The sequence below is a fragment of the Luteimonas huabeiensis HB2 genome (assembly GCF_000559025.1).
Taxonomy (GTDB): domain Bacteria; phylum Pseudomonadota; class Gammaproteobacteria; order Xanthomonadales; family Xanthomonadaceae; genus Luteimonas; species Luteimonas huabeiensis.
This window is the reverse complement of record NZ_JAAN01000023.1, coordinates 1-51,489: the sequence shown is the minus strand read 5'-3', so window position 1 is coordinate 51,489 and position 51,489 is coordinate 1. Positions and strand designations below refer to the sequence as shown.

Here is a 51,489-nt window from a genome sequence, read left to right as displayed (position 1 = left end):
TGCGGCGTGCCCCCATCCGCCTTCGGCACCTTCCCCCGCTCGCGGGGGAAGGGAAAAACAGAGTGCTCCCCGCTTGCGGGGGAAGGGAAAAACGGCATGGCCCCCGCTTGCGGGGGAAGGAAAACCAGGAGGGCCCCGGCTTGCGGGGAAGGGGACTTCGCACGTCGAAGGTCGATGCAGGGCCTAGAATGCACGGCCGCCTGCCGATCCGCCGACTGCGCCATGCCCAAGTTGCTGATGTCCCTGCGCAACGTGCCCGATGAGGAGGCCGACGACGTGCGCGCGTTCCTCGACGCGCACCGCATCGGCTGGTACCAGACCCGGCCCGGCCCGCTGGGCATCACCGCCGGCGCGATCTGGATCCGCGACGACGCCGACTACCCGCAGGCGCGCCGGCTGATGGATGCCTACCAGGCGCAGTTGCGCGAGCGCGTGCGCGCCGAGCGCGCCCAGGCCGAGGCCCGCGGCGAGGCGGAGCGCTTCGGCTCGCTGTTGCGCGAGCGGCCTGCGTGGGTGCTGCTGCGGGTGGTCGCGATCGCGCTGTTGCTGGCGTTGATGGCATTGCCGGGCTATCTGCTTTGGCGTTAGCGTGAGGCGCCGGCGCCTGGCCGGAAAGCGGACCGTCCATGCCATGACATCGCAGGCCATCGGCGCAACCGCCGCCCGCCCGGCCGACAAGCGGCGGGTGCTGCTCGCCAGCCTGGTCGGCACCACCATCGAGTTCTTCGACTTCTACATCTACGCGACCGCGGCGGTGCTGGTGTTCCCGGCGCTGTTCTTTCCTGCGAGCGATCCGGCCTCGGCGACGCTGCAGTCGCTGGCGACCTTCGCCCTGGCCTTCGTCGCGCGCCCGATCGGTTCGGCGTTGTTCGGCCATTTCGGCGACCGGGTGGGGCGCAAGGCCACCCTGGTCGCGGCGCTGCTGACGATGGGCCTGTCCACGGTCGCCATCGGGTTGCTGCCCACCCATGCGCAGATCGGGCTGGTCGCGCCGGCGCTGCTGGCGCTGTGCCGCTTCGGCCAGGGCCTGGGCCTGGGCGGGGAGTGGGGCGGGGCGGTGCTGCTGGCCACGGAGAACGCGCCGCCGGGGCGCCGCGCCTGGTACGGCATGTTCCCGCAGCTCGGCGCGCCGATCGGCTTCTTCCTCGCCACCGGCAGCTTCCTGCTGCTGACCGCCTTCATGGGCGATGCCGCCTTCATGGCCTGGGGCTGGCGCATTCCGTTCCTGGCCTCGGCGGCGCTGGTCGCGGTGGGGCTGTGGGTACGGCTGAGCATCGACGAGACGCCCGATTTCCGCCGCGTGCTGGAGCGCGCCGAGCGCGTGCGGGTGCCCTTCATGGACGTGCTGCTGCGCCATCCGCGCGCGCTGCTGGCGGGCACGCTGCTGACCCTGGCGACCTTCGTGCTGTTCTACCTGATGACGGTGTTCGCGCTGAGCTGGGGCACCTCGCGGCTGGGCTACTCGCGCGACGCCTTCCTGTGGCTGCAGATGGCCGGCGTGCTGTGCTTCGCCGCCACCATCCCGCTGGCGGCGCTGTACGCCGACCGCCACGGCCGCCGCCGCGCGATGATCCTGGCAACGCTCGGCATCCTGGTCTTCGGCGCGCTGTTCGCGCGCCTGTTCGTGGGCGGCTCCCCGCTCGGCACGCTGGCGTTCCTCGCGCTCGGGCTGGGCCTGATGGGGCTGACCTACGGCCCGGTCGGCACCTTGCTGGCCGAACAGTTCCCCGCCGAGGTGCGCTACACCGGCGCCTCGCTCGCCTTCAACCTGGCCGGGATCTTCGGCGCTTCGCTGGCTCCGTACGCGGCCACCTGGCTGGCCGGCCGCTACGGGCTGGGCGCGGTCGGCGCCTACCTGTGCGCGGCGGCGACGCTGACGCTGGCGGCGCTGCTGAGCCTGCCCGCGCGCGGGCGGGAAGCATCCGCTCACGTCGCGTGAATCCAGTCGGCCTATCATTCGCGCGTGTCTTGTCCGTTGGAGTTCCGCCGATGCCGTCCGTCCGTGCGCTCGCCCTGGCCTTCGCCGCGCTGTCCTCGCCGCTGATGCTGGTCGCCTGCCGCGACGAGGCGCCGCCGCCGGCCGAGCCGCCCGCGGCCGGTACCGAGGCGCCGGCGCCCAGCGAGGTGCCGCGGCCCGATCCGAGCGTGCGCCGGTTCGAGCGCGCCGCGCCGCCGGAGCTGCAGGGCCTGGTCAGCGGCCGCTTCCAGCCGCGCGGCGAGCGCGCCGAGGCCGCCACCGGCGTGCTGGAGATCGAGGACGATGCCATCGCGGGCCGCAACGGCGTGTCGCTGGAGACCGAACGGATCGCGATCGTGCGCGGAGACGACCAGTTCCGTCCCGGCGAGCGCTACTCCAATGCGCTGATGGTCGGCGCGGAGCAGCCGGTGGAGCTGCGCCGGGTGGTGCGGCCGCCCGCGGAGGATGCGCAGCCCGCCGACGGCGAGGCCGCCCCTGCGGCCGACGCGACCCCCGACGCGCCAGCCGCGCCGCCGGCGCCCGCCGAAGCGACCGCCGACGCGGACGACGAGCGGCCGGCGCCGCGCGGCCCCGGCCTGTGCGCCGAGGGCGAGGCGGATTTCGTCGCCCTGGTCTCGGTGCACGAGGGCGAGCGCACGGTGGTCCGCCTGGTCGGCCTGCAGGGCCGGTCCACGCCTGCGGCCGGCGCCGAGGACGTGCGCGCCTGCGATACGCTGGAGTACGAATCGCGGCGCTGAGCGCGCCGCGCGCGCATCGGAGGACCACGCCGCCGGCAGCGCGGCCGATACCGCGCCACGGGCAGGAGGGCGGCGCATTCGCGTCCCCGCGCAAAGCCGAGGGGTTTGCGACGCGCGTCGAAGATGCACGCGGAATCGCGGAAGTTCGCCCAACGACTTACGAAACGTGAACATCTTGTTCGCATCTTTGCGGATAATCGTGGGCCCTTCAGCTTTGTGTCGATGACATGCCCCCGACTGCCATCCGCACCGCCGCCCTGTTCGCCTTGTCCGCCTCGCTGCTGGCCGCTTGCGGCCAGGCGCCCGACGCGTCCGCACCCCAGGCCGGCGCCTCCGCGGCGCCGGTGTCCTCGGCCCCCGCGCCGGCCGACGTGCCGAACCACGATCCCAGCGTGCGCCCGGGCAACCGCGCTTCGCCGCCGATGCTGCACCCGGTGGCGCTGGGCCTGTTCGAGACCGGCAACCCGGTGGCCGAATCGGTCACCGGCCGCATCCGCATCGAGGGCGACACCATCCGCGGCGAGAACGGCGCGGAGTTCGTCACCGAGCGCATCGCGATCCTGCGCGGTGGCGACGAGTTCCTGCCCGGCCAGCGCTACGCCGACGCGTTGATGATCGGCGCCGAGCACCCGGTGGAACTGCGCCGCGTGGTCGCCGAGACCTGGCCCACGCGCATGCCCGGCAACGCGTTCTGTCGCGATACCAAGACCGGCTACCTGGCGATCACCAAGGTCGCCGAGGGCGAGAACGACGTGGTCCGGGTCATGGGCCTGCGCGGCAGCGACATGCCCGCGCCCAGCGCGCAGGACGTCGTGGTCTGCGCGTCGTCCTCCTACTACGCGCGGCGCTGAGGCGCGAGCGGTCGCACTCGGGAAGCGGGCCGCGCGCAGCGGCGCCGCGCTGCGCGGGGCGGCGCGATCGTGACCAACGGCACCCGGCCGGCGGCGGCGATTCGGCTACGGTCGAGGGTCCGCACCTCGTCCGCTCCAGGAGTCCGCATGTCCCGATCCGTCCCGCCGCAGCGCTGGCTGCTGGCGCTCCTGCTCGCCTGTCTCGCGCTGCCGGCCGCCGCCCAGCGCGAGCTCCGGTTCGACGCCTATGCCGTGCCGCAGGGCGGCACCGTGGCGGTGGCCATGCGCGGCGATGGCCCGCAGTCCGGCGCGTTCGCCGCTGTCGATGCCGCGACCTCGGGCGCGCTGTCGCGCGCGGTCGCCGCGGCGGGCTTCAAGGGCCGCGCGGACACCCGGCTCGATCTGCCGGGGCTGGCGCCGTTCGACCGCGTGCTGGTGGTGGGCGCGGGCAGCGAGGCGCTCGATGCGCGCGCGCTGGAGGACATCGGCGGCCGCGTCGGCCAGTTCGCCGCAGGCAGCACCGCGCCGCGCGTCGAGCTGCTGTGGGCCGGCGACGAACCGGACGCCGCCTCGCACCTGGCCTTCGGCGCCGTGCTGGGCGGCTATCGCTTCGACAAGTACCGCACCGCGCGCGGCGCCGACGAGGACGCCGACGCGCCGCAGGCCGGCCGCGGCGAGCTGGTGGTGCGCAGCGCCGCCGGCGCCGCGGCCGCGCAGGGCTACGAGCGCGACTGGCGGCCGGTGGCCGACGGCGTGCGTTTCGCCCGCGACCTGGTCACCGAGCCGGCCAACGCGGTGTGGCCGGAGGAGTTCGTGCGCCGTACCCGCGAGGCCTTCGCCGGGATGCCGAACGTCAGCATCGAGGTGCTGGACGTGCCGGCGATGGAGCGCCTGGGGATGGGCTCGCTGCTGGCGGTGGGGCAGGGCAGCGCGCGCCCGCCGCGGCTGCTGGCGGTGCGCTACGACGGCGGCGCGCGCGGCGAGGCGCCGGTGGCCTTCGTCGGCAAGGGCATCACCTTCGACACCGGCGGCATCTCGATCAAGGGCAGCGACGGGATGTGGCGCATGAAGTACGACATGACCGGCGCCGCCTCCGCGACCGGCGCGCTGCTGGCCCTGGCCGGGCGCCGCGCGCCGGTGAACGCGGTGGCGGTGGCCGCGCTGGCGGAGAACATGCCCTCCGGCAGCGCCGTGCGCCCCGGCGACGTGATCCGCACCGCGGCCGGGCGCACCTACGAGGTCATGAGCACCGACGCCGAAGGGCGCATGGTGCTGGTCGATGCGCTCTGGTACGTGCAGGACCGCCACCGCCCGCGCGCGATCGTCGACATCGCCACCCTGACCGGCGCCATCGTGACCGCGCTGGGCAACGACTACGCCGGTCTCTTCAGCCGCGACGAGACGCTCGCCGGGCAACTGGTCGCCGCCGGCGAGGCCGCGGGCGAGCCGCTGTGGCGGATGCCGCTGCACCGCGGCTACGGCAAGATGCTGGCATCGCCGATCGCCGACCTGCGCAACGGCGGCGGACGCCCCGGCTCCAGCACCGCGGCGCACTTCATCGGCGAGTGGGTGGACCGCGACACCCCGTGGGCGCACCTGGACATCGCCGGCATGGCCTGGAACGAGACCGCCGGCACCGCCACTTCGCCGGCCGGCGCCACCGCCTTCGGCGTGCGCCTGTTCGACCGCTGGGTGCGCGACCACGTGGAGGCGCCGGCGGCGCGCTGAGGCCGCTCACCGGCCGACGACGGCGGCCCTGGGAGGCTCCCGGGGTCGCCTTCCGCCGGTGATCCGCCAATGCCCACCCGCCGCGTGTTCGACGATCCGAAGTCGCGCCCCAGGCCCTGGCAGCGCGACAACCCGAAGCCGAAGGCGGCGCGGACCCGCCTGAGCGCGGCGCAGCGCGAGGCCGCCCGCGCGCGCGCCAGCGACGCCGGGCGCCGCTACCCGAACCTGATCGACAACCTGTGGGCCGCGTCCGCGCTCGACGCGCGGGGGCGGCCACGGGATGAGCGGCCCTGATCCCGGCCGTGGGTAGAATGGCCGGCATGCACACCAGCATCGCCGCCTACCGCTTCGTGCCCGTCGCCGATCCGCGCGCCCTGGCCGACGCCGTCGAGGGCGCCGCCCGCGCCCGCGGCCTGCTGGGCACGGTGCTGGTCGCCGGCGAGGGGCTGAACCTGTTCCTGGCCGGCGCCGCCGCCGACATCGACGGCTTCCTCGACTGGCTGCGCGCGGATGCGCGCTTCGCCGGGCTGGAAGCCAAGCGCAGCGTCAGCGCGCGCGCGCCGTTCGCCCGGCTCAAGGTCAAGGTCAAGCGCGAGATCATCGCCTTCCGCCGCGAGGACGCTTCGCCCCTGGCCGGCCGCGCGCCGGCGGTGGCGCCGCGCACGCTCGCCCGCTGGCTCGCCCGCGGCGCCGACGACGACGGGCGCCGCCTGGTCCTGCTCGACACCCGCAACCGCGAGGAGGTCGCCTACGGCACCTTCGCCGGCGCCACGACGCTGCCGATCGACAACTTCACCGAGCTGCCCGACGCGGTGCTGGCCCGCCGCGAGGCGCTGGCCGACGCCACCGTGGTGAGCTTCTGCACCGGCGGCATCCGCTGCGAGAAGGCGGCGCTATGGATGCGCGCGCAGGGCCTGGACAACGTGCTGCAGCTCGACGGCGGCATCCTCGGCTACTTCGAGACCGTCGGCGGCGCCGGCTACGACGGCGGCTGCTTCGTCTTCGACGAACGCATCGCCCTCGGCCCGGACCTGACGGCCCTGGCGGACGCGCGGAGCGCGGCATGAGCTGGCTGGCGATCCTCGCCGCCGCGATCGGCCTGTACCTGGCGTACAAGCTGATCGGCACCGTGGTGAAGATCGGCCTGTGGGTGGCGGTGCTGGTCGGCGCCTACTGGTTCTTCGCGCCGATGGCCGGCTGGCCGGGGCTGGGCGAGGTCATCGGCACCTTCCTGCAGTAGCCGTTCCGCGCCGGGCTCAACCGAACTCGCGGCTGGGCAGCACGATGCGGCGCTGCGGGCGGCCGACCAGGTCCAGGAAGCGGTTGAACACCTCGTCGGCCTGCGCCTGCATGCGCGCGATGTGGAGATCGGTGGCGGCGCGGATCGCGTCGGCATCGTGCGGCAGGCCGGAGGCGGCCAGTTCCTCCCGGTAGGCCGGGGTGTCCAGCCAGCGCTCCACCAGCGGCCGGTCCATCTCCAGGTGGAACTGGAAGCCGTAGGCGAGCTCGCCCCAGCGGAATGCCTGCTGCTCGCACTCGGCGCCGCGCGCCAGGTGCACCGCCTCGCGCGGGATCTCGAAGTGGTAGCGGTGCCACTGGAACACGCGCGCGACCTCGCCCAGCGGCGCCAGTACCGGGTCCTGCCGGCCTTCCGGCGTGGCGTGCAGGTCGTACCAGCCGATCTCCGGCGCCTCGCGCCGGCGCACGTCGGCGCCCAGCACGTGAGCCAGCAACTGCGCGCCCAGGCAGATGCCCAGCACCGGCTTGCCCTGCTGCAGCATGCGCTCGATCGCATGGAGCTCGGTGCGCAGGTGCGGACGGCGCGCCTGCTCGTCCACGTTCATCGGCCCGCCCAGCACCACCAGCCCGCGGTAGCGGTCCACGTTCGGCCGCGCGTGCGGATCGCGCTCGAAGTTGACGAAGCGGATGCGATGGCCGCGGCTGCGGATCAGCGGATCGAGCGTGCCGAGCGGCTCGGCGGCGACGTGCTGGAACACCAGGATGCGGGGCATGCCCGCATTCTAGGGCGTATCGACACTCGGCCTGCAGCGCCGAAGGTGTCCCCGCACCTGCAAGCGGGCGCATGCTGTCCCTTCTCCCGCAAGCGGGGGCATATCGTTCCTTCTCCCGCAAGCGGGCGCATATTGTTCCTTCTCCCGCAAGCGCGCAGCGCCGGATGAGGGCCGCTTTACACGCTTGCAGCGTGCCCCCATCCGCCTTCGGCACCTTCCCCCGCTTGGCGGGGGAAGGGAAAAACAGCGTGCTCCCCGCTTGCGGGGAAGGAAAAGCAGAGTGCCCCCGCAGGCGCGGAGGAGGCTTCCGGCGGCTTCAGCGGGCCGGGCGCGGCTTGCGCGGGCCCTTGAAGCCGCCGGGGCGCGGCGGGCGGCGACCCGCGGGGCCGGCGCCGCGCTCGTCGTCGGCCTCGGCGCGGCGCATGCGCAGTTGCTGGCCGGCCACGCGCACGCGCTTGAGGTGGTCCAGCAGCTCGCGCGGCATGCCCTCGGGCAGGTCGACCAGGCTGTAGTCGTCGCGGATGTCGATGCGGCCGATGTAGCAGCTTTCCAGGTCGGCCTCGTTGGCGATGGCGCCGACGATGTTGCCCGGCTGCACCCCGTGGCGATGGCCGACCTCGATGCGGAAGGTCTCCATGCCGGCCTCGGGCGCCTGTCCGCGCGCCGCGCGCGGGCGCGGCGGGGCGTCCGCGCGGGCCGGGGCATCGGAATCGGCATCGGTTTTCCGCCGGGGCCGGGCGGCCTTCGGGGCGTCGGGGGAAAAGTCGGCCCTGGCCGCACTTTTTTCGGCGCGCGGGCGCTCGCGCGGCGGCTCCAGCAGCAACGGGGTCTCGCCCTGCAGCAGCGCCGCCAGCGCGGCGGCGATCTCGATCGCCGGCACGTTGCGCTCGCGCTCGTAGCGCTCCACCAGCTCGCGGAACACGCCGTGCTGCGGGTGCTCCAGCGCCGGGCCGATGCGGTCGAGGAACCTCGCCACCCGGCGCTCGTTGACGATCTCCACGCTGGGCAGCTCCATCGGCTCGATCGGCTGCCGGGTGGCGCGCTCGATGGCGCGCAGCATGCCGCGCTCGCGCGGGCTGACGAACAGGATCGCCTCGCCGGCGCGCCCCGCGCGGCCGGTGCGGCCGATGCGGTGCACGTAGCTTTCGGTGTCGTAGGGGATGTCGTAGTTCAGCACGTGGCTGACGCGCTCGACGTCCAGGCCGCGGGCGGCGACGTCGGTGGCCACCAGCACGTCGATGCGCCCGTCCTTGAGCTGCTGGATGATGCGCTCGCGCTGCTTCTGCTCCAGGTCGCCGTTGATCGCCGCTGCCGCCAGGCCGCGCGCGGACAGCTTCTCGGCCAGTTCCTCGGTCGCGATCTTGGTGCGCGCGAAGACGATCATCGCCTCGAACGGCTCGGCTTCCAGGATGCGGGTCATCGCATCGAGCTTGTGCACGCCGCTGACCATCCAGTAGCGCTGGCGGATGTTCTTGGCGGTGGTGGTGCTGGCCTTGATCGCGATCTCCACCGGCTCGCGCAGGTAGGTCTGGGCGATGCGCCGGATCGGCGCGGGCATGGTGGCCGAGAACAGCGCCACCTGGCGCGAGGCCGGGGTGCGCTTGAGCACCGCCTCGACGTCGTCGATGAAGCCCATGCGCAGCATCTCGTCGGCCTCGTCGAGCACCAGCTCGCGAAGCTCCGACAGGTCCAGCGAGCCGCGCTCCAGGTGATCGACCACGCGGCCCGGGGTGCCGACCACCACGTGCACGCCGCGCTTGAGCGCGCTCAGTTGCTGGGCGTAGCCCTGGCCGCCGTAGATCGGCAGCACGTGGAAACCGGGGATGTGCTGGGCGTACTTCTGGAACGCCTCGGCGACCTGGATCGCCAGTTCGCGGGTCGGCGCCAGCACCAGCGCCTGCGGCTTGCCCGCCTTCGGCTCCAGCCGCGCCAGCACCGGCAGCGCGAACGCCGCGGTCTTGCCGGTGCCGGTCTGCGCCTGGCCGAGCACGTCGCGGCCGGCCAGCAGCGGCGGGATGGTCGCCGCCTGGATCGGCGAGGGCGTCTCGTAGCCGACCGCGGCCAGCGCGCGCAGCAGCGGCTCCGGCAGGCCGAGTTCGACGAAGGAGGGGACGGTGGCGGGTGCGGGTTCGGCGCTCATCTCGGTCTCTCGCACCGGTCAGGCGCAGATCGTGGGGGACCGCATAGTGTACGGCAGCGCCGGCCGCCGACCCGAATCGCGGCACGCGCGCGTTCAGTGCGGCGACGGTTGCCGGCGCGCAGACGCGGCGCGCGCACGCGTGCGCGTACCCTGTGCGCATGACGCTGCCCGCCCTCCGCTTCGACAACGCCTTCCTGCGCGAGCTGCCCGGCGATCCCTCCACCGCGCCCGGCGTGCGCCAGGTGCCGGGCGCGGCCTGGTCGCGGGTGCGGCCGACGCCGGTGGCCGCGCCGCGCCTGCTGGCCTGGTCGCCGGACGTCGCCGAGGCGATCGGTTTCTCGCCCGCCGACGTGCTGGCGCCGGCGTTCGCCGAGGTTTTCGCCGGCAACCGGCTGCTGCCGGGCATGGACCCGTACGCGGCCAACTACGGCGGCCACCAGTTCGGCCACTGGGCCGGCCAGCTCGGCGACGGCCGCGCCATCGCCCTGGGCGAGGCGCTGGGCACCGACGGCCAGCGCCACGAGCTGCAGCTCAAGGGAGCCGGCCCGACCCCGTACTCGCGCACGGCCGACGGCCGCGCGGTGCTGCGCTCCTCGCTGCGCGAGTTCGTCTGCAGCGAGGCCATGCACCACCTCGGCGTGCCGACCACGCGCGCATTGAGCCTGGTGGCCACCGGCGAGCGCGTGGTGCGCGACATGTTCTACGACGGCCACCCGCAGGCCGAACCGGGCGCGGTGGTGTGCCGGGTGGCGCCCTCGTTCCTGCGCTTCGGCAGCTACGAGCTGCCCTACGCGCGCGGCGACACCGGCCTGCTGCGCCGGCTGGTCGACTTCACCCTGGCGCGCGACTTCCCGCACCTGGCCGGGCGCCCGAACGCCGAGGCCGACTGGTTCGCCGAAGTCTGCACCCGCACCGCGCGGCTGATGGCCGAGTGGATGCGGGTCGGTTTCGTGCACGGGGTCATGAACACCGACAACATGTCGATCCTGGGCCTGACCATCGACTACGGCCCCTACGGCTGGATCGAGCCCTACGACCCGGACTGGACCCCGAACATTACCGACGCCCAGGGCCGCCGCTACCGCTACGGCTGGCAGCCGCGCATCGCGCACTGGAACCTGGGCCGGCTGGCGCAGGCGCTGTCGTCGCTGTTCGAGGACGTCGCGCCGCTGCAAGCCGGCCTCGATGCCTATGGCGAAGCCTTCGCCGCCGCCGACCGGGAGGCTTGCGCGCGCAAGCTGGGCCTGGAAGCGCTGCGCGACGAGGACCTGCCGCTGCTGCAGGAGCTGTTGGGGCTGCTGCACGAAGGCGAGGCCGACATGACGCTGTTCTTCCGCGCCCTGGCCGAGGCCGATCCCGCCCAGGGGCTGGCGCCTGCGCTGCGCGCGAGCTTCTACGACGAGGCCCGCCTCGACGCCGTGCAACCGGCCTTCGAGGACTGGCTCGGCCGCTACGCGCGGCGCGTCGCCGCCGATCCGCTGCCGGACGAGGCGCGGCGCGAGCGCATGCGCGCCGCCAACCCGCGCTACGTGCCGCGCAACTGGCTGCTGCAGGAAGCCATCGACGCCGCCGAACAGGGAGACCTCCGCCCCTTGCAAGCCCTGCAGACCGTGCTGCGGCGGCCCTACGAGGACCAGCCCGGCCGCGAGCACTACGCGCAGCGGCGGCCGGACTGGGCACGCGACCGCGCCGGATGCTCGATGCTGTCCTGCAGCTCCTGAGGCGGAGCGACATTCGGGAGCGCAAAAGGCGCCCCTTCACCCGCTTGCGGACGATGCTGTCTTTCCCTTCCCCCGCAAGCGGGGGAAGGTGCCGAAGGCGGATGGGGGCACGCCGCAGGCGTGCAAAGGCGGCCCTCATCCGGCGCTGCGCGCCACCTTCTCCCGCTTGCGGGAGAAGGGACGGCATGGTTCCGCATGCGGAAAATTCGTCACCGCAGACCGAATGCCGATTCGTCCTGGACGGCGCCGGCCGCTACCGCGCGGCGGCGTTGCGGTCCGGATCGAAGTCGGCCAGCGGCCCGGCGACCTGGCGCCCGGCCTGCCAGACCGCGCGGATGCGGCGGGTATTGCGGATGTCGGCCAGCGGATCCGCATCCAGCACCACGAAATCGGCGCGCCGGCCCGGCGCCAGCAGGCCGCGGTCGTCCAGGCCCAGCAGTTCCGCGGCATCGCGGGTGGCGGTACGCAGCGCCTGCTCGGGGGTGAAGCCCGCCTGGGTCATCAGTTCCAGCTCGCGGTGCTCGGCGAAGCCGATCACCCGGTGCGGCAGCGCGCCGGCGTCGGTGCCGAAGCCGATGCGCACGCCGGCCGCGTGCAGGGTGCGCAGGTTGGCCAGATTCATGCGCACCGCCGCGCGCGACTTCGCCGCCGCCTCGCCCTCCAGTTGCCGGCGTTGCCAGACCGGATCCTGGAAGCGCGCGCGCAGCGGCGCCTGCAAGGCCGCGCGCAGCGCCGGCTCCTCCTCGATCAGCCGCGGTTGCTCGGCATAGAGATAGTTGGCCTCGTCGATCTGCAGGGTGGGGATGTACCAGGTGCCACGGCTGCGCATCGCCTCCACCAGCGCGGCATCCACCGGACGGTCGCGCACGCCGTGGGCGATCACGTCGATGCCGCTGGCGACCAAGTCCGCGGCCGGGGCCAGATCGTGGATGTGCGCGGCCACCTGCAGGCCCTGGGCATGCGCCTCATCGATCGCCGCGCGGTAGACCTCGGGCGCCATCGGCGGCGCCTGCCCGCCCAGGTCGTCCACCCACAGCTTGATGATGTCCACCCCGCGCCGCGCCTGCTCGCGCACGGCTTCGCGCGCGGCGGCGGCATCGGCCGGGCGCGGCACCGCATCCTCCGCCAGCCCCATGTTCTTCGCCGGCGGCGCGCCGCCGGGCGCGCCGATGCCCGGCCCGGCACCCAGCATCCAGGCACCCAGCGCGGGATCGGCCGCGCGCACCGCATCGCGGATCTCGTAAAACGCGGGCCCGTTCATGCCCAGCGAATTCACCGTGGTCACCCCGAACGCCTGGAACTGGCGCAGGTCGCGGACCACGTGGTCGCGGGTGTAGTAGCGGCCGCCGTGCTCGGTGCCCTCGGTATTGCCCAGGTGCGCATGGTCGTTGACCAAGCCCGGCACGATATAGCGGCCGCCGTAGTCCACGCGCCGCGCGCCCGCCGGCAACGGCCCGTCGCCGCCGACCGCCTCGATGCGCCCATCGCGCACGACCAGCCGCACCACGCCGAGATCGCGCTCGCCGTCGAACACCCGCGCGCCCTCGATGACGACGACGTCGGTTGCGGCGGACGGGGTGGGGGCGGGCTCGGAAGCGGGGTTCGCGCATGCCGATAGCGCAGCGAGCGCAGCCAGGGCGAAGGGGGCGCACGCTGCGCGGGCGAGACGTGGGGGCATGTAAGGGCTCCGACTGTGGCGACAGGGGCCACCTTAGCAGCGGAGGTTTTCACCTTCACCCCGATTCCCGTCCACAGGTAGGAGAGGGCAAGGGTGCTGGGGCTGGGCGGGATCGTTGTGTCGTGCCTCCGCCCCACGTTTTGCATGCCGAGCGCCCTGGCACTCGGCGCAGACCAACAATCGCCTCGGCTGTGCTCGCTCGCGCGTGATGCCTGCCGGCCATCATGAAGCGCCGAATCCTCCTCACATGGGCCGCTCCGGCGGCAGGCTGTGGTGCCAGATCCGCAGACAAGCACGCACCTTATCCAGCAGCCGGGGCGCGCCTGCGAGGCCTTGCGGCGCGCCTGCTATCGGCCCATTCTTGCCCGGTAACGCCAAACGCGCTCAGGCGCCTGATAACGCAGGCCAGCTACCGGGCCGGACGGCAGCCACGAGTTGCTAAGGTGTTGATATGGCATAGGAATTTTCCTATGGCGCACGCCTCGGAGCAGGGCATACTCTGGCGCAACGCCCCGGTTGTGGGGGCTAATAGTAGTTAGGCATTGTTGGAGCGCGTCGCGGATGGACATATCTTCTATTTTCAGCGTCTCACATCTACTGACATTCTTAGGTGGAGCTCTCGTCGGCTGTGCTGGCCAATACCTCGCTGATAGATTCACAGACCAGCGCCGGAGACAGGAACACAAGTCAGAGGCCGAGATAGCGTTTTTGGCCATCAAGGCCGACATGAAGGAGCTCATTGCTGAGATGGCAAATGACTTGAAGGGCGACGAGTCACGCTCCGTTCGCGAATTCGTTATCGCTCCAAACAAAAGAGTTTCATTCAACGGCAACAAGCCGCGCTTCATGTACTACGAGGATGAGTATCCACATTTGCGACTGCAGGTGGATCGCCTAGAGGACGCTGGCTACGTTGATGACATCACGCCAGGAAATGCTCCGATATTTCGTATGAGAGAGCACTTTGTTTCACTGATAAGAGACAATGCCTAACAATTCATTCAAGCCGATGCCGCTTCGCGGCACGGCTTAATTCAGGCGTTATGCCCGACGTGGAGCAACGATGAAGGCCAAGATTCAACAGCGGATCACGGGCAACATTACTCGGGTTCGGAATCTGATCCAGATTTACGAAACGCACCTCATGGGAAAGGGGAGCGGCCGTCGCGGACACCTGCAAACGGACGTTCTTCGCGCCGCAACCGTTTTCCTGCACGCTTCGCTTGAAGATTTTCTAAGGAGCATCGCGTACTGGAAACTGCCTGATGCGGGGAAAGAAGTGATCGACAAGATCCCGCTAGCCGGCCTGAACCGCAATGCGAGCAAGTTTTCTTTAGGTGAACTCGTGGCCCACAAGGGCAAGACAGTAGATAATCTAATCAAAGAGTCAGTAGATGAGTACCTAGAGCGATCTAACTACAACAACACAGAAGAGCTCGCGCTTTTTCTTAGTTCGGTTGGTATGGATCCAAGCGCGGTGAATAGTAGGTTCTCGGACCTTGAAGCGCTTATGTCACGTCGCCATCAGATTGTGCACCGCGGTGACATAGACGAGTCTGGCGGCCGCGGGAACTCACGCATTCGTTCCCTGGGTCGGTCGCCTGTCGGGGTCTGGATCAGTGCCGTTGAAGACTTTTCCACTGCTGTGCTCGCCAGGCTTTAGGTCATAACAATTCATTCAAGCCGACGCCGCTTCGCGGCTCGGCTTAATTCAGGCGTTAGGTGCTCAGGGCGACCTTCAACAGCCCTTTACTGTAATTTCCGGGGAGAGGAGTACATGGAAGAGAAAATATTCTTCGATCGCAATGGCGTCAGCGTGTCAAACGCCCGTTTCATCGTGCATGGTCAGACATATGCAATGAACGGAGTCACGTCTGTAAAACAAGCCGTTAAACATCCGTCTCGCCTTGGGCCGATCGTTCTCGGGCTCATAGGTTTGATCGCACTGATAAATGGTGGTGGCGGAATCTTTTTGGGCATTGTTCTTCTGGCCGCGACAGTATTCTGGTGGGTAAGGCAAAAGCCAGAATGGATTGTCGTTCTAAACAGTTCATCCGGGGAGACGCAGGCACTCACCAGCGAAGATCGCTCGTACATCAATGGTGTGATTGAGGCTCTTAATCAGTCAGTCATTCATCGCGGGTGACCACCTAACAATTCATTCGAGCCGACGCCGCTTCGCGGCGCGGCTTAATTCAAGCGTTAGGGGCTACGAAATGGAGTCGCTTGTTCTAGAACTACAGAGGGACGCGCTCGACAAGAACGTTAGCACCACTGACCTGCTCAGGAAGGCGCTCGTTGTCGCGCGGAAGCTAAACGTCACCGACACCGTCGAATGGATAACGAATGAGCTAAATGGATACCCTTCAGGGGTTGAGGTGCCGGACTACAGAAAGATTCGCGGAGAGCTCAAGGTTTTTAACCCCTACCATGGCTGGCAGCCTCTCTTCTTCGCGGATACCAAGCAGGCTGATCTTCTTTGTGTTAGAGCGACATCGCAGTCCATTTCTGAGCTAGAACAGATTGTGAGTGGGGACAGCGATATGGCATACGTCAAGTTCCCGAAGGATTTGGAGAAGAGCTTGATGGAGAGAATGGAAGTTCCTTTAGAGCCTGCAGTGCTTATCGCCAAGACAAGAATTCACGGCCTCTTGGATCGTGTCAGGAACTCAGTTCTTGAGTGGGCCTTGCAGCTTGAGGAGAAAGGAGTGGTTGGGGAAGGTATGAGCTTTACCAAAGAAGAGAAGATGCAGGCTGGGAATCTGACATTTAATGTTTCGAGCATTGGGAATCTCATCGGCTCCATGACGGGCTCTCAGATCCAGCAGAACACGCGGGATTCATCGCAAACATTCCAATCTCCACTCGATTTGGATGCACTTTCTAAGCTCGTGTCGCAGTTGCGGAAGGAACTACAAACTGCCGAAATCGCACCGGATGGTAAGACACAAGTTGCAGCTGATCTTTCATGCGTGGAGACCCAACTTCGGGCACCCAAGCCTAATCACGCCGTGATACGCGAAAGCCTTCAGAGCGCTCGAAGTATTCTAGAGGGGGTCGTTAGCTCGACGGTCTTTCAAGGCTTGCTTCAAGCTTTGTCAGCATTCCGGTGAGCGCCCTCTAACAATTCATTCAAGTCGATGCCTCGCGGCACGGCTTAATTCAAGTGTTAGATGCGCGCTGGCAATATTGTCTCAGCTTGTGAGAAATGAAATTGCTTATGGTTGATTCGCCGCAATGGCTAGGCACTTCCATACTTCAGGGGAATACACCGCAATGCCAAAATTCATCATCAACTCCAATGCGCAGGCAAATGGCGACCACGAGGTGCACAACGCCACGACAGGCTGCTTATACATGCCTGTTGCTTCAAGTCAGATTGATCTCGGATACCACCCAAACTGCCAAAGTGCCGTTGCAGACGCCAAGCGCCGGTGGCCAAACAACCGTATCAATGGCTGCTACTACTGCGCCAATGCTTGCCATACAAGCTAGACCCTCGGGCTACGCATCTAACAATTCATTCAAGCCGACGCCGCTTCGCGGCGCGGCTTAATTTAAGGCGTTAGGCGGGTGAGCAAAGCATGCTTCGCCACCCACCGTTGCAAATCAGCCTTCCGAACTCGGAATGATCGTGATGCACCCATCAGCAATATTGATGCTCACCTTTTGGCCAACGGCAAAGCCAGCCTCTCGCAGCCAGTGGCCACGCAAGAGCAGGTACGGAACGGCCGGTGGTGGCGGCCGGTGATCGTGCTTGAGGGCATACGGGCTGTAGCCGACGGTGAGCACACGACGAGCAGGAAGAGTACGAGCTTGAGCAGCCATGATGGCCTCCTAGTAGTTTGTTCAATACGCCCCTTGTTCAGAGGGGCGGCCGGGTACTTGAACACCGCTACTAGACGGCCCGCAGCTTTTCCCTTTCGGGTCTTGTATGGCTGCGCGCTACCCGGCCATAGTCATAAACTACAGGCACAAAAAAACCGCGAGCTTTCGGGTACGGTCAGTCCGCTAGTAGAGGTGTGTTCAGCACCTGTGGTCAACGTAGCGGTTTCGGTGGGCGGCGTCAACCAATTTCGGCGCCAACCTAACAATTCATTCAAGCCGACGCCGCTTCGCGACGCGGCTTAACTCAAGCGTTAGCTACTCCGGACACATCAATGAGCCCCGAAGACTTCAAGAAGAAGTACCCGACCGTATCCCTTGAAGAGGTCAACGACGTTGACTATGTAGAGGACGATAACGGCGACGAGGTTGAAGTTCACTCAACCTATTACATCGTCAAGAAGCTGCCTGTCTTCGACGAACTGGCGCTCAGAATTCATCCGTCGGAGTTCGAGCGCTTAGACCAGATTGTCGAAGGTAAGCCCGAGCTCTTTAAGGGGGTGCTCGGCGTAAAGTTTGACAAGACGGCAGAGGTGGTCCTAAGCCGTGTTGTCGGCCCTTCGTTATTCGTCCCCACGCCCATGCGATCATCGGGCGAGCCTATAAGGGTTTCGACTTTCTATCGCGGTAAAGCTGTGTCGGTTCACATATATGCACAGTCAACGATCGACGCAGACATAGCGTTTCTCGGTCCAAGGATCGTCGGTGGCCCAATCCAATACCGGAGCTTCTTTGCTGTCGTCACGGGAATCCAAAAGACGGGGAAATTGGAGCAAGACGTAATGGCCGTTCTTCGGTCAGTGCTCTTCGATATCGAATTTACATACGGGCTTGCGCTAGAAGCCGCAAATCTCGATCGCTTGAAGCGTCGAACGATGAATGCACGAAGGCGCGCTCCAGCCCTGCCTACGGATGAAATCAACCTCGTAGTAAAGCCGTACACGCCCGAACTGATCGAGTACTACCACACGGCAGCACGTGTCGACTATGTACCTTTTAAATTCATTTGCTATTTCCACATTGTTGAGTACTTCATGGACAAAAGTGCTCACCGCGTGGTGTCTCGGCGACTCCGCCAGATACTTATGCGCCCCGATTTCCATGTTAACCATCAAGAGCACCTAAACGAAGCAATCAAAATCTTTAAGGCGGAGACAGAAAAGAACCTTACTGACAAGATCAAGATCAACCGTGTTCTCGCGGAGTACGTGCGGCGCGACGAAATCAGGGCCTTCTTAGATGGGCTTGGACTGCTAGAGCATTTTTCGAAGGACCACACTCTCAACGGACCACGCCCGCTTAAGGTCAGCGCCCTGAACTTCGATTCTGATCAATCTTTTGTTGAGTCTTTGGGTAAGCGTGTTTATGCGCTTCGGTGTTCGATCGTACATTCGAACCCAGACTTTGATGAGTCAAAGGCTGTTCCGTTCCATGCCAGCCAACAAAATCTAGACTTCCTGCGAACGGAGAACGATCTTATGAGGGAGATCGCCCACAAGGTCATCGTGAACAGCATCGCTGAGTAGCTAACAATTCGTCCAAGCCGACGCCGCTCGCGGCGCGACCTTGAAACGGCGGCCTCGGCGTTTTCAGTCAGGGTCGTAGTCCAGATTCGAAGCCAGCCAGCGCTCCGCCTGCTGCAGGGTGACGCCTTTGCGCCGAGCGTAGTCGGCGACCTGTTCCCGGGACAGCCGGCCGACGACGAAGTACTGGCTCTTGGGGTGGCTGAAGTAGTAGCCGGAGACCGCGGCGGTGGGCAGCATCGCGAAGCTCTCGGTGAGGGTCATGCCGGCGTTGCGGCCGGCGTCGAGCAGGTCGAACAGGGTGCGCTTCTCGCTGTGCTCGGGGCAGGCGGGGTAGCCGGGGGCGGGGCGGATGCCGCGGTAGCGCTCGGCGATCAGGGCGTCGTTGTCGAGGGCTTCGTCGGTGGCGTAGCCCCAGTACTCCGCGCGTACGCGCTGGTGCAGGCGCTCGGCGAAGGCTTCGGCGAGGCGGTCGGCCAGGGCCTTGAGCAGGATCGCGTTGTAGTCGTCGTGCGCGGCCTCGAAGCGGGCGACGTGCGCATCGATGCCGATGCCGGCGGTGACGGCGAAGGCGCCGATCCAGTCCTGCCGGCCGGAGTCCTTCGGGGCGATGAAGTCGGCCAGGCAGAAGTCCGGCCGGTCGGCGGGCTTGTCGACCTGCTGGCGCAGGAAGTGGAGCAGGGGCCAGGGGCCGGGGGCCGGGGGCCGGGGCGATGCGTCTGCGTTTTCCTGGCCTCTGGCCTCTGGCCTCTGGCCCCCGTCCCAGTAAACCTCCACATCGTCCCCCACCGAGTTCGCCGGCCACAGGCCGAACACGCCCTTCGCGGTCAGCCATTTCTCGGCGACGATCGTGTCCAGCATCGCGCGGGCGTCGCGGTAGAGTTCGCTGGCCTGGGCGCCGACGATCTCGTCGGTGAGGATGGCGGGGTACTTGCCGGCCAGTTCCCAGGCCTGGAAGAACGGGGTCCAGTCGATGCAGGCGACCAGTTCCTCGAGCGGGTAGTCGTCGAACACGTGCAGGCCGGGCCGCTTCGGCGCCGGCGGTGCGTAGGTGTCCCAGCCGCCGTCGAACCTTTGCGCACGCGCCTTCTCCAGCGAGACCAGCCGCTTGGCGTCGCCGCGGTTGCGGTGGCGCTGGCGGATCTCGGCGTAGTCGGCGTCGTTGGCGGCGACGAACGCCGCGCGCAGGTCGCGCGAGATCAGCGACTGCGCCACGCCGACCGCGCGCGAGGCGTCCTTCACCCAGACCGTGGGGGCGTCGTAGTGGGGGTCGATCTTGAGCGCGGTGTGCGCGCGCGAGGTGGTGGCGCCGCCGATCATCAGCGGCATCGAGAAGCCCTGCCGCTGCATCTCGCGGGCGACGTGGGTCATCTCCTCCAGCGAAGGCGTGATCAGCCCGGACAGGCCGACGATGTCGGCCTGGACTTCCCGGGCCTTGTCGAGGATGGTCTGCGCGGGGACCATCACCCCCAGGTCGACCACCTCGAAGTTGTTGCAGGCCAGCACCACGCCGACGATGTTCTTGCCGATGTCGTGCACGTCGCCCTTGACGGTGGCCATGACGATGCGGCCGTTGGATTTGCCCGAATCGCCGGTGCGCAGCTTCTCGGCCTCGATGAAGGGCAGCAGGTAGGCGACCGCCTTCTTCATCACCCGCGCCGATTTGACCACCTGCGGCAGGAACATCTTGCCGGCGCCGAACAGGTCGCCGACCACGTTCATGCCGTCCATCAGCGGGCCTTCGATGACGTCCAGCGGGCGGGCGGCTTCGCGACGCGCGGCCTCGGTGTCCTCGTCCACGTAGGCGTCGATGCCGTGCACCAGCGCGTGTGCCAGCCGCTCGCGCACCGGGCGTTCGCGCCAGGCCAGGTCCTCGCTCTTCGGCTCGCCCTTGCGGCCCTTGTAGCGCTCGGCGATCTCCAGCAGCCGCTCGGTGCCGTCGCGGCGGCGGTTGAGGATGACGTCCTCCACGCGCTTGCGCAGTTCCGGGTCCAGCTCGTCGTAGATCGGCATCGCGCCGGCGTTGACGATGCCGAAGTCCATGCCGGCGCGGATCGCGTGGTAGAGGAACACCGAGTGGATCGCCTGGCGCACCGGCTCGTTGCCGCGGAAGGAGAACGAGACGTTGGAGACGCCGCCGGAGACGTGGCAGTGCGGCAGGGTCTGCTTGATGATCCGGGTCGCCTCGATGAAATCGACGGCGTAGTTGTCGTGCTCCTCGATGCCGGTGGCCACGGCGAAGATGTTGGGGTCGAAGATGATGTCCTCGGGCGGGAAGCCGACCTCGTCCACCAGCAGGCGGTAGGCGCGCGTGCAGATCTCCACCTTGCGCGCGCAGGTGTCGGCCTGGCCCTGCTCGTCGAAGGCCATGACCACGGCCGCGGCGCCGTAGCGCAGCACCTTGCGCGCCTGTTCCAGGAACGCGGCCTCGCCCTCCTTGAGCGAGATCGAGTTGACCACGCCCTTGCCCTGCAGGCACTTCAGCCCGGCCTCGATCACGCTCCACTTCGACGAGTCCACCATCACCGGGATGCGGGCGATGTCGGGCTCGGACATGATCAGGTTGAGGAAGCGGGTCATCGCCGCTTCCGAGTCGATCAGGCCCTCGTCCATGTTGACGTCGAGGATCTGCGCGCCGTTGGCGACCTGCTGGCGCGCGACCTCCACCGCGTCCTCGTAGCGGCCTTCCTTGATCATCTTGCGGAACTGCGCGCTGCCGGTGACGTTGGTGCGCTCGCCGATGTTGACGAACAGCAGGTCGGGGGTGACGACCAGCGGTTCCAGGCCGGAGAGGCGGGTGTAGCGGGGGGCGGCGGTCATGGGCAAGGGCGGGGGCGATGCCTTCCCCAGGCGGGGGAAGGGGGCGCGAGGCGCCGGATGGGGGGAAGCGCGGGAACCGGGGCGAGGGCCGGACTGGAGCGGCGGGGCGTGCCCACGTCCGCCCCGCGGGCACCTTCCCCCGCGCGCGGGGGAAGGGCGGCGCGCGCGCTCATGCGGCAAGTTCCCGCGCGGCGGGCAGGGCGCGCGGGGGCAGCCCGGCCACCGCCGCGGCGATCGCGGCGATGTGTTCGGGGGTGGTGCCGCAGCAGCCGCCGACGAGGTTGACCAGGCCGGCATGGGCGAACTCCCGCAGCGTGGCGGCGGTCTCCTCCGGGGTCTCGTCGTACTCGCCGAAGGCGTTGGGCAGGCCGGCGTTGGGGTGGGTGCTGACGTGGCACTCGGCCACCCGCGCCAGGGTCTCCACGTGCGGGCGCAGCTCTCGCGCGCCCAGCGCGCAGTTCAGGCCGATCGCCAGCGGCCGCGCGTGGGCGAGCGAGACGTAGAACGCCTCCGCGGTCTGCCCGGACAGGGTGCGCCCGGAGGCGTCGGTGATCGTGCCCGAGACCATCACCGGCAGCCGCCCGCCGCGCGCGTCGAAGGCTTCCTCGATCGCGTACAGCGCGGCCTTGGCGTTGAGGGTGTCGAACACGGTCTCCACCATCAGGACGTCGGCGCCGCCGTCGATCAGGCCGTCGATGGCCTCGCGGTAGGTGAGCCGCAGGGCGTCGAAGTCGGTGTTGCGGTAGCCGGGGTCGTTGACGTCGGGGCTGATCGAGGCGGTGCGGCTGGTCGGGCCGAGCACGCCGACGACGAAGCGCGGACGCGACGGGTCGGCTGCTTCCGCCTCGTCGCAGACCTGCCGCGCCAGCCTGGCGCCGGCGGCGTTGAGTTCGCCGACCAGGTGCTGCAGGCCATAGTCGGCCTGGCTGAGGGCGGTGGCGTTGAAGGTGTTGGTCTCGACCAGGTCGGCGCCGGCGTCCAGATAGGCGCGGTGGATGCCGGCGATGACGTCGGGCCGGGTCAGGGTGAGCAGGTCGTTGTTGCCCTTGAGGTCGTGCGCGCGCGCATCGGCCGGGCCTTCGCGGTCGCGGCCCTCGGCGAAGCGCTCGCCGCGGTAGTCGGCCTCCTGCAGCCGGTGGCGCTGGATCAGCGTGCCCATCGCGCCGTCGATGACGAGGATGCGCTCGGCCAGCGCCGCGATCAGCGCCTCGGCGCGCTGGGGGTGCAGCCAGGGGCCAGGGGCCAGGGGCCGGGGGCCAGGGGGTGGAGCGGAGGCGGGGAACGTCATGCTTGTTCCCTCCCTGGCCCCTGGCCCCTGACCCCCGGCCCCGGCTTCAAGGCAATCAACGAGATCACCTCGAAGTGCGGCGGTCGCTTCTCGCGGGTGACGGTGGCGAGGTCCTGCAGCGTCAGCCCGGCCTTGGCGACGAAGCGGCGCAGTTCGCGCTCGCCGAAGCCGAGGTTGACGTGGCCGTACTGGGCGACCGCGGCGCGGTGCTCGTGCCGGGCCAGGCTGGTCACCAGCAGGCGCCCGCCCGGGCGCAGCACGCGGGCGGCCTCGGCGACCGCCTGCGCGGGCTTCTCGGCGTAGGTGAGGGCATGCATCAGCACCACCAGGTCGAAGCTGGCCTCGTCGAGCGGCAGCGCGTGCATGTCGCCCTCGCGTACCTCGACGTTGGGGAAGCGCCGCAGGCGCTCGGCGGCGGCGTTGACCACCCGCGCGCTGGTGTCCACGCAGACGTAGCGCTGCGCGTGCGGGGCCAGCAGCTCGGCCAGCACGCCGTCGCCGGAGGCGATGTCGAGCACGTCGCCGGTCTCGAGCAGCGGCAGCGCCGAGCGCGCCAGCGCCTCCCAGGTGCGGCCGGGCGAGTAGTGCCGCTCCATGTCGCCGGCGACCGAATCGGCCCAGTTCTGGTCGGCCGCGCGCATGGCCAGCACCGCCGGCACGCGCTCGGCATCCTGGCGCAGCAGCGGGTCGTCGCTGCCGTCGCGCAGGGTGATCCACAGGGTGCGCAGCGGCGGGTCGAGCTGGGCGTCGTCGAAGCGGTAGTAGGCCGAGACCCCGGCGCGGCGGTCGCGCACCAGCCCGGCCTCCTTCAGCCGCGCCAGGTGGGTGGACACGCGCGGCTGGGCGAGGCGGGTGATGGCCGAGAGCTCGGCGACGGTCAGCTCCTCGCCCTCCAGCAGCGCCAGCAGCCGTACCCGGGTGGCGTCGGCGAGCACCTTCAGGCGCGCGGACCAGCTTTCCAGATCCATTAAATATCTCTATATCGCGATATCGAGATAAGTCTGCGGGCGGCCTGCCCGGGCGTCAAGCCGGCGCCGCCGCCCGGGCTGGGGTTCGCTCGCGTGCGGGGCTACAATCCGCGCTTCCCTTACCAAGTCTCCGGGGTGCGCGCGTGGAGTTCGGTTTCAGCGAGGAGCAGTTGATGATCCAGGACGTCGCTCGGCGCATCGCGCAGGAGCGCATCGCGCCGTCGGCGGAGGCCTTCGACCGCAGCGGCGAGTTCCCCCTGGAGAACATCCGCCTGCTGGGCGAGAACGGGCTGATGGGCATCGAGGTGCCCACCGAGTACGGCGGCGCGGGCATGGACCCGGTGGCCTACGTGCTGGCGATGGTGGAGATCGCCGCGGCCGATGCCGCGCACTCGACCATCATGTCGGTGAACAACTCGCTGTTCTGCAACGGCATCCTGACCCACGGCACCGAGGCGCAGAAGCAGACCTACGTGCGCGCCATCGCCGAGGGACGCGAGATCGGCGCCTTCGCGCTGACCGAGCCGCAGTCGGGCTCCGACGCCACCTCGATGCGCTGCCGCGCGGTCGCCCAGGCCGACGGCAGCTTCGTGGTCAACGGCAAGAAGAGCTGGATCACCTCCGGCCCGGTCGCGCGCTACATCGTGCTGTTCGCGACCACCGATCCGGCGCAGGGCGCGCGCGGCATCACCGCCTTCCTGGTCGACACCCAGCGCGAGGGTTTCCACCGCGGCAAGACCGAGCCCAAGCTCGGCATCCGCGCCTCGGCCACCTGCGAGATCGAGTTCCAGGACTATGTGGTGCGGGCCGACGAGGTGCTGGGCCAGCCCGGCCAGGGCTTCAAGATCGCGATGAGCGTGCTCGACGCCGGCCGCATCGGCATCGCCTCGCAGGCCATCGGGATCGCCCGCGCCGCGTACGAGGCCACCATCGCCTACGTCAAGGAACGCAAGGCCTTCGGCCAGCCGATCGGCGCGTTCCAGATGACCCAGGCCAAGATCGCGGACATGAAGTGCAAGCTCGATGCTTCGCTGCTGCTGACCCTGCGCGCGGCCTGGCTGAAGCGCCAGGGCCAGCGCTTCACCACCGAGGCCTCGGTGGCCAAGCTGACCGCCTCGGAGGCGGCGATGTGGATCGCCCACCAGGCCGTGCAGATCCACGGCGGCATGGGCTATTCCAAGGAGATGCCGGTCGAGCGCTACTTCCGCGACGCCAAGATCACCGAGATCTACGAGGGCACCAGCGAGATCCAGCGGCTGGTGATCGCCCGCAACGAGACCGGGCTGCGCTAGACCGCCGTGCCCGACCTGCCCGCCGCCGCCATCGCGCTGCCCGCGCCGGACATCCCGGCCGCCGCCGCGACCGCGTCTTCCGGCGCCTGAGTTTCCCCCTGTCCGGCCCGCGCATCGCGCGGGCCTCATTGCATCCGGACGCCCGACCATGACCACCCAGCGAAAACCCACCGCCAAGACCCGGACCGCCGAGGCCGCCGACCGGCCGCGGCCCGCCGCCGCGCGCCGCGCCCGCCCCGCCGCGAAGGCCGACCTGCTGGCGCCGATCCTCGCCGCGATCCGCCGGCGCGCCGGCCGCGCCGGCGCCGACGATGCCGAGGCCTTCGCCGCCGCGTTCTACCGGCGCATGGATGCCGACGAACTGCCGGTGCACAGCGCCGAGGGCTGGGCCGCGCTGGCCCACGGCTTCCTCGAGTTCGCGCGCAAGCGCAAGCCCGGCGCCGCGCGGTTGCGGCTGTTCAATCCCACCCTCGAGCGGCACGGCTGGGAATCGCCGCACACCGTGCTGCAGATCGTCAACGACGACATGCCGTTCCTGGTCGATTCGGTGACCATGGCGCTGGCCGAGCAGGGCGTGGGCGTGCACGTGCTGGGCCACCCGGTGATCGCCATGCGCCGCGACCGCAGCGGCAAGCTGCTGGCGGTGGGCGAGGGCGAGTTCGAGTCGCTGATGCACCTGGAGATCGATCGCCAGTCGGCCGAGGGCATGGCCGCGCTGGAGACGGCCATCGAGCGGGTGCTGGGCGACGTGCGCCAGATCGTCGCCGACTGGCCGGCGATGCGCGAGAAGATGCTGCAGGTGGCGGCCGAGCTGGCCGAGCGCACGCTGCCGGTGGGCGACGCCGAGCGCCGCGAGGCGCAGGAATTCCTGCGCTGGGCCGCCAGCGATCACTTCACCTTCGTCGGCTACCGCGAATACCGCGTCCGCCAGCGCGGCGGCGACCCGACCCTGGTGGCGGTGGACGACTCCGGGCTCGGCCTGCTGCGGGGCAAGGACGTGGGCCAGCCGCGCTCGCTGCGCTCGCTGGCCGCGCAGGCCGCGCGCGGCGAGGGCCGGCCCGATCCGCTGATCCTGACCAAGACCAATGCGCGCTCGCCGGTGCACCGGCCCGGCTTCATGGACTACATCGGCCTGCTGCGCTTCGACGCCAAGGGCCGCGCGGTGGGCGAGCAGCGCTTCATCGGCCTGTACACCTCCAGCGCCTACAACCGCCGGCCCTGGGATATCCCGCTGGTGCGCGACCGCTTCGAGCACGTGATGAGCCGCTCCGGCCTGCGCGAGACCGGCCACAGCGGCAAGGCGCTCAAGCACATCCTGGAGACGCTGCCGCGCGACGAGCTGTTCCAGTCCAGCGCCGACGAGCTGTACCGGCTGGCGATGGGCATCCTCAACCTGCAGGAGCGGGTGCGCAGCCGCCTGTTCCTGCGCAGCGACCGCTACGAGCGCTTCTATTCCGTGCTGGCCTACGTGCCGCGCGACCGCTACAACACCGAAGTGCGCCTGCGCATCGAGGCGATGCTGCGCGAGGTGCTGCAGGCCGACCGCATCGACGCCAGCGTGCAGGTGGGCGAGTCGCCGCTGGCGCAGCTGCACCTGATCGTGCGCCCGCGCTCCGGCGCGACCGCCGAGGTCGACGCCTCGCAGCTGGACGCGGCGCTGTCGGCGATCGTGCGCAACTGGCAGGACGACCTGCGCGACGCGCTGATCGCCCGCCACGGCGAGGGCCCGGGGCTGGCGCTGGCCAGCCGCTTCGGCCGCGCGCTGCCGGCGCTGTACATCGAGCGCGCGACCCCGGCGGTGGCCGCCGGCGACGTCGAGCGGCTGGCCGCGCTGCGCTCGCCCGAGGACCTGCGGCTGAGCCTGGTGCGCACCGCCAGCCCGGGCGCCGGCGAGGGCGCGCTGCGGCTGAAGCTGTTCCGCCAGCAGCGCGACATCCCGCTCTCCGACGTGCTGCCGATGATGGAGAACATGGGCCTGCGGGTGCTGTCCGAGCACCCGCACCGGCTCGAGGCGGAGGGCGGCACGTACTACGTGCAGGACTTCGAGGTGGAGGCGGTCGGCATCGACCTCGACGTCGAGCGCGTCGGCCCGGCCTTCGAGGACGCCTTCGCCCGGCTGTGGCGCGGCGAGGCCGAGAACGACGGCTTCAACCGGCTGATCGTGCTGGCCGGCCTGGACTGGCGGCAGGTGGCGATGCTGCGCGCGTACTGCAAGTACCTGCTGCAGACCGGCGCGCCGTTCTCGCAGTCCTACGTGGAGGAGACGCTGGCGCGCTACCCGCTGCTGGCGCGGCTGCTGGTGGAACTGTTCGAGGCGCGCTTCGATCCGGCGATCGGCAGCGAGTCCAAGCAGGCGATCGGCGAGGGCGCCGAGCGCCTGCGCGCGCAGTTCGACGCGCTGGCCGCCGGCGACGCCGCCGCACTCGCCGCGCTGGAGCCGGTGGTGGCCGCGCGCGCGGCCGGCCGCGACGCCCAGTACGAGGCCACCCGCGGCGCGCTGAAGGCGCTGCTCGACGGCGTCGGCAGCCTGGACGAGGACCGCATCCTGCGCGGCTTCATGGGCGCGATCGACGCCACCCTGCGCACCAGCTACTACCAGCGCGCCGCCGACGGCGCCGACAAGGACTACGTCGCCTACAAGTTCGACTGCGCGCGCGTGCCCGACCTGCCCAAGCCGCGCCCGTACCGCGAGATCTTCGTCTACGGCCCGCGGGTGGAGGGCGTGCACCTGCGCTTCGGCCCGGTCGCGCGCGGCGGCCTGCGCTGGTCCGACCGCCGCGAGGACTTCCGCACCGAGGTGCTGGGCCTGGTCAAGGCGCAGATGGTCAAGAACACCGTGATCGTGCCGGTCGGCGCCAAGGGCGGCTTCTTCGTCAAGAAGCCGCCGGCCGGCGGCGACCGCGACGCGGTGCTCGCCGAGGGCATCGCCTGCTACCGCCGCTTCATCAACGGCCTGCTGGACGTGACCGACAACGTGGTCGGCGGCAAGGTCGTGCCGCCGCGCGACGTGGTGCGCCACGACGACGACGATCCCTACCTGGTGGTCGCCGCCGACAAGGGCACGGCCACGTTCTCCGACATCGCCAACGGCATCTCCGCCGAGCACGGCTTCTGGCTGGGCGACGCGTTCGCCTCCGGCGGCTCGGTCGGCTACGACCACAAGGGCATGGGCATCACCGCCAAGGGCGCGTGGGAGTCGGTCAAGCGGCATTTCCGCGCGCTGGGCGTGGACTGCCAGAACCAGGACTTCACCGCGGTCGGCATCGGCGACATGTCCGGCGACGTGTTCGGCAACGGCATGCTGCTGTCCAAGCACATCCGGCTGGTCGCGGCGTTCGACCACCGCCACATCTTCATCGACCCGCAGCCCGACGCGGCGGCGTCGTGGCGCGAGCGCGAACGGCTGTTCAGGCTGCCGCGCTCGAGCTGGGACGACTACGACCGCGCGCTGATCAGCGCCGGCGGCGGGGTCTGGCCGCGCAGCGCCAAGTCGATCCCGCTCTCGGCGCAGGCGCGCGAGGCGCTCGGGCTCGACCCCTCGACCACGTCGCTCAGCCCCAACGAGCTGATGAACGCCATCCTGAAGGCGCCGGTGGACCTGCTGTGGAACGGCGGCATCGGCACCTACGTCAAGGCCTCCACCGAAAGCCATGCCGACGTGGGCGACCGCGCCAACAACGCGCTGCGCGCCGACGGCGGCGAGCTGCGCTGCCGGGTGGTCGGCGAGGGCGGCAACCTGGGCTTCACCCAGCGCGGGCGCATCGAGGCCGCGCAGGCCGGGGTGCTGCTCAACACCGACTTCATCGACAACTCCGCCGGCGTGGACACCTCCGACCACGAGGTCAACATCAAGATCCTGCTCAACAGCCAGGTGCAGGCCCGCAAGCTCACCGTGCAGGCCCGCAACGCGCTGCTGGCGGACATGACCGCCGAGGTCGAGTCGCTGGTGCTGTGGGACAACATCCGCCAGAACCAGGCGCTGAGCCTGATGGAGCGGATGAGCGTGTCGCGCCTGGGGTCCAAGCAGCACTTCATCCGCACCTTGGAAGCGCAGGGCCTGCTGGACCGGCAGATCGAGTTCCTGCCGTCGGACGCGGAGATTTCCGCGCGCAAGGCCCGCGGCCAGGGCCTGACGCGGCCGGAACTGGCGGTGCTGCTGTCGTACTCGAAGCTGGTGGCCTACCAGCAGATGCTCGATTCCGACATCCCCGAAGACCCGTACCTGTCCAAGGAACTGCAGCGCTATTTCCCGGCGCCGCTGCGCAAGAAGTACGCCGCGGCGATGGAACAGCACCCGCTCAAGCGCGAGATCATCGCCACCGCGGTCACCAACACCACCATCAACCGCATGGGCGCGACGTTCCTCATGCGCATGCAGGAGGACACCGGGCGCAGTCCGGCCGAGGTCGCCAAGGCCTACACCATCAGCCGCGAGACGCTGGACGCGCGCGCGCTGTGGACGCAGATCGATGCGCTGGACCTGAAGGTCCCGGAGTCGGCGCAGATCGACGCCCTGCAGGCGATCTGGAGCCTGCAGCGCGCCTTCGTGCGCTGGCTGCTCAAGCGCCCCGGCGAGATGCCCGGCATCACCCGCGCGGTCGAGCGCTACCACGAGCCGCTCAACGAGATCCGCCGCGCCGAAGGCATCCTGGCCGACTCGCAACGGCCGCACTACGAGGCCGAGCTGGCGGCCTGGCGCGAGAAGGGCATGCCGGACCCGCTGGCGCAGGAGCTGGCCGAGCTGCCGTACCTGACCCCGGTGTTCGACATCATCGAGCTGGCGCGCGCGCGCAAGCTCAAGCCGGTCGAGGTCGCCAAGGTGCACTTCCGCGTCGGCGAGGCGTTGCACCTGCCGTGGCTGTTCGCGCAGATCGACGCGCTGGAGGTGCAGGGACGCTGGCATGCGGTCGCGCGCGGCGTGCTGCGCGACGACCTCGCCGCCCAGCAGACCCTGCTCGCCGCGCAGGCGCTCGAGATGCCCGGCGCCAGCGCCGACGACAAGGTCGCCGCCTGGATGGGGCGCGAGGACGCCGCGCTGCGCTTCACCCGCGGCATGCTCGACGAGATGTTCGCGCAGAAGTCGCTCGACTATCCGACCGCCTCGGTCGCGGTCAGCCGCCTGGCGCAACTGGCCGCCAGCGGCGGCAAGGGCTGAGGCCCGCCCGGGCGCGGCGGCGAACGCGAACCGCCGCGCCCGCGTTGTCCGGTTCCGGGTGCGGCGCCGGCCAGGTGGGCGACTGTCGCCGCCTTGCCTGCGCCGCCACGCTATCCTGAGCGCGCCGCCCCCGGAGCCTCCCGATGACCGAAACACCGCGACTCGCCTTCCTCGCCAGCCCGACCGACGATGCGCGGCGGGCGCTGGACCTGCTGGCCGAGCGCCACGGCCAGTACGCGCCGGACGAGGCCGACGTGCTGTGCCCGCTCGGCGGCGACGGCTTCATGCTGCAGACCCTGCATCGCTACGGCGCGCTCGGAAAGCCCGTCTACGGCATGAAGCTGGGCACCGTCGGCTTCCTGATGAACCAGTATCGCGAGGACGCGCTGTTCGAGCGCATCGCCGCCGCCGAGCCCGCCACGCTGCGGCCGCTGGAAATGGTGGCGCAGACCGAATCGGGCGCCAGCGTCGGCTCGCTGGCCTACAACGAGACCTCGCTGCTGCGCCAGACCCGCCAGGCCGCGCACCTGCGGATCGAACTCAACGGCCGTACCCGCCTGGACGAGCTGATCTGCGACGGCGTGCTGGTGGCGACCGCCGCCGGCAGCACCGCCTACAACTATTCCGCGCACGGGCCGATCCTGCCGCTGGGCGCGGGCGTGGTCGCGCTGACCCCGATCGCGCCGTTCCGCCCCCGGCGCTGGCGCGGCGCGATCCTCAAGGCGGATACCGAGGTCGTGTTCCGCGTGCTCGACCACTACAAGCGCCCGGTCAGCGCCACCGCCGACTCGCACGAGGTGCGCGACGTGGTGGAGGTCCGCATCCGCGAGGCCCGCGACCGCCACGTGACCCTGCTGTTCGACCCCGAGCACAACCTCGAGGAACGCATCATCAGCGAGCAGTTCATGGCCTAGGGCGTCTCGACATTCGACCTGCAGCGTCGAAGCCGTCCCTTCCCGCAAGCGGGGCCATGTTGCTCCTTCTCCCGCAAGCGGGGTCATGCCCTCCCTGCTCCCGCAAGCGGGAGAAGGTGGCGCGCAGCGCCGGATGAGGGTCGCTTTGCACGCCTGCGGCGTGCCCCCCATCCGCCTTCGGCACCTTCCCCCGCTTGCGGGGGAAGGGAAAACAAGATGCTCCCCGCTTGCGGGGGAAGGGAAAACAAGACGCGGGGGACGGGAAAAACAGCCTAGGAGCGTGGGCGGCGGAAGCCGTCCGGGCTGCATGGCCCGCTGAGCGGTCCATTTCCGCGCCGCTTCCTGGCCTGCAGGCCCACGACAGGCCAGGAAGCGGCACGAAACCGGCCTCGCTCAGCGAGCCGTCCGCCTCGAACGTTTTCGACCGCCCACGCTCCCGGGCGCGCGGGCGCCGCATAATGCGGGCATGGACGCTCCCGCCGCCCCGACCCTGACCATCGCCATTACCTCGCGCGCGCTGTTCGACCTGGAGGAGAGCCATGCGCTGTTCGAGCGCGAGGGCATCGAGGCCTTCTCCGAGTACCAGCGCCAGCACGAGGACGACGTGCTCTCGCCGGGCATCGCGTTCCCGCTGGTGCGCAAGCTGCTGGCGCTCAACGAGGGCGCGCCGGCGGAGGCGCCGCGGGTGGAGGTGATCCTGCTGTCGCGCAATTCGGCCGATACCGGCCTGCGCATCTTCAACTCGATCCAGCACCACGGGCTGTCGATCTCGCGCGCCACCTTCACCTCCGGCGAGCCGACCTGGCCCTACATCCGGCCGTTCGGGGCGCAGCTGTTCCTGTCGGCCAACCCGGAGTCGGTGCGGCGCGCGCTGGCCGGCGGGATCGCCGCGGCCACCATCCTGCCCACCGCCGCGGACCCGCCGCCCTCGCGGCAGTCGCGCAGCGCCGCCGATGCCCGTTCGCAGATCCGCATCGCCTTCGACGGCGATGCGGTGATCTTCGGCGACGAGGGCGAGCGGGTCTCGCAGGAAGCCGGCCTGGAGGCGTTCCACCGCCACGAGCGCGAACGCGCGCGCGAGGCGCTGTCGGGCGGGCCGTTCCGCGGCTTCCTCTCGGCGCTGCACGACCTGCAGGCGGCGTTCCCGGCGGGCAAGGACGCGCCGATCCGCACCGCGCTGGTCACCGCGCGCTCCGCGCCCGCGCACGAGCGCGTCATCCGCACCCTGCGCGAATGGGGCGTGCGCCTGGACGAGGCGCTGTTCCTGGGCGGCCGCGCCAAGGGGCCGTTTCTGGAGGCGTTCGGCGCCGACATCTTCTTCGACGATTCGCGCCACAACATCGATTCCGCGCGCCGCCACGTCGCCGCCGGCCACGTGCCGCACGGGGTGTCGAACCCGGAGGACGCGCCGCCCTGAGGCGCCGCCCGCGTCGTCGCGCGCTCAGGGGCCCGGCGACACCCGGATGTCGGACAGGCGCCAGCGCAGGCCGCGCCGGGTCAGCACGAACACCATCGGCTGCCCGTCCTCGTCGGCGATGGCGATGGTGAAGCGCGACGGCGATTCGTAGCGGTAGGCGGCGTCGCGGAAGGGCTGCGGCCGCTGCGCCTCGGGCACGGTGTGCAGGGGCGGGCGGCCATCCACGCGCGACCAGATCCGGCGACCTTCCATCAGCGCGGCCAGGCCGATCGGGGTGGCCATCGCATCGACCGCGCCGCCGGCGACGCCGCGCGCGGCCTGCAGGCCCCACTGTCCGAGCAGGCTGCCGCCGGCGCGTTCGCCGTATTCGCGGGCCAGCCAGTCTTCGGCCTGCGCCCTGAGGCTGGCGCGCAGCGCCGGGAAATCGACCTGCCGCGCGAGCGCGCGGCTGTCGTCGGCGCGCACCGCCTGCTGGATCGCGCGCACGGTCAGGAACGGGCCGGCCGCCACGTAGGCGGCCAGCGCCAGCGCCAGCGCGGCGAGCGCCCAGGGCAGCCAGCGGCGGGCGGGCAGGGGCATCGCTCAGAACTCCAGGTCCAGGGCCGCGCAGAGATAGTCCATGAACGGCGCGGTCGCCCGCAGATCGCGCTCGAGCGTCGCGCGCAGGCGCGGGCCGGTCATCAGGTCGTCGTCGAGCGGGCGCACGACGATGAAGTTGCGCCGCCGCAGGTCGTCGAGGAACGGGAAGTCCTCGGGGAAGCCGCGCGGCGGGCGGACCAGCATCTCGTCGTCGGACAGCGGGTAGCGCCGCGCCATCGCCGGGGCGCGGGCGGCGCGGCGCCAGCCCTCCGGGTTGTCGACGATGAACTGGCGGATCCTGCGGACCACCGGCGTGTCCGGGTGCCAGATGCCGGCGGCGAAGAAATGCTCGCCCGGTTGCAGGTGCAGGTACCAGGACGGCGCCGGTACCTCGCGGCGCCGCGCGTGGAACAGGCGCGCGCCCTGCCAGGGCTTGTAGGGGCTCTTGTCGCGCGCGTAGCGGGTGTCGCGCTGGATGCGGAACAGCGAGCCGCCGAGCGGGCGGGGGTCGGCGCGGAAGTGCGGGCTGATCGCGGCCAGCGCCGGCTGCAGGTCGCCGAGCAGGCGCTGGAAGGGCTCGCGCACGTGGGCCTCGTAGTCGGCCTTGTGGGCGTGGAACCAGTCGCGTTCGTTGTGCCGCGCGAGCCCGCGCAGGAAGCGGAAGGAGCGGTCGCTGAAGTACACGGTCATGGTGCGATTGTAGGCGGCCGGCGGCCGCGGGGCCCGAGGCCGTGCGACTCAGGCCAGCGAGGCGGCGATCTCCCGGCCCCAGGCCTCGAGCCGGTCGAGCAGCGCCTGCACCTCGCCCTGGCCGGCGCGCGCGGCGCGCAGCGCGGCGATCTCGGCGAAGAAGGCCGGCAGCGACTGTTCGGACAGTTCGCTGCCCTCGGCCAGGCGCCGGCGGCGGTAGTCGTCCCAGCGCGCGCGTTCCTCCGGCGTCAGCAGCTCCGGCCAGTTGCGCGCGCGGTAGCGGAACAGCAGTTCGACCAGCCGCGGGTCCTGGAAGCCGAAGTCGCGCGCGCCCAGCTGCGCGGGCGGGGTCGCGCGGAGCTCGGCGCAGCGGCGGCGGTCGGCGTCGCCGACGAAGCCGTCGTACAGGGAGGCATCGGCATCCGCGGGGGCGCGTTCCTCGCCGGCCGCGTAGACCCGCCGCACCTTTTCCGCCAGCGCGGGGCCGGCCTCGCGCAGCCGCGCGGCGCGCGCCTGCACGGTCGCCGGGTCCAGCCGCAGCCGCTCGATGTCGGCGCCGGTGAGGTGGTGCCAGGCGACCAGGGCCGGACAGCGGTTGAGGTGCACCTCCTTCAGCGCGACGCGGGTCTCGCCCTCGGGCAGGTCGCGCGCCGGGGTGTACAGGCGGTCGGCGATCTCGTCGGGCGCCAGCGCCAGCAGCCGCTCGGGGTCGTCGGCCAGGTCGAACACGATCACCCGGCTGTCGATGCGCGGGTGGCGGGCGAGCGGCAGCACCGCCGCGGCGCACAGTTGCGCGGCCGGGTAGCGCTGGGAGACGTGCAGCACCGGCTCCATCCGTGCCACGTCCAGCAGGATCGCGGCGTGGCGCTTGTCGCGCAGGCGCAGGGCGTAGTCCCACAGCCGCGGCTGCGCCTGCCGCAGCCGCCGCGCCATGCCGATCAGCGCGCGCACGTCCGAGACCGCCTCGTGGGCCTCGCCGATGCGCACGCCGTTGGCGGCGGCCAGGTGCTCGAGCCGGAACGAGGGCGCGCCGTCGTCGCGCTTGGGCCACACGATCCCGTCCGGGCGCAGCGCGTGCGCCAGCCGCATCACGTCGAGCAGGTCCCAGCGCGAGTTGCCGCTGCGCCATTCGCGCTCGTAGGGGTCGTGGAAGTTGCGGAACAGGCCGTAGCGCACGAACTCGTCGTCGAAGCGCAGCGAGTTGTAGCCGACCGTGCAGGTGCGCGGCTGCGACATCGCCTCCTGCACGATGGCCATCGCCTCGGCCTCGTTCACGCCCTCGCGCAGCGCGCGCTGCGGGGCGATGCCGGTGACCAGGGTCGCGGCGGGCGAGGGCAGCAGGTCGTCGGCCGGCCGCACCATGACGTCCAGCGGCGCCTCGATCTCGTTGAGCGCCTCGTCGGTGCGGATCGCGGCGAACTGGGCGATGCGGGTGCGGCGCGGGTCGGCGCCGAAGGTCTCGAGGTCGTAGAACAGGAAACTGGCGGCCATCAGGCGTCCGGCTCCAGGGGATCGAGTCGGGCCAGCACGGCGGCGTCCAGCGCCGCGCGGTCGACCTGGTCGAGTCGGGCGAGGCCGGCCGTGGCCTCGCGCAGCAGTGCGCGCTGGATCTCGCTGCGTTCCAGCGCGACGCGATAGGGAATGCGCATGAAGGTCACCATCGCGTAATGGGGCACGAAGCGGCCCGGGTGGCGCGCCTGCAGCTCCAGCTCCAGCGCGCGCTGCAGCAGGTAGTCGGCGTCGTCCACGCGGTCGCGCATCTCGTGGTAGTTCTCCAGCGCCATGCGCTGGATGGCAGCGGCATTGGGGCGGCGCTCGGCCTCGAAGGCGGCGAACGCGGCGGCGAAGTCGTCGTGGGCGTCGAGGTGGGCGGCCAGCGCCACGCAATCCTCGAACGCGCAGTTCATGCCCTGGCCGTGGAACGGGACCATCGCGTGGGCGGCGTCGCCCAGCAGCACCGCGCGGCCGCCCAGCGACCAGCGGTCGAGGTACAGCGTCGCCAGCTCGCCGACCGGGTTGGCGGCCCAGTCCCGCTCCAGGTCGGGGATCAGCGGCAGCGCGTCGGCGAAATCGCGCGCGAACAGCGCACGCGCCTGCGCCGGGGTGCGCACGGTGTCGAAGCCGGGGTCGCCGCGGTTGGGCATGAACAGCGTCACCGTGAAGGTGCGCTCGTCGTTGGGCAGGGCGATGCACATGTAGTCGCCGCGCGGCCAGATGTGCAGCGCGTTCGGCTCGATGCGGAAGCCGCCGTCGGGCGCCGGCGGGATCTCCAGCTCGCGATAGGCATGATCCAGTGGCTCGACGCGCTCGCCCAGGTCGGTCACCGCGGACATCGCCCGCCGCAGCGCCGAGCCGGCGCCGTCCGCGCCGACCAGGGCATCGAACGGCACCGCGTGCGCCGCGCCGTCGCGGTCGTCGACGAAGTGGGCGATGCGCGCGTCGAAGTCGGCGTGGGCCAGCCGGCGGTCGAAGTGCACGTGCGCGCCGGCGCGCTCGGCGATGTCGAGCAGGGTCAGGTTGAGGTCGCCGCGATGGACCGACCAGATCGCCTCGGAATCGTCGCGGCCGTAGCGCTGCAGCTGCTGGCGGCCGTCGAGGAAGTGCACCATGCGCCCGCGCATCAGCACCGCCTGCCGCATCACCGCGTCCTCGGCGCCGGCCTGGCGCAGCGCGTGGCGGCCGCGTTCGGCCAGCGCGAGGTTGATCGAGCGGCCGCCGGCATAACCTTGGCGGCGCGGGTCGCCGCGCTTCTCGTACAGGTCCACCCGCCAGCCGCGCTGCGCGAGCAGGGTGCCGAGCAGGGCGCCGGCCAGGCCGGCGCCGACGATGGCGATCCGCCGTGCGCGGGCGTTCATGCCGGCGGCCTCACTGCGACTGGCGCCAGCCGAGCGCGCTGCGCGCGAAGCGCAGCACGTCGGCGTGGTGGTTGTAGAGCGGGGCCGGGGAGATGCGGATCGTGTCGGGCTCGCGCCAGTCGCCGAGCACGCCGTCGGCGGACAGGTGGTCGAACAGCGCGCGGCCGGCGTCGCGGCCGGCGCGCACGCGCAGCGAGAGCTGGCAGCCGCGCTGGGCGGGATCCTTCGGGGTCAGGATCTCGAGGACATCGTCCAGGTGATCGCGCACCAGCGCTTCCAGGTAGCCGGTGAGCCGCTGCGAGCGCGCGCGCAGCGCCGCCATGCCGGCGCGGCCGAACAGGTCCAGCGAGGCGCGCAGCGGCGCCAGGCCCAGGATCGGCGGGTTGCTGAGCTGCCAGCCCTCGGCGCCCGGCGTGGGCGCGAAGCGCGGGCCCATGCGGAAGCGGGTGACGGCCTCGTGGCCCCACCAGCCGGCGAAGCGCGGGCGGTCGGTGCGCGCATGGCGGGCATGGACGAAGGCCCCGGCGACCGCGCCCGGGCCGGCGTTGAGGTACTTGTAGTGGCACCACACCGCGAAGTCGGCGCCGGCATCGTGCAGGCGCAGCGGCAGGTTGCCGACGGCATGGGCGAGGTCGAAGCCGGCGATCGCGCCGGCGGTGTGGGCCAGGCGGGCGATCGCGGCCACGTCGAAGGCCTGGCCGGTGCGGTACTGCACGCCCGGCCACAGCACCAGCGCCAGGCGCGGGCCGTGGCGCTCGATGGCCTGCTCGATCGCCGCCATCGAGACCGTGCCGCCCGGCGCGTCGGGCGCCACCTCGATCAGGTCGGTGGCCGGGTCGAAGCCGTGGAAGCGGATCTGCGATTCCACCGCGTAGCGGTCGGAGGGAAACGCGCCGGCCTCGATCAGGATCGCCGGGCGCTCGGCGGTGGGCCGGTAGAAGCTCACCATCAGCAGGTGCAGGTTGGCGGTGAGCGAGTTCATCGCCACCACCTCCTCGCGCTCGGCTCCCACCACCTCCGCCAGCGGCGCGGCCACCAGCTCGTGGTAGGGCATCCACTGCGCCTGGCCGCGGAAGTGGCCTTCCACCGCCTCGTGCGCCCATTTCTCCAGCACTTCCTCCACGTGCGCGCGCGCGCCGCGCGGTTGCAGGCCGAGCGAATTGCCGCAGAAGTAGGCCTGTTCGCGGCCCTCGTGCAGCGGGACGTGGAATTCGGCGCGCAGCGCGGCCAGCGGATCGCCGGCGTCGAGGGCGCGGGCGTGGTCTTCGGACAGCGGGACGGTCAAGGCGTGGGCGCTCTCATCGGCTTGGCGGCGGCCGGGGCGGGCTCCGGCGCGGGCTGGGGCGGGATGTTGGGCCGGATGCGGCCATCATGCAAACCGGGCCGCCGGCAGGCCCAGCCATTCCAGCGCGGTGCCGTGGTACAGCCGCGCCTGACCCGCCTCGTCCAGGCCCAGCGCGGCGATGCCCGCGCCGGGCGTCTGCTCGCCCAGCGGGAAGGGGTAGTCGGTGCCCAGCATCACCCGCTCGATGCCGCAGGTCTCGATCAGGTAGCGCAGCGCGCGCGCGTCGGCGACCCAGGAATCGAAGTACAGCCGCTGCAGGTAGTCGCGCGGGTTGCGCGGGTTGTCGGTGGCGACCAGGTCCGGGCGCATGTTGAAGCCGTGCTCGATGCGGCCGATGGTGTAGGGGAAGCTGCCGCCGCCGTGGGCCAGGCAGACCTTGAGCTTCGGCAGCCGTTCCAGCACGCCGCCGAAGACCAGGCAGCAGGCCGCGCGCGATTGCTCGGCGGGCATGCCGACCAGCCACGGCAGCCAGTACTTGGGCATGCTCTCCGCGCCCATCATGTCCCAGGGATGCACCAGGATCGCCGCGCCCAGGTCGGCGGCGGCCTCGAAGAACGGGAACAGCTCCGGCGCGTCGAGGTTCCACGCGCCCACGTGGGAGCCGATCTGCACGCCCTGCAGGCCGAGCTGGTCCATGCAGCGTTCCAGCTCCTGCACTGCCAGCCGCGGCGATTGCAGCGGCACCGTGCCGATGCCCGCGTAGTGGCGCGGGTGCGCGGCCACCGTCTCGGCCATGTGGTCGTTGAGCGCGGCGTGCAGCTCCAGCGCGTGCTGCGGCCGGGCCCAGTAGCTGAACATCACCGGCACCGTGCTGATGACCTGCACCTGCACGCCGAAGCGCGCGTAGTCCTCGATGCGCTCGCGCGCGTCCCAGGTGTTGGAGCGGATCTCGCGGAAGAAGCGCCCGTCCTTGTAGATGCGGTGGCGGCCGTCGGCGGTGTGGTGGATCACCGGGAAGCGCGCGTCGCCGTACTTCGCGGCCAGGTCGGGCCAGTCGCGCGGCAGGTAGTGGGCGTGGATGTCGATCTTCAGCATGGCCGAGACCTCATGGCAGTGCGCTCGCTACCTGGTCGCCGGCTTGCAGGATGTCCAGCACCAGTCGTTCCGAGACCTCGATGTGACCTTCGTATTCGGCCAGGTTGCGCACATCGTGCGCCTTGGCGAGCACGCGCCAGACCTCGGGGCCCAGTCCGAGCGTATGCGGCAGGACCTGGAACACGATGTAGCGGTGCCGCGCACGGTAGCCCCGCATGCGCAACGCCGCCAGGCAGAGGGCGTGGGCGCCGTTGTAGGCGAGGTCGAAGCGGCTCTCGAGCGAGAGCGTGGCGTTTCCGGCATCGGCGAGGCGCACGCGGCCGGAGCGCAGCAGGCCCGCGATCTCCGCCTCGTCCGGCAGCTCGGCCGACAGCGGGCCGCCCGGCCCGGCGAGGTTTTCAAACGGCGAGGGCATGCTCGTCCCCGATCAACCATAGCCGCGGCTGTTCCAGCACCCGGGTCACGAAGGCGTTGCCATCGCCGATGCGCTGGCGCAGCTCGGCCTGCGTGTAGAGCGTCGGATTGATCTCGCGGCCCATGCGTTCGCTCAGCGGATGCAGCGCCAGCATGACCTCGGCATAGGACAGCGCATCGGAGACCAGCATCAGGTCGATGTCGCTGGAGGCGGTATCGCGGCCCTTGGCGACGGAACCGTAGACGAACGCCGCCTGCAGGCGGTCCGCCAGCGGCGACAGCGCTTCGCGCAGCGGGCCGGCCAGCCCGAAGGTCTTGCGGACGATGCTCACCAGCTCGTCGTGGATCGGCGCGTCCGGGTTGGCGCGATAGCGCTTCTGGTTGCCCACCTGCCGCACGTCGATCAGTCCGCTGCCGCTCAGGCGGGCGACCTCGCGCTGCACCGCGCCGCTCCCGGCGCCGGTCTCGTGGATCAGCTCGCTCACCGTATAGCTGCGCCCGGGATCGCCGAACAGGCAGCCGAGCACGCGACGCTGGGTGGCGGTGAACAGCGCGTCCGACAGGCTGGTGGCCGCGTAGCGCGCGGCGCGCTCGCCGACCCGGGAGTTCGTCTTGCCCATATTGGGCACGATAATGCCCATATTGGGTTCCCTCAAGTCAGGTCAGGTCGGCCAGCGAATCCGGCGCGGCGTCGTAGCGGGCCGGGCGCGGGTTGAGGTGGCCGCAGGCGTCGCAGGTGCGCAGGTCGGTGGAGCCGAAGAAGCGGTCGAACACCGGCGGGAAGTCCTGCTCGATGTCGCGCAGGTGGAAGTACGCCTCGTAGAGCTTGTGATTGCAGCGTTCGCAGAACCACAGCAGGCCGTCGTCCTCGTGCGGCAGGCGCCGGCGCTCGATCACCAGCCCGACCGAGTCGGGGCCGCGCTGCGGCGAGTGCGGCACCTTCGGCGGCAGCAGGAAGGTCTGGCCGGCGCGGATGGGGATGTCGCGCGGCCGGCCGTCTTCCTGGATGCGCAGCACCATCTCGCCCTCCAGCTGGTAGAACCACTCCGGGCCTTCGTCGTAGTGGTAGTCGGTGCGGGCGTTGGGGCCGCCGACGACCATGACGATGAAGTCGCCGTCGTAGATGCATTTGTTGCCGACCGGCGGCTTCAGCAGGTGGCGGTGCGCGTCGATCCAGGCCTGGAGATCGATCGGTTCGGGCAGCATGGCGCGGCTCCTTCGGGGTGCTGGGGCGGGGCTCGTGTCGGTGCGAGGCCTGCGGCGTCTAGGCCCTCGCCCCACCGCCGGCATCGGCGGCAGTCCCCCCCTCTCCCGCGGGGCGGGCGAGGGGCGAGGACGGGCGGCCTGCGGCCGCCGATGTTCCGACGTGGGCGATGCACTTCAACTCGATCGCGATCGGCGTGGGCAGGGCGGCGATGCCGAGCGTGGTGCGGCAGGGCGCGGTGGCGGGGTCGGGGAAGGCTTCGGCCCAGGCGGCGTTGTAGGCGGCGAAGTCGCCGGCCAGGTCGGTCAGGTAGACGGTCACGTCCACCAGGTCCTCCCAGCGCGCGCCGGCGCTCTCCAGCACCGCGCGCACATTGGCGAACACCGCGCGCGCCTGCGCGGCGATGTCGTGCGCGACCAGCCGGCCCGCGGCGTCGTGGACGTTGCCGGGGACCGCGTCGGTGGCCGGGTCGCGCGGGCCGATGCCGGACAGGAACAGCAGCTCGCCGACGCGGCGCGCGTGCGGGTAGCGGCCGACCGGCTTCGGCGCGCCGGCGGCGTGGACCGCGTCAGCCATCGCGGCGGCCCCGGGCGGCGACCGCCGCCACGTCCGCCACCGCGCTCCGGTAGGCCTCGGCGACCTGCTCGGGCGCGGAGACGTCCATCCCCAGTTCGCGCACGCGGCCGTCGCCCAGCGCATAGACCCAGCCGTGCACGGCGAGCTTCTGCCCGCGCGCCCAGGCATCGCGCACCACGGTGGTCTGGCAGACGTTGAGCGCCTGCTCGATGGCGTTGAGCTCGCACATGCGCGCGTGGCGCAGCGCCGGATCCTCGATCGAGTCCAGCAGCGCCGCGTGCTTGTGCGCGAGGTCGGAGACGTGGCGCAGCCAGTTGTCGGCCAGGCCGACGCGGGTGCCGGTCATCGCCGCGTGCACGCCGCCGCAGCCGTAGTGGCCGACCAGCAGGATGTGCTCGACCTTGAGGATGTCCACCGCGAATTGGATCACCGACAGCGCGTTGAGGTCGCCGTGCGAGAGCACGTTGGCGACGTTGCGGTGCACGAACACCTCGCCCGGGTCCAGCCCCAGGATCTGGTTGGCCGGCACCCGCGAATCGGAGCAGCCGATCCACAGGTAGCGCGGGGTCTGCTGGCGCGAGAGCCGGTCGAAGAAGCCGGGGTCCTCGCGCGAGATGCGTTCGGCCCAGTCGCGGTTGCGTCGCAGGAGATCGTCGAGTTCGCCCATGCCGCGCATTATTCCAGAGACGGGCCCAGGGCAAGGCCCACGTTCTTCGGTTCGGTGAAGAAGCGCATCGCCTCCATCCCGCCTTCGCGGCCGAGCCCGGAGGCGCCGGTGCCGCCGAAGGGCGTGCGCAGGTCGCGCATCAGCCAGGTGTTGATCCACACCATGCCCACCCGCAGCCGCGCGGCCAGCCGGTGGGCGCGGTCCAGATCGCGCGTCCACACGCTGGCCGACAGGCCGTAGTCGCAGGCGTCGGCCAGGGCCAGCGCCTGGGCCTCGTCGTCGAAGGACTGCAGGGTGGCGACCGGGCCGAAGATCTCCTCGCGGTTGGTCGCCGTGTCCGGCCCCAGCCCCTCCAGCAGCGTGGGCGCGACGAACCAGCCCGGCCGATCCAGTGCGCCGCCGCCGCACAGCACGGTCGCGCCCTCGGTGCGGGCGCGCGCCAGCGCCGCGGTCACCTTGTCGAAGTGCGCCTGCGACACCAGCGGGCCGACGCGCACGCCGGGGTCCATCGGGTCGCCCACCGGCAGCGCGCGCACGCGCTCGACCAGCGCGTCGCGGAAGCGGTGCCGGATGCCGCGCTCGACCAGGATCCGCGAGCCGCACAGGCAGATCTGGCCGCTGTTCTGGAGCGCCGAGCGCACCAGGGTGTCGAGATGGCGCTCCCAGTCGGCGTCGGCGAACACCAGCGTCGGGTTCTTGCCGCCCAGCTCCAGCGAGAGCTTCTTCAGCATCGGCGCGGCCAGGCCGGCGATGCGGCGGCCGACCGCGGTGCTGCCGGTGAACGAGATCGCGCGCACCTGCGGGTGCGTCACCAGCGCCTCGCCCACGACCTCGCCGCGGCCGTGCACGATGCCGAGCGCGCCGTCGGGAAAGCCGGCCTCGGCCAGCAGGCCGCCCAGCAGGGTGGCGGTGGCCGGGGTCAGCTCGGAGGGTTTGGCGACGACCGCGTTGCCGGCGGCGAGCGCCGGTGCGATCTTCCACGTGAACAGGTACAGCGGCAGGTTCCACGGCGAGATCGTCGCCACCGTGCCCAGGGGCTGGCGCAGGGTGTAGTTCAGCCCCGCCTGGCCGTGGTGGCACTCGCTGGCGAACTGGGTGGCGGCATGGGCGAAGAAGCGCAGGTTGGCGATCGCGCGCGGGATCTCGGCCTCGCGGGCCAGGGCGTAGGGCTTGCCGGCGTCGCGAGACTCGGCGTGGGCGAAATCGTCGGCGCGGGACTCCAGCAGGTCCGCCAGCCGTTCCAGGCAGCGCGCGCGGCGCTCGGCGGGCCAGCCGCTCCACTCGGGGAAGGCCGCTTCGGCCGCGGCCACGGCCGCCTCGACGTCGTCGGCGGTGCCGTCGGCCACCTGCGCATAGGGCTGCGCGCGCGCGGGATCGAACACGTCCAGCCACGCCGCGGCCGGCGCGACCTGGCGCCCGCCGATGAGGTGGCCGTAGCGCAGCATCCGCGCAGCTTACCCGGCCGCGCGGGCATCCGCCGCCGTACGGGCGCGGCGCTCAGATCGAGGCCATGCGGCCGCCGTCCACCGCCAGGCTGACGCCGGTCACGTAGGCGGCGGCGGGCGAGCACAGGAAGGCGATCGCGGCGGCCGTCTCCTCGGGCCGCGCGAAGCGGCGCGCCGGCACCCCGGCCTGCATGTCGGCACGCACGGCGGCCTCGTCGCGGCGCTCGCGCGCGGCGCGGTCGCGCACGATCTGCGCCAGCCGTCCGGTCTCGGTGTAGCCGGGCAGGACGTTGTTGACGGTGATGCCGTCGGGCCCGAGCTCGCGCGAGAGCGTCTTCGCCCAGCCGGCGACCGCGCCGCGCACGGTGTTGGACACGCCGAGGCCCGGGATCGGCTCGCGCACCGAGGTCGAGACCACGTTGACGATGCGGCCCCAGCGGCGGGCGCGCATCTGCGGCAGCACCGCCTGCACCAGGACCTGGCCGGCGATCAGGTGGCGGCGGAAGGCGTCCAGGTAGTCGTCGGCGGCGGCCGCGTGCGCGCTGCCGCCGGGCGGGCCGCCGGTGTTGTTGACCAGGATGTCGACCGGGCGCGCGGCGACCCGCGTTTCCAGCGTGGCGCGCAGCGCGTCGGTGTCGGCGAAGTCGGCCGCGCAGACGTCGTGGCGCTGGCCGTGCGCGGCCGGCAGGGCCGCGGCGACTTCGCGCAGCACCGCCTCGCGGCGCGCCAGCACGGTGACGGCGGCGCCGAGCAGGGCCAGTTCGTGCGCGGCGGCGCGGCCGATGCCTTCGGAGGCGCCGCAGACGAGCGCGTGCTTGCCGGTGAGGTCGAGGTCCATGCGGGTCTCCTGTGTCGTTCAGGCGCCGGCTGCCGCGCCGTCGTTGCGCATCATCGCCGCGACCGCGCGCGCCTGCGCATCGCCGGACGCCAGCGCCGCGGCCACCGCGGCGCGGTTGGCGGTCGGGTGGTTCTGGCCGAGCTTGTGCTTGACCTCGATGCGCGAGGGCGCGAAGCGGAAGCCGACGATCCCCGCGAGCTGGCGCCGGAACCGCGGCTCGAACGGATCGAACGCCCAGTCGCCGCCCGCGCGCGCCTCGAAGACCGCGCTGGTGCGGACCAGCAGGTCGGCCAGCCCCGCCTCGTCGTCGAAGCGTTCGAGCGCGCCGTGCAGGTGCGCGGTGGCGTAGTTCCAGGTCGGCACCCGCGCGGCGGCCTCCTTGTCCGGATACCAGCCCGGTGAGACGTAGGCCTGCGGCCCGTGCACGATCAGCAGCGCCGGACCCGCATGGGCGCACTGCGGGTTCGCCCGCGCCCAGTGGCCCTCGATGCGCACGGCCTCGCCCTCGCGGCGGTACAGCACCGGCAACTGGGTGGCGCAAGGCGCGCCGTCGGCGCCGACGGTGACCAGGGTGACGAAGGGCGCGGCCGCGAACAGCGCGTCCAGCGCGGCGGGATCCGTGACGGCGAACGCGGCCGGGACGTGCATGCCCGCGGGCCGCGACTCAGGCGCGGCCGCCGGCGAGCTGGCGGACCATCTGCGGGCGCAGGCGCGCCTCGTCCTGGCCCTGCGGCGGCGCCAGTTCGTCCAGCGAGAAGCCGCGCGCCAGCGCATCGTCCTCGTCGAGGCCGTCGTAGCCCACGTACTCCGCGTCCAGCAGCGCCGCGCGGGCGCTGTCCTCGCTGTCGTAGGAGAGGGTATTGCCGTCGCTGTCGAACACTTCCGCCGTGCCGCCCTCGCGCACGCGCAAGCGCGCCCACACGACGGTACGGCCGAGCGTGGCCAGCCACCATTCGTCGTAGCTGCGGGCATCGGCGGGGTTGCGGGTGTCGCGATCGGGCATCGGGGCGTTCAGCTCAGGGACCAAAGCGCCATCATCGCGGCCAGCGCAAGCCCGCACAAGGTCACCACCAGGGCGATGCGGGCCGGCGTGGCCAGGCCGGTGAAGCTGCGGTCGGGCACCTCGCGGTAGCCGCCGGACAGCAGCCAGCGCAGCGCGGCGGGGCTCAGGAAGGCGTGTTCGCCCAGGCGCGCGCGCAGCGCGGGGTCGCGCTCGCGCAGGTGCACCAGCGACAGCGGCCAGAAGATCGCGAAGGCGCAGGCGCCGCCGATGGCGACGCCGAAGAAGACCAGGGCGAAGAACAGGATCATGGGGTGCGGGGGCCGGAGGGCAGAGGTCGGAAGCCGGGGGACTGCAGGCGCGACCCGCGCGAGTCGAATCCTGGCCCCTGGTCCCTGGCCCCCGATCTCTGGCGCCTGCGGTCCATCAGAACTCCGCCAGCCCCGGCGCGCGCGGGTAGGGGATCGCGTCGCGGATGTTGGACAGGCCGCAGACGTAGACCACCAGGCGCTCGAAGCCGAGGCCGAAGCCGGCGTGCGGGACGGTGCCGTAGCGGCGGAAGTCGCGGTACCAGCCGTAGTGCTCGCGGTCCAGGCCGAACTGCGCCATGCGCGCGTCCAGCACGTCCAGGCGCTCCTCGCGCTGCGAGCCGCCGATGATCTCGCCGATGCCCGGCGCCAGCACGTCCATCGCCGCGACCGTGCGACCGTCGTCGTTCAGGCGCATGTAGAAGGCCTTGATGTGCTCGGGGTAGTTGGTCACCACCACCGGCCGGCCCACGTGCTGCTCGGTCAGCCAGCGCTCGTGCTCGGTCTGCAGGTCCAGGCCCCATTCGGCGGGAAACTCGAACTTCTGCCCGGAGTTGCGCAGCAGTTCGACCGCCTCGGTGTACTCGATGCGCTCGAACGGTGCGTTGACGAACTTCTCCAGCCGCGCGATCGCGTCGGTCTGCACGCGTTCGGCGATGAAGGCCATGTCGTCGGCGCGCTCGTCGAGCACCGCGCGGAACAGGTACTTCAGGAAGTCCTCGGCCACCCGCGCGTCCTCGGCCAGGTCGGCGAAGGCGATCTCCGGCTCGATCATCCAGAACTCGGCCAGGTGGCGGGTGGTGTGGCTGTTCTCGGCGCGGAAGGTCGGGCCGAAGGTGTAGACCTTCGACAGCGCCAGGCAGTAGCCCTCGACGTTGAGCTGGCCCGACACGGTGAGGAAGGCCTCGCGGCCGAAGAAGTCGCGTGAGAAGTCGACCTCGCCGTCGTCGCCGCGCGGCAGGTTGGCCAGGTCCAGGGTGGAGACCCGGAACATCTGCCCGGCGCCCTCGGCGTCGGAGGTGGTGATGATCGGGGTGCTGATCCAGTAGTAGCCGTGCTCGTGGAAGTAGCGGTGCACCGCCTTGGCCAGGCAGTCGCGGATGCGGGTGACCGCGCCGAACAGGTTGGTGCGCGGGCGCAGGTGCGCGACCTCGCGCAGGAACTCCAGCGAATGCGCCTTGGGCTGGATCGGATAGGTCTCCGGGTCGTCCACCCAGCCCACCACCTCGACCGCCTCGGCCTGGATCTCGAATTGCTGGCCCTGGCCCTGCGAACGCACCAGCGTGCCGCGCGCGATCACCGAGCAGCCGGCGGTCAGGCGCTTCACCTCGGTGTCGTAGTTGGGCAGGGAGGCGGGCGCGACCACCTGGATCGGGTGGAAGCCGGAACCGTCGCTGACGTTGACGAAGCTCAGGCCCGCCTTGGAATCGCGCCGGGTGCGCACCCAGCCGCGTACCGTCACCTCGCCGCCCTCGGGGATCTTGCCCGCCAGCGCCTGCGCCACGCTCACCGTCGTCATGCCTTGAATTCCGTGCAGGGGAAACCGATATCGGAACGCAGCAGTCTACCGGAGTCCGCCGTCGCGGCGTCCGCTCCGGCATCCCTTCCTCCGCACCGGCGCTACAATTCCCGCATGGCCGTCCATCTCGCTCCCGCCGCCCTCGAACGCGCCCGCCGCTTCGTCGCCTCGACCCCCGGCGCGCTGGGCATCCGCTTCGGCGTGACCCGCACCGGCTGCTCCGGCTGGGGCTACGTGGTCGACCTCGCCCACGAGGAACGCCCGGGCGATGCGATCACCGAGCAGGACGGCATTCGCGTCTACGTCGATGCCGTGAGCCAGCCGATGGTCGACGGCACCGAGATCGATTTCGCGCAGAAGGGCCTGAACCACGAGTTCGTGTTCCGCAACCCGAACGCGGCCGCCGAGTGCGGCTGCGGCGAGAGCTTCACCACGGACCAGGCGCACCGCTGAGCGCGGCGGCCGACCCTGGCGACGCGCCAGGCCTCGCCGGGGGATCGCATCGGCGCCGCCGCGCAGGGCGCGGACGGGCGGGCCGCCTTGCCGCGCCAGGCCATCTCTGCCAGAATGCCCGGCTCCCTGCGCTCCGGCGCCGGGAGCCCTTGCCCCACCGCGCCGGCACGGCCGCCGTCGGGGGGCTATCCGGGCCGCCGGCCGGCGGCCGATAACCGAAAGGACAACCCATGCGTCACTACGAAATCGTGTTCCTGGTCCATCCGGACCAGAGCGAGCAGGTGCCCGCCATGATCGAGCGCTACACCTCGATCGTCGAGGGCGGCAACGGCAAGGTGCACCGTCTCGAGGACTGGGGCCGCCGCCAGCTGGCCTATCCGATCAACAACCTGGTCAAGGCCCACTACGTCATGTTCAACGTCGAGGCCGACCAGTCGGTGCTCAACGAGCTGGTCGAGACCTTCCGCTTCAACGATGCGATCCTGCGCCACCTGGTGATCCGCCGCGACGAGGCGATCACCGAGCAGTCGCTGATCATGAAGAACAAGGACGAGAAGCCCGAGCGCAGCGAGCGTCGCCGCCGCGACGACGAAGGGACCGGCGACGATGCCGGCAAGGCCGAGAAGGCCGAAGACGACACCGCCGAAGCCGCCTGAGGAGACCGTCCATGTCCAAGTTCTTCCGTCGCCGCAAGTACTGCAAGTTCACCGCCGAGGGCGTGAAGGAGATCGACTACAAGGATCTCAACACCCTGCGCCAGAACATCACCGAGAACGGCAAGATCGTGCCCAGCCGCATCACCGGGACCAAGTCGCGCTACCAGCGCCAGCTGGCCACCGCGGTGAAGCGCGCGCGCTTCCTGGCGCTGATCCCGTACACCGACAACCACAACGTGTGATGCCGCGCCCGGTCCGCGCCTGCGCGGGCCGGGTGTGGTACGCCGATCCATGCGTCCGATTCGGACAGCCCCCGTTGCGGCGCCGCCGGCGTCGCTAACGAATACGGAGAGATTCTCATGCAGCTGATCCTTCTGCAGAAGGTCACCAACCTCGGCAACCTCGGCGACAAGGTCAACGTCAAGCCGGGCTACGGTCGCAACTACCTGGTCCCGCAGGGCAAGGCCGTGCCGGCCACCGCCGCCAACCTGGCCGAGTTCGAGGCCCGCCGCGCCGAGTACGAGGCCAAGGCCAAGGCCCAGTTCGACGAGGCGGCCGAGCGTCTTGCCAAGATCCAGGACGTCACCGTCTCGCTGAAGGCCAACGCCTCCAGCGAAGGCAAGCTGTACGGCTCGGTCGGTCCGCGCGACATCGCCGAGGCGCTGTCGGCCCAGGCCGGCGTCGAGATCCACAAGTCCGAGGTGGTGATGGGCGAAGGCCCGCTCCGCCACGTGGGCGAGTACGAGGTCACCGTGCACCTGTACGCCGACGTCGAGGCCCAGGTGAAGGTGGTCATCGAGCCGGAGGCCGTCGCGGTCTGATCCGCGCCAGCCGTGCCGTCTCGACGCGGGCGCCCTCGGGCGCCCGCGTCGTTTCCGGCCCCGGTGTCCGCAGTCTCGGCCGACGAGATCCGGCCGGGCTATGCAGACACCGATGTTATCCACAGCTTGTTCCATCGCGTGCCCACAGGCGCCGGTCCTAGCATGGCGCGCACGCACGCCGTTCGCCGCTCCCGGAGACTCCGCCCACGATGTCCGCCCGTCAACGCTTCGGCCATAGCGCCAGCCAGGATCCGCGCGACGACGCGCGCATCGATCAGCTCCGGGTGCCGCCGCAATCGGTGGAGGCCGAGCAGGCGGTGCTGGGCGGGCTGATGCTCGCGCCCGAGGCGTTCGACCGCATCGCCGACATGCTGGTCGAGCCCGATTTCTATCGCCGCGACCATCAGCTCATCTACCGCGCGATCCGCGAACTGGCCGAGCGCAACCGGCCGTTCGACGCGGTGACCCTGGGCGAGTGGTTCGAGTCGCAGGGCCTGGCCGAGCAGGTCGCCGGCGGCGCCTACCTGGTGGAGCTGGCCAGCACCACGCCCTCGGCCGCCAACATCCGCGCCTATGCCGAGATCGTGCGCGACAAGGCGGTGCTGCGGCAGCTCATCGAGGTCGGCACCGGGATCGTCAACGACGGCTTCCAGCCCGATGGCCGCGATTCCAGCGAGATCCTGGCCAAGGCCGAGCAGGAGGTCTTCGCCATCGCCGAGGCGGGCGCGCGCGGGCGCACCGACTTCACCGCGATCAACAAGGCCATGGCCGAGGCCTTCGACATCCTGCAGACCCGCTTCGCCAACGGCGAGGGCATCACCGGCCTGCCCACCGGCTACGACGCCTTCGACGAGATGACCTCGGGCCTGCAGCCGACCGACCTGCTGATCCTGGCCGCGCGCCCGGCGATGGGCAAGACCACCTTCGCGCTCAACATCGCCGAGTACGCGGCGCTGAAGTCGAAGAAGGCGGTGGCGGTGTTTTCGATGGAAATGTCGGCCAGCCAGCTGGCGCTGCGCCTGATCTCCTCCAACGGCCGCATCAACGCCACCCGCCTGCGCACCGGCCAGCTCGAGGACGAGGACTGGAGCCGGGTCACCAGCGCGATCCGCATGCTGAAGGAGTCGAAGATCTTCATCGACGACACCCCCGGCCTGTCGCCGGAGGTGCTGCGGGCCAAGGCGCGCCGGCTCAAGCGCGAGTACGACCTCGGGCTGGTGGTGATCGACTACCTGCAGCTGATGCAGGTGCCCGGCAACAGCGAGAACCGCGCCACCGAGATCTCGGAGATCTCGCGCTCGCTCAAGGGCCTGGCCAAGGAGCTCAACGTGCCGGTGATCGCGCTGTCGCAGCTCAACCGCTCGCTGGAATCGCGCACCGACAAGCGCCCGGTGATGGCCGACCTGCGCGAATCCGGCGCGATCGAGCAGGACGCGGACATGATCGTCTTCATCTACCGCGACGAGTACTACAACAAGGAGAATTCGCCGGACAAGGGCCTGGCCGAGATCATCATCGGCAAGCACCGAAACGGTCCCACCGGCTCGTTCAAGCTGCGCTTCTTCGGCGAGTACACCCGCTTCGACAACCTCGCCAACGACATGATGGGCAGCTTCGAATAGCGCCCGCGCCCTACAATGCCCGGGCCATGAGCCGTTCCGCACCCCCGTCCCGTCCTGTCCGCGCGGCGCCGCGCCGATGAGCGTCGCCTCCGCCCAGCGCCCGACCCGCATCCTGGTCGATCTCGACCGCCTGGCCGGCAACCTGGAGGCGATCCGCGCCCACGTGCGGGTGCCGGTGATGGCCATCGTCAAGGCCAACGCCTACGGGCACGGGTTGGTGCCGGTGGCGCGGCGGCTGGAAGCCTGCGGCGTGGACCGGTTCGGCGTGGCCTTCCTGGAGGAGGGCGTGGCCCTGCGCCGCGCCGGCGTGCGCGCCCCGATCCTGGTGCTGGGCGGCATCTACGGCCCGCAGGTCGCGCAGTTCCTCGCCCACGACCTCGAGATCACCGTGTCCTCCGTCGACAAGCTGCGGCAGGTCGAGGCCGCGGCGGAATCGGCCGGGCGGCGCGCGGCGGTGCACCTCAAGATCGACACCGGGATGGAGCGGATCGGCGTGCACCACGATTCCGCCGGTCCCTTCGTCGAGGCCGCGGTGGCCTCGCGCTGGTGCGAGGTGAAGGGCATCTACTCGCACCTGGCCTGCGCCGACGATCCCGCCTCGCCGATGACCGCCGTGCAGCTGGCGCGCTTCCTCGACGCCTGCGCGCACTTCGACCGCCTCGGCGCGCCGATGCCGCTGCGTCATCTGGCCAACTCCGGCGGCGTGCTGCATTTTCCCGAGACGCACCTGGACCTGGTGCGGCCGGGCATCGTGCTCTACGGGGTGCTGCCGGCTCCGGCCTCGCGGCCGACGATCCCGGTGCGGCCGGCGCTGTCGCTGGTCTCGCGGGTGGTGTACTTCAAGGTCGTGCGCGCAGGCCGGCCGGTGAGCTACGGCGCGACCTGGGCGCCGCCGGCCGATACCCGGGTGGTGACCGTGCCGATCGGCTACGGCGACGGTTTCCCGCGCGCGCTGTCCTCGCGCGGGCGGGTGCTGATCGGCGGCCGCGCCTATCCGATCGTGGGCCGGGTGTGCATGGATCAGTTCATGGTCGACATCGGCAGCGACAGCGCCTGGAACGAGGACGAGGTGGTGCTGATCGGCCGCCAGGGCGAGGCGGAAATCCGGGTGGAGGCGCTGGCCGAGACCGCCGGCCTGATCCCCTACGAGATCCTGGTCGGCCTCAACGAGCGCGTCCCGCGCGAGTACTAGGCGGTATCGGCACTCGGCGTAAGCGGCGGAGCACCTTGTTTTTCCCTTCCCCCGCGAGCGGGGAGCACTCCGTTTTTCCCTTCCCCCGCGAGCGGGGACCATCCTGATTTTCCTTCCCCCGCGAGCGGGGGAAGGTGCCGAAGGCGGATGGGGGCACGCCGCA

At 70.7% G+C, this 51,489-nt stretch carries 48 protein-coding genes; 24 read left to right on the top strand and 24 right to left on the bottom strand.

The genetic code is table 11. The features are described 5' to 3' along the window. The first annotated feature begins 222 nt into the window (after positions 1–222). From Z164_RS0109675 to Z164_RS22800, 8 genes are all read left to right on the top strand, one after another. Positions 223–588, top strand: a complete 366-nt coding sequence (locus Z164_RS0109675; protein WP_024890499.1) for a DUF6164 family protein — start codon at positions 223–225, stop codon at positions 586–588. A 43-nt stretch (positions 589–631) separates the two neighbouring features. Further along, a complete protein-coding gene (locus Z164_RS0109670; RefSeq protein WP_024890498.1) occupies positions 632–1,939 on the top strand; it encodes an MFS transporter in 1,308 nt (435 codons plus the stop codon). A gap of 50 nt (positions 1,940–1,989) precedes the next feature. Next, positions 1,990–2,715, top strand: coding sequence for a hypothetical protein (locus tag Z164_RS0109665; protein WP_024890497.1), 726 nt, complete (start codon positions 1,990–1,992; stop codon positions 2,713–2,715). Positions 2,716–2,942: 227 nt separating this feature from the next. Then, positions 2,943–3,566 carry a hypothetical protein gene (locus Z164_RS0109660; protein WP_024890496.1) on the top strand — a complete coding sequence of 208 codons (624 nt, stop codon included), beginning with the start codon at positions 2,943–2,945 and terminating at the stop codon, positions 3,564–3,566. Between the two features lie 147 nt (positions 3,567–3,713). Continuing rightward, a complete protein-coding gene (locus tag Z164_RS0109655) occupies positions 3,714–5,294 on the top strand; it encodes a leucyl aminopeptidase (RefSeq protein WP_024890495.1) in 1,581 nt (526 codons plus the stop codon). A gap of 69 nt (positions 5,295–5,363) precedes the next feature. Beyond that, positions 5,364–5,588 carry a hypothetical protein gene (locus Z164_RS0109650; protein ID WP_024890494.1) on the top strand — a complete coding sequence of 75 codons (225 nt, stop codon included), beginning with the start codon at positions 5,364–5,366 and terminating at the stop codon, positions 5,586–5,588. 26 nt (positions 5,589–5,614) lie between these two features. After that, positions 5,615–6,361 carry a sulfurtransferase gene (locus Z164_RS0109645; RefSeq protein ID WP_024890493.1) on the top strand — a complete coding sequence of 249 codons (747 nt, stop codon included), beginning with the start codon at positions 5,615–5,617 and terminating at the stop codon, positions 6,359–6,361. Beyond that, the gene (locus Z164_RS22800; RefSeq protein ID WP_160170688.1) at positions 6,358–6,534 is read left to right on the top strand and encodes a hypothetical protein; all 177 of its coding nucleotides are present in this window, start codon (positions 6,358–6,360) and stop codon (positions 6,532–6,534) included. Before Z164_RS0109645 ends, Z164_RS22800 begins: the two co-directional genes overlap by 4 nt. A gap of 16 nt (positions 6,535–6,550) precedes the next feature. Here the strand turns inward: Z164_RS22800 and Z164_RS20280 are convergent, their stop codons facing one another. Both Z164_RS20280 and Z164_RS0109630 read right to left on the bottom strand, forming a co-directional pair. Next, positions 6,551–7,306: a type 1 glutamine amidotransferase gene (locus tag Z164_RS20280; protein ID WP_024890492.1), complete on the bottom strand. Its 756-nt coding sequence runs from the start codon at positions 7,304–7,306 to the stop codon at positions 6,551–6,553. Between the two features lie 316 nt (positions 7,307–7,622). Continuing rightward, positions 7,623–9,446, bottom strand: a complete 1,824-nt coding sequence (locus tag Z164_RS0109630; protein WP_024890491.1) for a DEAD/DEAH box helicase — start codon at positions 9,444–9,446, stop codon at positions 7,623–7,625. 164 nt (positions 9,447–9,610) lie between these two features. Here Z164_RS0109630 and Z164_RS0109625 point away from each other — a divergent pair, with 164 nt between their 5' ends. Continuing rightward, the gene (locus Z164_RS0109625) at positions 9,611–11,167 is read left to right on the top strand and encodes a protein adenylyltransferase SelO (protein ID WP_024890490.1); all 1,557 of its coding nucleotides are present in this window, start codon (positions 9,611–9,613) and stop codon (positions 11,165–11,167) included. Between the two features lie 253 nt (positions 11,168–11,420). Here Z164_RS0109625 and Z164_RS0109620 read toward each other — a convergent pair whose 3' ends face one another. Beyond that, positions 11,421–12,845 carry an amidohydrolase family protein gene (locus tag Z164_RS0109620; RefSeq protein WP_043689716.1) on the bottom strand — a complete coding sequence of 475 codons (1,425 nt, stop codon included), beginning with the start codon at positions 12,843–12,845 and terminating at the stop codon, positions 11,421–11,423. A gap of 561 nt (positions 12,846–13,406) precedes the next feature. On the opposite strand from Z164_RS0109620, the gene Z164_RS22445 reads away from it, so the two are divergent. The 4 genes from Z164_RS22445 to Z164_RS22435 all read left to right on the top strand — a co-directional run bounded on the left by Z164_RS22445 (position 13,407) and on the right by Z164_RS22435 (position 15,958). After that, entirely contained in the window at positions 13,407–13,838 is a 432-nt protein-coding gene (locus Z164_RS22445; RefSeq protein ID WP_152540911.1) for a hypothetical protein, read from the top strand. Between the two features lie 70 nt (positions 13,839–13,908). After that, entirely contained in the window at positions 13,909–14,508 is a 600-nt protein-coding gene (locus tag Z164_RS22440) for a HEPN domain-containing protein (protein WP_152540910.1), read from the top strand. A gap of 114 nt (positions 14,509–14,622) precedes the next feature. Then, on the top strand, positions 14,623–14,991 hold the full coding sequence (locus Z164_RS21355; RefSeq protein ID WP_052338400.1) for a DUF6232 family protein: 369 nt from the start codon (positions 14,623–14,625) through the stop codon (positions 14,989–14,991). Between the two features lie 70 nt (positions 14,992–15,061). Further along, positions 15,062–15,958: an AbiTii domain-containing protein gene (locus tag Z164_RS22435; RefSeq protein WP_152540909.1), complete on the top strand. Its 897-nt coding sequence runs from the start codon at positions 15,062–15,064 to the stop codon at positions 15,956–15,958. Positions 15,959–16,454: 496 nt separating this feature from the next. Here Z164_RS22435 and Z164_RS21920 read toward each other — a convergent pair whose 3' ends face one another. Further along, complete coding sequence (locus Z164_RS21920) at positions 16,455–16,673, bottom strand: SymE family type I addiction module toxin (RefSeq protein ID WP_081770140.1); 219 nt, start codon at positions 16,671–16,673, stop codon at positions 16,455–16,457. 332 nt (positions 16,674–17,005) lie between these two features. On the opposite strand from Z164_RS21920, the gene Z164_RS22430 reads away from it, so the two are divergent. After that, positions 17,006–18,256: a hypothetical protein gene (locus tag Z164_RS22430; protein ID WP_152540908.1), complete on the top strand. Its 1,251-nt coding sequence runs from the start codon at positions 17,006–17,008 to the stop codon at positions 18,254–18,256. A gap of 63 nt (positions 18,257–18,319) precedes the next feature. Here the strand turns inward: Z164_RS22430 and metH are convergent, their stop codons facing one another. From metH to Z164_RS0109605, 3 genes are all read right to left on the bottom strand, one after another. Further along, a complete protein-coding gene (metH, locus tag Z164_RS0109615; RefSeq protein ID WP_024890488.1) occupies positions 18,320–21,073 on the bottom strand; it encodes a methionine synthase in 2,754 nt (917 codons plus the stop codon). Positions 21,074–21,242: 169 nt separating this feature from the next. Further along, positions 21,243–22,361, bottom strand: a complete 1,119-nt coding sequence (locus Z164_RS0109610) for a homocysteine S-methyltransferase family protein (RefSeq protein WP_024890487.1) — start codon at positions 22,359–22,361, stop codon at positions 21,243–21,245. Further along, complete coding sequence (locus Z164_RS0109605) at positions 22,358–23,329, bottom strand: ArsR/SmtB family transcription factor (RefSeq protein ID WP_024890486.1); 972 nt, start codon at positions 23,327–23,329, stop codon at positions 22,358–22,360. The genes Z164_RS0109610 and Z164_RS0109605 overlap by 4 nt, the downstream gene beginning before the upstream one ends. 143 nt (positions 23,330–23,472) lie before the next feature. Here Z164_RS0109605 and Z164_RS0109600 point away from each other — a divergent pair, with 143 nt between their 5' ends. From Z164_RS0109600 to Z164_RS0109580, 4 genes are all read left to right on the top strand, one after another. Next, positions 23,473–24,621, top strand: a complete 1,149-nt coding sequence (locus tag Z164_RS0109600; protein WP_024890485.1) for an acyl-CoA dehydrogenase family protein — start codon at positions 23,473–23,475, stop codon at positions 24,619–24,621. A gap of 148 nt (positions 24,622–24,769) precedes the next feature. Further along, positions 24,770–29,776 carry an NAD-glutamate dehydrogenase gene (locus tag Z164_RS0109590; RefSeq protein ID WP_024890484.1) on the top strand — a complete coding sequence of 1,669 codons (5,007 nt, stop codon included), beginning with the start codon at positions 24,770–24,772 and terminating at the stop codon, positions 29,774–29,776. Positions 29,777–29,919: 143 nt separating this feature from the next. Then, complete coding sequence (locus Z164_RS0109585) at positions 29,920–30,690, top strand: NAD kinase (protein WP_024890483.1); 771 nt, start codon at positions 29,920–29,922, stop codon at positions 30,688–30,690. A 466-nt stretch (positions 30,691–31,156) separates the two neighbouring features. Beyond that, positions 31,157–32,107, top strand: coding sequence for a 5'-nucleotidase (locus tag Z164_RS0109580; protein ID WP_024890482.1), 951 nt, complete (start codon positions 31,157–31,159; stop codon positions 32,105–32,107). A gap of 24 nt (positions 32,108–32,131) precedes the next feature. On the opposite strand, the gene Z164_RS0109575 is transcribed toward Z164_RS0109580, so the two are convergent. The 17 genes from Z164_RS0109575 to asnS form a co-directional block, all read right to left on the bottom strand. After that, the gene (locus Z164_RS0109575; protein WP_024890481.1) at positions 32,132–32,686 is read right to left on the bottom strand and encodes a DUF2939 domain-containing protein; all 555 of its coding nucleotides are present in this window, start codon (positions 32,684–32,686) and stop codon (positions 32,132–32,134) included. 3 nt (positions 32,687–32,689) lie between these two features. Next, the gene (locus tag Z164_RS0109570; protein WP_024890480.1) at positions 32,690–33,376 is read right to left on the bottom strand and encodes a DUF2461 domain-containing protein; all 687 of its coding nucleotides are present in this window, start codon (positions 33,374–33,376) and stop codon (positions 32,690–32,692) included. Positions 33,377–33,424: 48 nt separating this feature from the next. Further along, positions 33,425–34,867 carry an exodeoxyribonuclease I gene (gene sbcB / locus Z164_RS0109565; RefSeq protein ID WP_024890479.1) on the bottom strand — a complete coding sequence of 481 codons (1,443 nt, stop codon included), beginning with the start codon at positions 34,865–34,867 and terminating at the stop codon, positions 33,425–33,427. Continuing rightward, a complete protein-coding gene (locus Z164_RS0109560) occupies positions 34,867–36,231 on the bottom strand; it encodes an FAD-dependent oxidoreductase (protein ID WP_024890478.1) in 1,365 nt (454 codons plus the stop codon). Before Z164_RS0109560 ends, sbcB begins: the two co-directional genes overlap by 1 nt. Positions 36,232–36,241: 10 nt before the next feature. Then, positions 36,242–37,516, bottom strand: coding sequence for a kynureninase (gene kynU, locus Z164_RS0109555; RefSeq protein ID WP_024890477.1), 1,275 nt, complete (start codon positions 37,514–37,516; stop codon positions 36,242–36,244). Between the two features lie 84 nt (positions 37,517–37,600). Beyond that, positions 37,601–38,611 (bottom strand): amidohydrolase family protein, encoded by a 1,011-nt coding sequence (locus Z164_RS0109550; RefSeq protein WP_024890476.1) that lies wholly within the window; start codon positions 38,609–38,611, stop codon positions 37,601–37,603. Between the two features lie 10 nt (positions 38,612–38,621). After that, the gene (locus Z164_RS0109545; RefSeq protein WP_024890475.1) at positions 38,622–39,026 is read right to left on the bottom strand and encodes a hypothetical protein; all 405 of its coding nucleotides are present in this window, start codon (positions 39,024–39,026) and stop codon (positions 38,622–38,624) included. Then, complete coding sequence (locus tag Z164_RS0109540) at positions 39,010–39,666, bottom strand: nucleotidyltransferase domain-containing protein (protein WP_236621785.1); 657 nt, start codon at positions 39,664–39,666, stop codon at positions 39,010–39,012. Before Z164_RS0109540 ends, Z164_RS0109545 begins: the two co-directional genes overlap by 17 nt. A 16-nt stretch (positions 39,667–39,682) precedes the next feature. After that, the gene (locus Z164_RS0109535; protein ID WP_024890473.1) at positions 39,683–40,231 is read right to left on the bottom strand and encodes a 3-hydroxyanthranilate 3,4-dioxygenase; all 549 of its coding nucleotides are present in this window, start codon (positions 40,229–40,231) and stop codon (positions 39,683–39,685) included. Between the two features lie 58 nt (positions 40,232–40,289). After that, positions 40,290–40,805, bottom strand: coding sequence for a RidA family protein (locus tag Z164_RS0109530; protein WP_024890472.1), 516 nt, complete (start codon positions 40,803–40,805; stop codon positions 40,290–40,292). Then, the gene (can, locus tag Z164_RS0109525; protein WP_024890471.1) at positions 40,798–41,472 is read right to left on the bottom strand and encodes a carbonate dehydratase; all 675 of its coding nucleotides are present in this window, start codon (positions 41,470–41,472) and stop codon (positions 40,798–40,800) included. The genes Z164_RS0109530 and can overlap by 8 nt, the downstream gene beginning before the upstream one ends. Before the next feature lie 8 nt (positions 41,473–41,480). Then, on the bottom strand, positions 41,481–42,917 hold the full coding sequence (locus Z164_RS0109520) for an aldehyde dehydrogenase (RefSeq protein ID WP_024890470.1): 1,437 nt from the start codon (positions 42,915–42,917) through the stop codon (positions 41,481–41,483). 52 nt (positions 42,918–42,969) lie between these two features. Further along, the gene (locus Z164_RS0109515; protein WP_024890469.1) at positions 42,970–43,755 is read right to left on the bottom strand and encodes an SDR family oxidoreductase; all 786 of its coding nucleotides are present in this window, start codon (positions 43,753–43,755) and stop codon (positions 42,970–42,972) included. Between the two features lie 18 nt (positions 43,756–43,773). Next, on the bottom strand, positions 43,774–44,403 hold the full coding sequence (locus Z164_RS0109510; protein WP_024890468.1) for an FMN-binding negative transcriptional regulator: 630 nt from the start codon (positions 44,401–44,403) through the stop codon (positions 43,774–43,776). Positions 44,404–44,419: 16 nt separating this feature from the next. Next, a complete protein-coding gene (locus tag Z164_RS0109505) occupies positions 44,420–44,758 on the bottom strand; it encodes a hypothetical protein (RefSeq protein ID WP_024890467.1) in 339 nt (112 codons plus the stop codon). 8 nt (positions 44,759–44,766) lie between these two features. Next, entirely contained in the window at positions 44,767–45,066 is a 300-nt protein-coding gene (locus Z164_RS0109500) for a hypothetical protein (protein ID WP_024890466.1), read from the bottom strand. A gap of 115 nt (positions 45,067–45,181) precedes the next feature. Then, positions 45,182–46,582: an asparagine--tRNA ligase gene (gene asnS / locus Z164_RS0109495; protein ID WP_024890465.1), complete on the bottom strand. Its 1,401-nt coding sequence runs from the start codon at positions 46,580–46,582 to the stop codon at positions 45,182–45,184. 114 nt (positions 46,583–46,696) lie between these two features. Between asnS and Z164_RS0109490 the strand changes: the two genes are divergently transcribed. The 6 genes from Z164_RS0109490 (at position 46,697) to alr (ending at position 51,326) form a co-directional block, all read left to right on the top strand. Next, entirely contained in the window at positions 46,697–47,035 is a 339-nt protein-coding gene (locus tag Z164_RS0109490) for a HesB/IscA family protein (RefSeq protein WP_024890464.1), read from the top strand. 230 nt (positions 47,036–47,265) lie between these two features. Then, positions 47,266–47,691 carry a 30S ribosomal protein S6 gene (gene rpsF, locus Z164_RS0109485; protein ID WP_024890463.1) on the top strand — a complete coding sequence of 142 codons (426 nt, stop codon included), beginning with the start codon at positions 47,266–47,268 and terminating at the stop codon, positions 47,689–47,691. Between the two features lie 11 nt (positions 47,692–47,702). Continuing rightward, positions 47,703–47,933 (top strand): 30S ribosomal protein S18, encoded by a 231-nt coding sequence (gene rpsR / locus Z164_RS0109480; protein WP_024890462.1) that lies wholly within the window; start codon positions 47,703–47,705, stop codon positions 47,931–47,933. 117 nt (positions 47,934–48,050) lie between these two features. Continuing rightward, positions 48,051–48,512, top strand: coding sequence for a 50S ribosomal protein L9 (gene rplI, locus Z164_RS0109475; RefSeq protein WP_024890461.1), 462 nt, complete (start codon positions 48,051–48,053; stop codon positions 48,510–48,512). 209 nt (positions 48,513–48,721) lie between these two features. Further along, positions 48,722–50,134: a replicative DNA helicase gene (locus Z164_RS0109470; RefSeq protein WP_024890460.1), complete on the top strand. Its 1,413-nt coding sequence runs from the start codon at positions 48,722–48,724 to the stop codon at positions 50,132–50,134. 76 nt (positions 50,135–50,210) lie between these two features. Further along, the gene (gene alr, locus Z164_RS0109465; RefSeq protein ID WP_024890459.1) at positions 50,211–51,326 is read left to right on the top strand and encodes an alanine racemase; all 1,116 of its coding nucleotides are present in this window, start codon (positions 50,211–50,213) and stop codon (positions 51,324–51,326) included. The last annotated feature ends 163 nt before the right edge of the window (positions 51,327–51,489 follow it).

Excerpts from the sequence above, each read along its gene's own strand:
- Z164_RS0109675 (WP_024890499.1), top strand. The coding sequence starts at position 223 with ATGCCCAAGTTGCTGATGTCCCTGCGCAACGTGCCCGATGAGGAGGCC.
- Z164_RS0109670 (WP_024890498.1), top strand. The coding sequence starts at position 632 with ATGACATCGCAGGCCATCGGCGCAACCGCCGCCCGCCCGGCCGACAAG.
- Z164_RS0109665 (WP_024890497.1), top strand. The coding sequence starts at position 1,990 with ATGCCGTCCGTCCGTGCGCTCGCCCTGGCCTTCGCCGCGCTGTCCTCG.
- Z164_RS0109660 (WP_024890496.1), top strand. The coding sequence starts at position 2,943 with ATGCCCCCGACTGCCATCCGCACCGCCGCCCTGTTCGCCTTGTCCGCC.
- Z164_RS0109655 (WP_024890495.1), top strand. The coding sequence starts at position 3,714 with ATGTCCCGATCCGTCCCGCCGCAGCGCTGGCTGCTGGCGCTCCTGCTC.
- Z164_RS0109650 (WP_024890494.1), top strand. The coding sequence starts at position 5,364 with ATGCCCACCCGCCGCGTGTTCGACGATCCGAAGTCGCGCCCCAGGCCC.
- Z164_RS0109645 (WP_024890493.1), top strand. The coding sequence starts at position 5,615 with ATGCACACCAGCATCGCCGCCTACCGCTTCGTGCCCGTCGCCGATCCG.
- Z164_RS22800 (WP_160170688.1), top strand. The coding sequence starts at position 6,358 with ATGAGCTGGCTGGCGATCCTCGCCGCCGCGATCGGCCTGTACCTGGCG.
- Z164_RS20280 (WP_024890492.1), bottom strand. The coding sequence starts at position 7,306 with ATGCCCCGCATCCTGGTGTTCCAGCACGTCGCCGCCGAGCCGCTCGGC.
- Z164_RS0109630 (WP_024890491.1), bottom strand. The coding sequence starts at position 9,446 with ATGAGCGCCGAACCCGCACCCGCCACCGTCCCCTCCTTCGTCGAACTC.
- Z164_RS0109620 (WP_043689716.1), bottom strand. The coding sequence starts at position 12,845 with ATGCCCCCACGTCTCGCCCGCGCAGCGTGCGCCCCCTTCGCCCTGGCT.
- Z164_RS22445 (WP_152540911.1), top strand. The coding sequence starts at position 13,407 with ATGGACATATCTTCTATTTTCAGCGTCTCACATCTACTGACATTCTTA.
- Z164_RS22440 (WP_152540910.1), top strand. The coding sequence starts at position 13,909 with ATGAAGGCCAAGATTCAACAGCGGATCACGGGCAACATTACTCGGGTT.
- Z164_RS21355 (WP_052338400.1), top strand. The coding sequence starts at position 14,623 with ATGGAAGAGAAAATATTCTTCGATCGCAATGGCGTCAGCGTGTCAAAC.
- Z164_RS22435 (WP_152540909.1), top strand. The coding sequence starts at position 15,062 with ATGGAGTCGCTTGTTCTAGAACTACAGAGGGACGCGCTCGACAAGAAC.
- Z164_RS21920 (WP_081770140.1), bottom strand. The coding sequence starts at position 16,673 with ATGGCTGCTCAAGCTCGTACTCTTCCTGCTCGTCGTGTGCTCACCGTC.
- Z164_RS22430 (WP_152540908.1), top strand. The coding sequence starts at position 17,006 with ATGAGCCCCGAAGACTTCAAGAAGAAGTACCCGACCGTATCCCTTGAA.
- metH (WP_024890488.1), bottom strand. The coding sequence starts at position 21,073 with ATGACCGCCGCCCCCCGCTACACCCGCCTCTCCGGCCTGGAACCGCTG.
- Z164_RS0109610 (WP_024890487.1), bottom strand. The coding sequence starts at position 22,361 with ATGACGTTCCCCGCCTCCGCTCCACCCCCTGGCCCCCGGCCCCTGGCC.
- Z164_RS0109605 (WP_024890486.1), bottom strand. The coding sequence starts at position 23,329 with ATGGATCTGGAAAGCTGGTCCGCGCGCCTGAAGGTGCTCGCCGACGCC.
- Z164_RS0109590 (WP_024890484.1), top strand. The coding sequence starts at position 24,770 with ATGACCACCCAGCGAAAACCCACCGCCAAGACCCGGACCGCCGAGGCC.
- Z164_RS0109585 (WP_024890483.1), top strand. The coding sequence starts at position 29,920 with ATGACCGAAACACCGCGACTCGCCTTCCTCGCCAGCCCGACCGACGAT.
- Z164_RS0109580 (WP_024890482.1), top strand. The coding sequence starts at position 31,157 with ATGGACGCTCCCGCCGCCCCGACCCTGACCATCGCCATTACCTCGCGC.
- Z164_RS0109575 (WP_024890481.1), bottom strand. The coding sequence starts at position 32,686 with ATGCCCCTGCCCGCCCGCCGCTGGCTGCCCTGGGCGCTCGCCGCGCTG.
- Z164_RS0109570 (WP_024890480.1), bottom strand. The coding sequence starts at position 33,376 with ATGACCGTGTACTTCAGCGACCGCTCCTTCCGCTTCCTGCGCGGGCTC.
- sbcB (WP_024890479.1), bottom strand. The coding sequence starts at position 34,867 with ATGGCCGCCAGTTTCCTGTTCTACGACCTCGAGACCTTCGGCGCCGAC.
- Z164_RS0109560 (WP_024890478.1), bottom strand. The coding sequence starts at position 36,231 with ATGAACGCCCGCGCACGGCGGATCGCCATCGTCGGCGCCGGCCTGGCC.
- Z164_RS0109550 (WP_024890476.1), bottom strand. The coding sequence starts at position 38,611 with ATGCTGAAGATCGACATCCACGCCCACTACCTGCCGCGCGACTGGCCC.
- Z164_RS0109545 (WP_024890475.1), bottom strand. The coding sequence starts at position 39,026 with ATGCCCTCGCCGTTTGAAAACCTCGCCGGGCCGGGCGGCCCGCTGTCG.
- Z164_RS0109540 (WP_236621785.1), bottom strand. The coding sequence starts at position 39,666 with ATGGGCATTATCGTGCCCAATATGGGCAAGACGAACTCCCGGGTCGGC.
- Z164_RS0109535 (WP_024890473.1), bottom strand. The coding sequence starts at position 40,231 with ATGCTGCCCGAACCGATCGATCTCCAGGCCTGGATCGACGCGCACCGC.
- Z164_RS0109530 (WP_024890472.1), bottom strand. The coding sequence starts at position 40,805 with ATGGCTGACGCGGTCCACGCCGCCGGCGCGCCGAAGCCGGTCGGCCGC.
- can (WP_024890471.1), bottom strand. The coding sequence starts at position 41,472 with ATGGGCGAACTCGACGATCTCCTGCGACGCAACCGCGACTGGGCCGAA.
- Z164_RS0109520 (WP_024890470.1), bottom strand. The coding sequence starts at position 42,917 with ATGCTGCGCTACGGCCACCTCATCGGCGGGCGCCAGGTCGCGCCGGCC.
- Z164_RS0109515 (WP_024890469.1), bottom strand. The coding sequence starts at position 43,755 with ATGGACCTCGACCTCACCGGCAAGCACGCGCTCGTCTGCGGCGCCTCC.
- Z164_RS0109510 (WP_024890468.1), bottom strand. The coding sequence starts at position 44,403 with ATGCACGTCCCGGCCGCGTTCGCCGTCACGGATCCCGCCGCGCTGGAC.
- Z164_RS0109505 (WP_024890467.1), bottom strand. The coding sequence starts at position 44,758 with ATGCCCGATCGCGACACCCGCAACCCCGCCGATGCCCGCAGCTACGAC.
- Z164_RS0109500 (WP_024890466.1), bottom strand. The coding sequence starts at position 45,066 with ATGATCCTGTTCTTCGCCCTGGTCTTCTTCGGCGTCGCCATCGGCGGC.
- asnS (WP_024890465.1), bottom strand. The coding sequence starts at position 46,582 with ATGACGACGGTGAGCGTGGCGCAGGCGCTGGCGGGCAAGATCCCCGAG.
- Z164_RS0109490 (WP_024890464.1), top strand. The coding sequence starts at position 46,697 with ATGGCCGTCCATCTCGCTCCCGCCGCCCTCGAACGCGCCCGCCGCTTC.
- rpsF (WP_024890463.1), top strand. The coding sequence starts at position 47,266 with ATGCGTCACTACGAAATCGTGTTCCTGGTCCATCCGGACCAGAGCGAG.
- rpsR (WP_024890462.1), top strand. The coding sequence starts at position 47,703 with ATGTCCAAGTTCTTCCGTCGCCGCAAGTACTGCAAGTTCACCGCCGAG.
- rplI (WP_024890461.1), top strand. The coding sequence starts at position 48,051 with ATGCAGCTGATCCTTCTGCAGAAGGTCACCAACCTCGGCAACCTCGGC.
- Z164_RS0109470 (WP_024890460.1), top strand. The coding sequence starts at position 48,722 with ATGTCCGCCCGTCAACGCTTCGGCCATAGCGCCAGCCAGGATCCGCGC.
- alr (WP_024890459.1), top strand. The coding sequence starts at position 50,211 with ATGAGCGTCGCCTCCGCCCAGCGCCCGACCCGCATCCTGGTCGATCTC.